Below are 57,671 nucleotides of genomic sequence, written 5' to 3'. Positions count from 1 at the left end.
CGAGGACCGGCTGCCCACGCTGCTGTCATGGCACACGAACGAGCCGGTGACCGAGTACGAGCTGCATCGCAACGCCGCCGTCGCGGAGCTCCAGGGCAACCGGAATCCGCTGATAGACCACCCGGAGTGGGCCGAGAAGATCGACTTTTCGGGTGTCTGGCCCTGATGTGTCGGGGCTTGTGACCACCCCGGTGGCGTGAGCGGTTCGGCGTCGGTTTAGCATATGAGCGCCGCCTAGCTCGAAAGATAAATCTGTGACTGTCAACGAGGACTCGTTCACCCTTTGGAAGCACCGCGAGGAGATCGCGGAGTCGATGATCCCGATCATCGGGAAGCTGCATCGCGAGCGGGACGTCACGGTCCTGCTGCACAGCCGCTCCTTGGTGAACAAGTCGGTGGTCAGCATCCTGAAGACGCACCGATTCGCCCGGCAGATCGCCGGCGTGGAGCTCTCGGTCACCGACACGCTGCCGTTCCTCCAGGCCCTCACCACCCTCGACCTCGGGCCTTCCCAGATCGACATCGGCCTGCTCGCCGAGGCCCACCAGGCCGACGACCGAGGCCTGTCGATCGCGGAGTTCACCGCCGAGGCCGTCGCCGGTGCCACCGGCGCCAACAAGATCGAGGGCGGTGAGGGGCGCGATGTCGTCCTCTACGGCTTCGGCCGCATCGGCCGCCTCGTCGCCCGCCTGCTGATCGAGAAGGCCGGGTCCGGCAACGGTCTGCGGCTGCGCGCCATCGTCGTGCGCGGCGGCGGCGGCCGGGCCCCCGAGGATCTCGTCAAGCGTGCCTCACTGCTGCGCCGTGACTCCATCCACGGCCAGTTCCAGGGCACGATCACGGTCGACGAGGCGAACAGCACGATCGTCGCCAACGGCAACACCATCAAGGTGATCTACGCGAACGATCCGTCCGAGGTGGACTACACCGAGTACGGCATCAAGAACGCCATCCTCATCGACAACACGGGCAAGTGGCGCGACCGCGAGGGCCTGTCGCAGCACCTGCGCCCCGGCATCGACAAGGTCGTCCTGACCGCGCCGGGCAAGGGCGACGTCCCGAACATCGTGCACGGCGTCAACCACGACACGGTCAAGCCGGACGAGCAGATCCTGTCCTGCGCGTCCTGCACCACCAACGCGATCGTGCCGCCGCTGAAGGCCATGGACGACGAGTTCGGTGTGCTGCGCGGTCACGTGGAGACCGTCCACTCGTTCACCAACGACCAGAACCTGCTGGACAACTACCACAAGGCCGACCGCCGGGGCCGCTCCGCGCCGCTCAACATGGTCATCACCGAGACGGGCGCCGCCTCGGCCGTCGCCAAGGCGCTGCCCGACCTGAAGGCGCCGATCACCGGCAGCTCGATCCGCGTCCCCGTCCCGGACGTCTCGATCGCGATCCTCAGCCTGCGTCTCGGCCGGGAGACCGACCGTGAGGAGGTCCTGGACTACCTCCGGGGCGTCTCGCTGACGTCGCCGCTCAAGCGCCAGATCGACTTCACCAACGCGCCGGACTCGGTCTCCAGCGACTTCATCGGCTCCCGCCATGCCTCGATCGTCGATGCGGGCGCCACCAAGGTCGACGGCGACAACGCGATCCTGTACCTCTGGTACGACAACGAGTTCGGCTACTCCTGCCAGGTCATCCGGGTCGTCCAGCACGTCTCCGGGGTGGAGTACCCGACGTACCCGTCACCGGCGGTCTGACCGGCCGGCGCAGGGCTCCCGCACGCACGGTGCCGGGCGGACGATCCGTCCGCCCGGCACCGTGATGTCGTTGCGGGCCGCGTCGGGCGGGACGTGCCCCAGGACGCCGGGCCTCCTGACCTCGGGGTCCGCGCCCGGCCGATCGCGGGGAACGAGTGTGCATCCGTCGTCCTCTGCGTGGCACTTGCAGTGCCATGGATGGGACGAGGCGAGGAACAGAAGCGGTCCGGCGGCACCTGGAAGCCGTTGCGCGGGCGGTACGGCGCGCCTGGTCGGGGCCGGGCCGCGAGCGGGACCTGACGGCGCAGGCGGGGAAGGCCGCGCTGGCCGCGTGCGTGGCGTGGGCCGTGGCGGGCTGGTGGCTGAAGGCGCCGATGGCGTTCGTCGCGCCCTGGGTCGCGATCGTGCTGGTGGAGTCGACGGTGTACCGGTCGATCGCCCACGGTCTGCAACAGCTGGCCGCCTTCGCGGTCGGCACGGTGGCGGCGACGGCCGGTGCCCTGCTGCTGGACGGCACCATGGCGGCGATGGTGCTGGTCCTGCCGGTGGTGCTGCTGCTGGCGCAGTGGCAGCGGCTGGGTGCCCAGGGCATCTACGCCGCGACCGGTGCCCTGTTCGTCCTGACCGGCGGTCAGGTCACCCTCGCCTCCGCCGGGGCGCGGATCGCGGAGGCGGTCTTCGGCGCGCTGGTCGGTATCGCGGTCAACGCCCTGATCCGTCCCCCGGTGTATCTGCGGGACACGCGCGCCGCTCTCTCCGAGGCCGCCCGGGAGGCGCAGGCCATCCTGGAAGCGGTGGCCGACGGGCTGGCCGACGACGGTTGGGATCCCCACACGGCCGGGGAGTGGCACGAACGCGCCCTGCGCCTGTCCCGTCTCGTCGACCAGGCCCGATCGGCGATCGGCTGGAGCCGGGAGAGCATGCGCGGCAACCCGCGGGGCCGCCGCACCGGCGCCCTCGCGCCGCCCGGCCAGGCCTACGACGACGCCCTCACGGTGCTCGACCATGTCGCCGTGCACACCGCGGGCGTGACGCGCACGGTGCTGGAGACAGCCGGCCACGGCACCCGGCCGGCCCGGCCCGCGCCGTCGGTCACCGGCCCGTACGCCGAGTTCCTCCGGCACACCGCCCGCGCCGTCGGTCTGTACAGCCGGGCCCGCTTCGCCGCGACCGGCGGTGACCGGGACGCCGACCTGGCGCTGCGGGAGGCCGTGGCGGAGCTGTGCCGCACCCTCGACGACCTGCACCGCCGGCTGCCCGACGCCGTGCGCGACGACCCGGATGCCCTCAGCACCCACGGCACGCTGCTGGCGCAGGCCCGCCGCCTGGCCGATCAACTCGTGCAGGGGTGAGCCGGACGGCGAACGGTCACAGGCTGATGATCACGAGGGCGGTGTCGTCGGTGGCGCCGCTCACCGGGAGCAGATCCAGCAGGAGGGAGTCGGCGAGGGCCTCGGCGTCGGCCCGGCGATGGCGGGTGAGAGCGTCGGAGAGGCGGGCGAGACCGGTGTCGATGTCCTCGTCCCGCCGCTCGACCAGCCCGTCCGTGTACAGGACGAGGGTGTCGCCCTCGGTGAAGTCCACGGTGGCCTGCGGGCGCGCGACATGTTCCGGGCGGGCTCCGAGCGGCGGGTCGGTCGCTTGGTCGAGGAAGGTGACGGTGCCGTCGGCGCACAGCAGCGCGGGCGGCGGATGGCCCGCGCTGCTGTAGTTGACGGTGTGTTCCGTCCAGTCGATGCAGGTCTGGACGACCGTGGTGTTCTCGGCGCCGTCGACGGAGTCGGCGTACAGACCGAGAGCGTCCAGCGCCTCGGCCGGGCCGTCCGCGACGACGGACGCGGCGCTGAGCGCGCTGCGCAGCTGACCCATGACGCAGGCGGCGGCGAGACCGTGCCCGACGACGTCGCCCACGGCGACACCGATCCGGTCCTCGCCCGGCATGTCCACGAGGTCGTACCAGTCTCCGCACACGTTCAGCGCGCCGGTGGCCGGCCGGTAGCGCACGGCGGCGCGGTGGTGCCGGACCGGGCTGGGCGCGGGCAGCATCGCCCTCTGCAGGGCGAGGGCGACCTCGCGTTCCCGGGCGTGCGCCCGGCGGAGGCGTTCGTTGACCTCCTGCAGCTCACGGGCGCGGGTGTACAGTTCGGCCTCCAGGACCTGGGCCCGGTCGCCCGGCGGTCGGGAGCGGGCCCGGATCAGCTCGGTGACCTCCTCCACCTTGTGGATCAGCAGCACCACGGTGCCGTCGGGGCCGAGGAGGGGTGCGTTCACCGGGCTCCAGTAGCGCTCCTCCCACTCGCCGGGCTGCTCCGCCGACTCCACGTCGTAGCGTTGCAGCGCCATCGCGTCCCGTTCGCCGCTCTCCACCACCCGGGTCAGGGAGGCCGCAAGGTTCCGCATCCCGGTGGCGCTCGGGTCGGTGGGGTTGTCGGGGAACACATCGAAGAGGTACCGGCCGACCACCTGCTCCCGGGTGCGGCCGGACTGCCGCAGGAACTCCTCGTTCGCGTCCGCGTAGATCAGGTCGGGCGTCAGCAGTGCCATCATGCCGGGCAGCGCCTGGAACACCGCCGCGTAGTCGGTCTCCGTCTCGGCCATGGTGCGCCGCCTCAGCGTTCGTCACTGTCCTGCGACCTCCACCATAGGATCCCGCGGCCCGGACGGCTCGCCTCTTGCCGAAAGAAAAACAGCAGGTCACGCCCTGTGCCCGGAGGGGAGCGCGGAGCCACGGGCGGCGCGGACGCCCGCGGGCGCTCAGCACGGCCTGCGCCATTCGTCCAGCTCCGGTCGTTTCACCATCGACGACAGCCGCAGCCGCCGGGACTCCGCACAGAAGCTGCTCCTCGGTTCGGTGTACTCGACGTGGAACACGGCCTTGCCCGCGGCGATGAACGGGCTGAGGTCGGCGCACTCGTCGTACTGGGCGCACTCCTCGTTGACCGCGAAGTCGAAGTGGGCCAGGAGCTGGGGGATCTGCGGGAGGTCGTTCTTCAGGCCCACCGACAGGCCGCGGTCGTGGGCGATGTCGGCGATCATACGGTTGTAGGCGAGCTGGTCACGGGCGGTGAGCGGGAAGCCGGTGTCGTTGCCGTAGCCCTCGACCAGGTCGGGTTCGACCGCGTCGAACCCCTTCTCCCGGCACATGTCGAAGCGCCGTTCCATGAGCGGCCGCAGGACGTCCAACCGCCGGATGTCCAGCCAGCGTTCGCCGGCCCAGCCGTTGGGCTCGCCGAGCACCGAGCGGGGGAAGTCGTCCTTGTCGGGCCGGAAGTCCTCCCAGGCGCCGACGTTGACGTAGCAGATGACCTTGCGGCCGTCGCGGTGCAGACGGGCCACGTCCGCCGCGGAGTTCTCGAAGCCGTCGATGTCGTAGACGGGCACATCCGCCGAGGGATCGACCCTCCCGTCCAGCTGCCACTGCCAGGCCAGACCGGGCCGGGGCCGCCACCGTTCCCCGGCCGGGCCGGAGGTCGCGTCGCCATGCCCGTCGGCCGGCCGGGTATCGGTGCAGCCCGCGAGCGCCGACGCCATCAGTGCGGTCAGCAGGGTGGCGCATGCCAGTGCCGCCCGCCTCATCGCTCGGTGGTCCCGGTCAGCGCGGGCGTCAGCCGGGCCCACGGATTGGGCGGTTCGCCCGTGACGGGACCGCAGACGCCCGCGCCCCGCTCGTGCGCGGTGCGCACGGCGAGCGGCACCAGCGCTTCGGGCACCCCGTAGACGAGGTGGCACAGCCGCTCGGGCGGATGGCGGGCGGTCCACGCCGGGCGGCTGAACGACGACACGTACGTCGACCAATGGCCCTCGAAGGTGACGGTCAGGTCGGCGAGGCGGGCGTAGCCGGGCGCCGGGTGGACGCCGGGGTTGAGGACGACCGTCTCCGCGCCGAGCCGGCGGAGCGCGCGGACCAGCCGGCGGCAGCCGGGCAGGTTGTCCGGTGTGGCCGTCACCTGGTCGAGGAAGCAGCCGTCGGCCGCGTACCACTCCCGGTGACGGCGCACGTCGTCGGCGATCTCGGCGCGGTCGCGCACCCCGTAGTCGGTGTCGACGTAGCCGAGGAGCCGGGCCCCGGCGGCGCGCAGCGCGGCGGCGGCCGCGCCGAACGCGGGGTCGGGGTGGTCGCCCGGCCCGTTCGCCGGGTTGAGGACGACCGCGTAGGTGCGGGTCGCGGCCTTGATCAGCCGGTGCCAGGCCCCCGGGTCCTCGGCCGGGTGGACGTAGAGGGGCACGAGCAGGCTCACCGGACGCCTTCCCACAGTGCGGTCAGGGCGTCGTCGAGGGTGTGCACCGGCCGCCAGCCGAGCGCCTCCTCGGCAGCGGTGATGTCGGAGCACTGCCACGACACGTCGGCGGACCGGACGGACCCGGCCACGGCGGCGGGGCGGACCGACCCCGCCGGGCCGGCCTGACCGGCGCGGTCGGCATGACTGGCGCGGTCGGCATGACCGGCGCGGTCGGCATGACCGGCGCGGTCGGCATGACCTGCATGACCGGCCGAGCCGGGTGAGACGGGTGAGACGGGCGAGCCCGTCGGACCGGCGAGGCCCGCCGAGCGGAACGTGTCCGGAGTGTCCGGAGTGCCCGCAGGGTCGGCCGGGCCGGCCGGGCCGGCCGAACCCACCGGACCCGCCTGATCCCCCGAGCCGGGCGAGCCCGCCCGAACGATGTGAGCCGCCGAGCCGCGCGTCCCGGCCCCGGCCTCGGCCCCGAGTGCCGCGTCCTCCGTCCCCGGCGCCCCGTCCATGTCCGCCGGGCCCAGGGCCCCGGCCGGTCCGGCCACCCACGCCGTACTCGCCGGACCGCCCCATCCCGCCGTGTTCTCCTCGACCCGGCCTCGGTATCCGGCCTTGACGGCCAAGATGCGGACCAGGTCGCGCACCAGGACGGCCCGGCCGCCGCCGATGTTGAGGATCGGCGGCAGGGGGCCGGGGGCCGTGGCCGCGAGGACGGTGGCCCGGGCGACGTCGCGGACGTCGACGAAGTCGCGGTACGCGGAGAGGTCGCCCAGCCGCAGCACCCCCTCAGGGCCGGCCGTGCGGAGCAGACGGGTGATACGTCCGGGCAGCCCGCTCGCCGGCGCCCCCGGCCCCACGGGGTTGCCCACGCGCAGGACGACGGCGTCCAGGCCGGAGCCGGTGACCGCCACCGTGCCGGCCAGCTTGGTGGCTCCGTACGGGGCGGCCGGGCAGGTCGGCGCCGACTCGGTCACCCGGATGCCGGGCACGCCGGGCCCGTACTCGGCGGCCGAGCCCAGGTGCACCAGGCGGGCGCCGGGCGCCGCCTCGCGCAGGGCGGCGCACAGGACCGCCGGGCCACGGGCGTTGACCTCCGCGAGGATCACGGCGTCGCCGCCGGTGGCGCCCGCGCAGTTGACCACGGTGTCCGGTGCGACGGACGCCAGGGCCTTCGCCAGTTGTTCGGGGCGGACGGTGGCGAGGTCAACGGGGAACTCGGCGGCCGGCGAGCGCCCGCCGCCGAGGACCCGTGCGCCGGGCAGGGTGCGCAGCCGAGCGGCGACATGGCCGCCCAGATAGCCGGTGGAACCCAGGACGAGAATGCGCATGCGGTGCTCAGGCTCCCTTGAGCAGAAGCGATTTACGGGTGGTGAACTCGGCGTTGGCCCGGTCGTAGTCGTCGGGGCGGCCGATGTCCAGCCAGTACCCGTCGAACTCGTAGGCGTGCGGCTGGTTCTGGGCCCTGATCAGGTCGAGGACCAGTTCGTCGAAGCCGAGCGGCAGTCCGGGCGTGTAGCCCTCCAGCGTCGAACGGGACACCCCGTAGACGCCCATGGAGACCCGGTAGTCCATGCTGGGCTTCTCGGTGAACGCCACCACCTTGCGGGCGTCGGTGGTGAGCACCCCGAAGTCGATGTGCACCTTGCGGGCGTAGGTGGCGATGGTGAGCGGCGCGCCGGACTCGCGGTGCCGGCGCAGGACGTCGGCGTAGTCGAGGTCGGTGAGGACGTCCCCGTTCATCACGAGGAACTCCTCGGGGAGCCGGTCGCGCAGGTTGAGCAGCGGGCCCATGGTGCCGAGGGGGCTCTCCTCGGTGGCGTAGTCGACGGTCAGGTCCCACTGGGAGCCGTCGCCGACGTAGGCGCGGATGATCTCGCCCAGGTGGCCGATGGCGAGGGTGCAGTGGGTGAATCCGGCGGCCGAGAGCTGGCGCAGCACGATCTCCAGGATCGCGTGCTGGTCGCCGATGGGGACGAGCGGCTTCGGCAGCGCCGTCGTGTAGGGCCGCAGCCGGACGCCCTTGCCTCCCGCCAGGATCACTGCGTGCATGGTGCTCCTCCTTCATGGACTTCGTGGACCGCGCCGCCTCGTCGGCCGCGCGGGGGCGTGCCGGACGGGAGTCAGATGTTGTAGATGCCGGTCTTGTAGCGGGCGAGGTTGGCCGGGTCGCGGAAGAACTCCACGGTCTGGGCGAGGCCTTCCTCCAGGGAGTGGGCGGGCTGCCAGCCGGTGGCGGCGGTGAGTCTGCTCGCGTCGGCGACGAGCCGCATGACCTCGGAGTTGGCGGGCCGGATCCGGGCCGCGTCCTCGCGGACGTCGAGGCCGGTGTCCATCACCTTGCCGATGAGGGCGACGAGGTCGCCGACGGAGATCTCCCCGCCGGTGCCGGCGTTGAAGGTGCGGCCCACGACCCGCTCCGCGGGCGCGGTACCGACGGCGAGGAAGGCCCGCGCGGTGTCCTTGACGAAGGTGAAGTCGCGGGTGGGGCGAAGGTCCCCGAGGGTGATGGTGCGCTCCCCCGCGGCGACCTGCCCGATGACGGTGGGGATCACCGCGCGCATCGACTGGCGCGGGCCGAAGGTGTTGAACGGACGCAGGGTCACCACGGGGGTGTCGAAGCTCGCGTGGTAGCTGTCGGCCAGCCGGTCCCCGCCGGCCTTGGAGGCGGCGTACGGGGACTGGGTGTGGATGGGGTGGTCCTCGGTGATCGGCACGGTCTGCGCGGTGCCGTACGTCTCGCTGGTGGAGGTGTGCACCAGGCGGGGGGTGCCGAGGGCGCGGACGGCCTCCAGGACGTTGAGGGTGCCGGTGACGTTGGTGTCCACGTAACTGTGCGGGGCCTGGTACGAGTACGGGATCGCGATGAGCGCGGCCAGGTGGTAGGCGGTGTCGGCGCCGTCGAGAAGGCCACGGACGGAGCCGGGGTCGCGGACGTCGCCGAGGACGATCTCCACCCGGTCGAGGACGTCGGGGTGGAGGGTCTCCAGCCAGCCGTAGGAGGAGAAGGAGTTGTACTGGGCCATGGCGCGCACCCGGTATCCGGAGGCGACGAGCGCCTCGGTGAGGTGGGAGCCGATGAAGCCCTCGGCTCCGGTGACGGCGGCGAGCGGTGCGGAGGTCAACGGTGTGTCCTTCCGGTAGGTCGGATGTGGGGGCTGTGGCGGGGTCTCGGGTGAGCGCGGGGCTCAGGCGTGCGGCGCGGGCCGGCCGAGCACGCGCAGCGCGCACGCCGACAGACACAGCGCGGCGACGGCGCAGCTCAGCGGGAGCGCCGGGTCGCCGGGTGGCAGGCGCAGCAGGGTGACCGTTCCGGCGGCGCCCGCCGCGGCGAGGCAGATCAGGGCGGGTGGCCAGGCCGTGCCGAACGCCTGGAGCAGCAGCGCGGTCCACAGCGCGGCGGCGAGGAGCAGCAGGGGCGCGGGGTCGGCGCCGGTGAGCAGGGCCGCGGGGAGCATCGGCAGGAGGTAGGCGAGCAGGCAGAGGCCGAGGACGCCGGCCGAGCGGAGCAGGAACCCTGCGGGGGTCGCGACGGCCCGGAGAGCGGCGACGGACAGGCCCCGGTAGCGGTACAGCAGCCACTCCGCCGGTCCCATGCTGACGGTGAGGACGATCACCGCGTACGGCTCCTCGCGTCCTTCCAGCAGGACGAGCACACCGGCGGCCAGACCGAACAGGCCGTAGGGCAGGGACGACAGGAGGCGGGGCCGGGTGGCGCCCGGTACGGCGTCGGCGGCGAGCCCGGTCCACAGCACCCGGCCGGTGACGGCGAGCGTCGCGGTCAGGGCGAGCGCCGGCAGTCCGGCCCGGAGCAGGGGGCCGGGCTCCCACCACGGCAAGACGGCGGCGCCGGCGAGCAGCGGGCTGAGCGCGGCGAGCAGCAGCCGCTCCCGGGCCAGCACCAGCAGCACGCCGGCCGCCGCGAGGTAGGCGGACTGCGCGGCGGCGACCAGGGTCGCCGGTCCGCCTCCGGCGGGCAGCGCGGCGGCCACCGTGGCGACGACCGCGCCCAGCGGCGCGCCGATCAGGAGCGTTCGGCCCGCTTCGTGCCGTCCGGTCGCCATGCGCAGATGGGCGCGGTGGCCGAGGGCCTGGCCCCAGGCCCAGGAGACGAGTCCGGCGACGATCAGGGCGGGGGCATGTCCGCCGGGGTTCCACAGGGGCGCGGTGAGCAGATAGGCGAGCCCCGGCAGGGCGAACAGCACTCCGCGCAGCAGGCAGCGCACGGTGTCGGGTCGCCACACGTCGGGCTGCGACGGGGGCTCGGGGAACGTCCTCGGTACCCGTTCGTAGAGGGCGGCGGCCAGCGAGAAGAGGTTGGGGTGGCCGTACCGTTCCTTGATGACGCCGGCGGACAGGCCCTCCGCCTCCAGGAACGCGGCCACCTCGTACGGGTGGACGGCGGGGCCTATGCGGTCGGCGAGTTCGGCGGCGAGTTCGCTGACCGCCGCCTCGTCGGGCCCCTGGCGGGGCAGCCGGATGGTGAGGGTGGTGTCGTCGGCGAGGGCCCAGCTGGGGCGGCGGCGCGGGCGGCGCCGGTCGTCGAGGCGGATGGCGAGCGTCTCGTGTTCGACGCCGCCGGGTTCGAGTGACATCGGCCCGCTCATCCGGCCACCGTGCTGATCGCGGTCAGCTCCCCCGGTGGGAGCGGTACGCCCGCCGGAGCGTGGACCAGGGCGGGGAGTTCGAGGTAGATGGACCGGAAGGTGTCGATGGTCTGGCGGAGCGTGAACTGTTCGATGACCCGCAGCCGGGCCGCCTCACCCATGGTCGCGCGGCGCGCGGGGTCGCCGAGCAGTTCCAGCGCCGCCGCGGCCATCGCCGCCGGGTCGCGGGGCGGTACCACGAGCCCGGTGTCGCCGACGGCCTCGCGGACACCGCCCACATCGGTGGAGACGGTGGCCCGGCCGCACGACATGGCCTCGATCAGGGTGAAGGGGAAGCCCTCGCTGATGCTGGAGAGCATCACGACGTTACCGGCCGCGTAGGCGTCCCTGATGTCGTCGACGCGGCCCTCGAAGGTGACGGCGTCGGCGTGTCCGAGCTGGGCGGCGAGAGCCTCGCAGCGTTCCCGGTAGGCCTCCCCGCCCTTGGGGGTTCCGCCGAACAACCGCAGCCGGGCCTCGGGGAGCCTGGCCCGGACGAGGGCGAAGGCCCGGATGAGGGTCTCCAGGTCCTTGATCGGGTCGACGCGGCCCGCCCAGCTGAGGGTGAGGGCCTGCGGCTCGGGCCCGGCGGGCGGGAACGCGGCGGGGTCGACGCCGTTGTAGACGGTGCGTATGGATTCCGGATCGGCGCCGCCCTGTTCCTCCCAGAGCCGGTTGTAGCGGTTGCCGGGGGTGATCAGGGCGGCCCTGCGGTAGCTCTCCTCGGCGAGGAGCCGGAAGAAGCCGAGGACGACCGCCTTCACCGGCCAGCGGTAGGGGGCGGTGCGGTAGCCGAGATACCGTTCACGCAGGTAGACGCCGTGTTCGGTAAGCAGCAGGGGGACGCCGTACCGGTCCAGGGCGGCGAGGCCGGGCAGGACGGCGACGCCGCCGCTGACCGCGTGGGCGACCCCCGTCTCGGGCGGGGGCGCGGCCAGCGGGCGCAGGGCGTGCTCCAGCAGGGAGGTCGCGGTGAGCGCGTCGTGCAGGGTGGGCCGGGACTCGCGCACGGGGAGGCCGGGCCGGTTCCAGACCGACGTCAGCAGGGTGATCGCCCGGTCCGAGCGCAGGAACGGGCTGAGCGCGCCGTCGGCGGCGGCCCGGGCCATGGTGTAGAGGGCGGGGGCGAAGCCGGGCTCGGCGCGGGGGTCGAGCAGGGCGGTGAGGAACTGTTCGTAGGCGGTGGTGAGCCGGTTGCGGGCGCGGCCCCGGGGCGGGTCGCCCTGCGGTGGGTCGCCCCACATCGGGACGGACAGCACGCGGTAGACCTGCGCGGGGAGGTTCCAGACGAGGGGTTCGCGCCCGGTGCCGGTGACGGCGATGACGTCGAAGTCGAGGTCGGGCATGCCCTGGACGAGCTGGTCGCACCAGACGCTGACGCCGCCGTGACTATGGGGATAGGTGCCTTCGGTAAGCAAGGTGACGCGCGTTGCGCCAGGGTTTCGCGTTCCGTGCGGAACGGGCATCGTTGTGCTCCACGGCCGAGGTGTGGGGTGGTTCGTACCGCTCCCGGCCGCCGGGTGGGCGGCCGGGACCTTCGGGCGGTCGCGCCTCAGTCGTCCTTGGCGGACGGGTCCGCGCCGTAGGGGACTCTCTCGCGCACACCCGCGGGGACCCGGGTGTCCGGTGCCGGTTTCGTGGCCTTGCCGGGTTTGGCCGGGGAGACGGTCGGCGCGTCGGCGGAGGACGGCAGGGTGAGGGTGAGGGGCGCGCCCGTGGCGGTGGTCCAGCCGGAGGCGGCGCCCGCGTACGCCTCGCCGAAGGCCGTTCCGCCGCGGGTGGTTCCGGTGGGGAGGGTGGCGGTGACGGCGGTGCCGTCGGGTGCGTCGACGGTGACGGTGGCGCCGATGCGGTAGGCGGTGACCTCGCCCGACTGGAGGGCGGCCTGCCAGGCGGCCCTGCGCTGGAGTTCGGCGCCGATGTCCTTCATCCGCAGGTTCACCACGGGGGTGTTGTCGGCGAAGAGGGCCGCGTAGCCGTCGAGGACGCCGGTGAGCACGGGGTAGGCGATGCGGTCCTCGGCGAGGTTGGACTGGTGGATGAAGTGGGGCCTCGGGTCGTTGGCGAGGACGTGGCCGAGGGCGATCCGCTTCTCCAGGGGCACGATGACCTGTTCGTAACCCGTCGCCGTGTCCAGAGGTGCCGTGAGGCAGGTGGTGGTGGCCGGGTTGTCCTCGCAGATGCCGCTGCCGCCCTGGGCGCGGCTGGTGTAGATCCAGTTGTACTCGTCGACCTGTTCGGCGGCGCGGCCCGCGTTGTAGAAGACGTTCATCGGATGGCGGGGCACGGTGGTGGCGGGGCCGACCTTGCGTTGAACGGGTTCGCGGGAGTTGTCGGAGCCGAGCCAGGCGATGTCGTTGTCGTCGACGGCGAGGGCCAGGTTGGGATTGTCCTGGGGCTGCTGCGGCAGGACCTTCATGCCGGAGTGTTCGCCGGTCACCAACTCGCCGTTCTCCAGCGGGAGTCCGTGGATCTGGCCCCAGACCCGGTTGGTGGCGATCTCGTCGGAGATCTCGTTGCGGCTGACCCAGCGGGTGGAGCCGTCGGCGTCGGTGGCGCATCTCCAGGGCACCACGGTGGTGTCCTGGACACAGCCGAGGAAGGGGTGCGAGTAGGTGTGGTTGATCCAACGGAACTTGTTCCGTTGTGTGATCAGCCGGTCGGCGAGGGCGTCGGCGCCGTTGTGGTCCTCACGGTGGTCGACGCTGCCGGCGCCGTTGTACGCGAAGTCGAGGGTGAAGTTCTTCTGGTTCTGCCAGGTGACGGCATGGTCGACGTCGCCCGGCGTCATGCGGATGGGGTCGGGCTGGGCGTTGGGGTCCGTGCAGTCGACATCGCCGGGGGTGCAGTTGAGCTGGGTGTTCCAGCGGTCGTCGGCGGCGAACACGTCGTCGACGTGCACGGCGAAGTAGTTCCGGGACGCGCCGAGGTGCACGCCGCCGGTCATCCACTCCACGATGCCGCGGGCCAGCAGCCGGAACTGCTGCTGGTACTGGTTGTAGACGAAGGTGACGACGAGTTCGCGCCGTCCGTCGTGCCGGTACTCGCCCACCAGGGTGCCCCGCGTGGACTGTCCTGGGATCGCCGCGTCCACGTACGGGGTGAAGTCGGCGCCCGTCACGGGCCTCGACAGGTACGCGTAGCTCTCGCCGATGGCGGGGTCGTTGTCCTCGAAGGGGACCGCCCCGTCGAGGTAGCCGAACGGGCCCGCCTTGCCGGCGGCGGTGACCTGGGCCTCGGCGCCGTCGACGCTGCCGGAGTAGCCGCCGTGCACCGGGTACTGGAGTCCGGCTTCCGGGCGGGCGTAGGTGTAGGCGTCGACCTGGGGTATCTCGTACGTCTGCTCGTAGGCGACGAGTGCGGCCATCTCGGCGGAGCCGGCCGGGAACGGGTTGTCGTTGGGCAGGACGACGGCCTGGAACCTGGCGCGTGGCCGTCCGTCGACGGTGTCCGCGAGGAAGCCGGCGTCGATGACGGGCCGGTCCGACCGGGTCAGGTCGACCTCGGTGTACGGCGTGCCGGCCGCGGTGAGTTCGGCGGCGATGGCGTCGGTGGACGGGCCGCCGTCGCTCACCACCAGGACCCGTAGATCGATACGGGGTGCGATGTCGTCGGCCTGTGCCGGACCGGCGGGCAGGCCGAGTGCGGCGATGAGCGCGCCCACCGCGAGCACGGTGGTGCGTAAGGTCCGCTTCATGCGGTGAAGTCCCCTCCCCGGGCAGGGGTGAGCACGCCTCTCCTGAGCGGACGCACCCCCTTGCGTGACGCCGGCGTCCCCCTCAGAAGCCAGTCGTCGACGCATCCGTCGCGTCACATAGTGGTGTCTGTGTGGAGCTTTTGTGGTCATGCGGCGAAACATGACGGAAAAGCGAAGGTGTCCAACCGGAACCGGTGGAACCGAATGAGCTGTTTTCCCGTCGCAACCGAAGCGGCGGAGGGCGTCGCCCGGACGACCATGAGGGCCCGGCACGCTGGTCCGGGCCCTGTACGGGGCGTCGGCGGGCTGTTCGGGCCCGCCGACGGGACTACCAGTGGTCCATACCGCGATATGTACGTGATCGCAGATCATTTCAGGTCACGTCCGCCGCGGATGCCCCCATCCTGGACGAACCGTCAGGCGCAGAGGACCCGCGTCTGGGGCGTGTAGACAGGACCGCCGCTGGTGTTCGTGGAGTCACTGAACTCGGCGTAGTAGTACGAGTAGAAGCCGATGTTGCCGTTGCAGCCGGAGTCGGCGGCGATCTGCAGCGTCAGGGTGACGGTACGGCTCTGACCGGGCGGGACGGTGGCTCCGTAGTTGGTGCCGAGGTTGGCGGGGCCGGTCCCCGTGCAGGGGGTTGCGCCGGCGGCCGTGGCCAGGCTGCACCCGGTGAAGGCGTACTTGAGGTCGGGGCGCTGGGTGGTGAGCCAGGTGGGTTCGATGGTCTGGTATACGAACCAGATGTCGTAGGTCTTGTTGTTCGTGATCGTCATCGACAGGTTCACCGTGCCGCCGGGAGTGGTGGTGGCGCTGTCGGTGGCGAACGTCAGCGCGGCCGGCGCGGGGTCGGCGCTCGCGCTGGGGGCCATCCCGAAGACGGCGAGGGCGAGGGCGAGGACGGCGCCGAGACCGAGACGTCTCATCAGTGGTGATCGCATGGCCCGGGAGGCTAGGCACACGACGAGCGGGCCGTCTGCCCCGCCGGGAGCACGCCGGAGCCCGGGCGGCCGAAAGTGAGCACGACGTGAAGGCGGTGTGGGGAATGTGTGCGGCACGCCGGGCGGGCTCATAGACGCAGGGTAATGAGCATGTCACGCAGGGCTCGGAAGCGGTCGGAGAGGGAGGGGCGGGCCGTGGTGGACCTGTGGCGGCATTGGCGTGTACGAACCGTATGGCCCGTCACCGGCGTGCGGGCCCCCGGCCGTCCGCCGGTTCCGTCCCGGCCGCCCCGGCCCGGCCCGGGCCCGCGGAGTCGTCGGGCCGGTGCGCGGGCGAGGGGCCGGAAGTCGTCTGTGGAAACCCCCGCCCCGTTGATGGGACGCCGCATCGCCTGTTCCATGACCCGTGGCCGGCGGTCGACCGCCGCCGGACATCCGACTCCGTGGGGGGAGACAGTGCGTCAGCGCAGAGGACGTTCCGGGAGATCAGCAGGCTTATCCAGAGCACGACGAACGGGCATGTCGGGTGCGGCGGCGCTGTTGGGCGTCGCCGCACTCGTCGTGTCGGCGGTCCCCGCCGGCGCGGCGAGCGGCGACGGCGCACAGCCGCCGGCCCCCGGCGAGGTGGTGTCGGGGCAGCGGACGGCGACGCCCGCGCTGGTGGACGGCATCCGGGAGCGGGCCCCGGCGGCCCGGAGCGCGGCGGACGCGGCACGCGCGTATCTGGCCGCCGAGCGGGACCGGTATCGCATCGGGAACCCGGTGCGCGACCTGGAACCGGCCGGTACCAGCAGGACCGACGGCGGCGGCGAGACGGTGCGGCTGCGGCAGGAGCACCGCGGGGTGCCGGTGCTCGGCGGCCAGTACGTGGTCCGCATGGAGAAGGGGGACGACGGGCGGAGGATCGTCACCGGCACCTCGGGCAAGTACTTCACAGGGCTGCGGACCGACACCACGGCCGAGGTCGACGACGCGCTCGCCGTCGAACGGGCGGTGGACACCGTACGGGCCGACCTGGACGCCCGGGACTTCACCGCGTTCGAGGACGTCGACGAGGACGGGACACCGCTGACCGGCACCTCCCACGGTCTGGTCGTGCTGCCGGCCGGCGCGGGTGTGCTCACCCGGCACATCACCGTGCGGGGCGAGAACCCGGCGGGCGGCGAGCCGGTGCTGCGCGAGGTGTACATCGACGCGCGCGCCGGATACCCGGTGCTCCAGTACAGCGGTATCAAGACGTTCGGCACGCCCCGCACGACCGTGGCGGGGAAGGCGGCCGGCCGGGCCGCGCGGGCGGCCGAGCCCGCGGGCTCCGGCGTCAAGCTGGACGGGAACTCCGTGGAGCTGCAGGTCGGACAGGACGAGATCCAGGGCACGTACGTCCTGCGCGACCACTCACGGATCCGGAACGACTACGGGGACTTCCTCGGCACCTGGGACGCCAGGGGCCTCGGGGTCACGGACGTGGCCGGAGTGTGGCCGCCGGAACTGCCGCTGTTCTCGTCGCCGACCGCGGCCTTCGGCTCCGAGGCCACCGAGGCGGGCGCGGTGGACGCGCACTGGGCCGCCGGGCAGGTGTACGACTACTTCAGGGACCGGCACGGCCGGGACAGCCTCGACGGGCGGGGCATGTCCGTCCATTCGCTGGTCGGGGTCACCGACGGCGGGCAGCCCTATGTGAACGCCTTCTGGGACGGCCGGAAGATGGTGTACGGCAACGGCGACGCGGAGTACCGGCCCCTCTCCGCCGGAATGGACGTCGTCGGCCACGAGATGACCCACGGGGTCATCGAGCACTCGGCCGGCCTCGTCTACGCGGGCCAGCCCGGTGCCATGAACGAGGCCATCGCGGACTACTTCGGCAACGCCATCGAGACGGACGTGTACGGCCTCTCCATGGACGACCCCACCGCGAGTCTGCTCGGCGAGCGGCTGTGCCGCACCAAATCGGCGGCCGAGTGCGCGATCCGCGACCTGAACGACGGGCGGACCACCGCCAGGTCGTTCCTCGGTGTCGGTTTCGGCACCGACAGCGGGGGCGTCCATCTCAACTCGACGATCTTCTCGGGTGCGTTGTGGGACGTCCGTGAGGACCTCGGCGCCGAGCGCGCCGACCGGATCGTGTACAAGGCGCTCACCGAGTACCTCACTCCGCTCGACGGGTTCACCCAGGGCCGGGACGCGGTGATCGCCGCCGCGAAGGACCTCGGCGTCACCGGGCAGGGCCTCTCGGCCGTGCAGCGGGCCTTCAACGCCCATGGCATCGTGCCGAACTGGGAGCTGGCCCTCGGTGTCGACTCCGACGTGCTGCTCGAACGCGTCAACACCGCGGACACCCCTCTGGGCGCCGGCGGCGACTGGTGGGCGGCCTCCTCCTCCAACGAGGACGGCACGGAGCCGTACTCGGTGTGGGCGGGGCGCACGGACGGCACCGGTCGGCTGAAGCTGATGAGCCCCAACGACGGCCGCTACCACGTCAATCCGGCCACCGACGGGAAGACGGTGGTGTGGCAGGCGCACGGATCGAACGGCATCGACATCCTCGCGCGGCCCCTCGCGGGCGGGCCGGTGAAGGTGCTCGCCCACCATCGCAGCGTCGGGCGCGCCCTGGACGTCGACGGTGACGTGGTCGCCTACGCCTACAACAACCACGGCGGGCGCGCCGCCATCGCCTATCTGAGCCTGAAGGACCCGGCGAACAAGGTCTCGCGCGGCGGGGGCACGTACCGCCGGGCGACCTGGCCGTCGGTGAGCGACGGCAAGCTCGTCTACCAGGACCGGCGGCGGGTGGCCCATGTGTACGAGTCCAGCACCCGGGTGATCGACATCGCGACCGGCGAGGAGAGCGTCGTCCAGATCGCCGCGCCCGGCACGGGTCTGGGCCCGACGGCCATCGCGGGCGGGCGTGCCTACTGGCTGCTCGACGAGATCGACGACAACGGGGTGACGGCGCTGCGCCGCGCCGGACTCGACGGCTCGGGCGTCACCGACCTCAGCCCGGAGACGGGTCCGCAGGCGCTGGACGTCTCCGATGTGACGGCCTCCGAGGGGGCGGTGACGATGGTCGCCCGGGCGCCGGACACCGTGCTGCGCAACGAGTCGCTGTCCAAACTGTGGCAGTTCTCGACGGACGGCGAGGCTCTGCGCCGGGGCCGGGTCTCCTGCAACCGGGGCGAGCAGCTCTCGGCCGCGGCGGCACCGGGCACGCGTGTGGTGTGGCTGGACGCGACCACCGGCACCAGTCAGCTGGTGACCCGGGCCAGGCCGAGCGGCCGGTGCGACTGACCGGTCCCCGCGTATGGACTCCGCGCGCCCGGGCACTCGGGGCGCGCGGGGTCCATGAGGACGCCGCTCATGTACCGACGCGACGACGAAGGGCCTGTGCTCATGAGCGACGACGAGCGGCGGAACCCGGTCGAACGGCATCCCCGGCCGGACTTTCCGCAGCAGGACCAGGAACATCCGGGCCGGACCGGCGCCATGGACCCGCCGCCGGACCACGGGGAGGAGTCCTACCGGGGCAACGGGCTGCTCAAGGACCGCAAGGCGGTGCTGACCGGCGGGGACTCCGGGATCGGCAGGGCGGTCGCCCTCGCGTACGCCCGGGAGGGCGCGGACGTGTTGTTCACGCATCTGCCGGAGGAGGCGGACGACGCGCGGGAGACGGCCCGGCTCGTCGAGGACGCCGGGCGGAAGGCGATCGCCGTGCCGTGCGACGTCCGTGACGAGGAGCAGTGCCGGGGGCTGATCGAGCGGGCGGTCGCGGAGTTCGGCCGGATCGATGTGCTGGTGAACAACGCCGCGTACCAGATGGCGCAGTCCGACGGCATCGAGGGCATCTCGACGGAGCAGTTCGACCGGGTCGTGCGGACGAACCTGTACGGCATGTTCTGGCTGTGCAAGCTGGCGCTGCAGCACATCCCGGCGGGCGGGTCGATCATCAACAGCACCTCGGTGCAGGCGTACAAGCCGAGTCCGCATCTCCTCGACTACGCAATGACCAAGGGCGCCATCGTCACGTTCACGCAGGGGCTGGCGCAGTTGCTCGCCCCGCGCGGAATCCGCGTGAACGCGGTGGCGCCGGGGCCGGTGTGGACGCCGCTGATCCCGGCGACGCTCCCCGACACCGAGGAATTCGGCAAGCAGGCACCGCTGGGCCGGCCGGCCCAGCCCGCCGAGATGGCACCCGCCTATGTGTTCCTCGCCTCCGACCGGGCGAGCTACATCACGGCGGAGATCCTCAACGCCACCGGCGGCACCCCCCTGCCCTGACAGTCCGCCGGAAGGGCGACGAGACGGGTCGGCGCCCGAGGACGGGTGCGCCCTCGGGCGCCGGGGACGCTTGGGGGGGGTGCCGGTCACCGACCCGGACGAGAAGGAACGGCTGGGCCGCCGGGCCGTCCCGCCCGCGCGGCGGGACGCATGGGTCCCGCCACGAGCTGCGGGCTCGTGGCCACCGCCGCGGATGGCCGCGGCCCTGTCCGACGACGCCACCGCCAGTTCGGCGCCGTGGCGCACATTCGCCGCATAACTGGATATTTGCGCTTCTCCAGACTCCGAATGCGTTCTAGGCTCATGTACAGGTGGCGGGCGGAGGGCCGGCCAGCCGACCCCCGCTGCCTGTAACCAGCGGAGGCGGAGATGAAAACGTCGATACGGCGGTCCGTGACTTTCGCAAGCGCGGCCGCTCTTGTGATTGCCGTCTGCGGTACGACAGGCGGCACGGCCCGGGCGGAGCCGGGCGATGGTGAGCTCCAGTTCGGCTACGTCCTGCCGGAGACGGGACAACTGGCCTACCTCGGCCCACCGCAGATCGAATCGTTGAAGTTCGCGATACAGAAGATCAATGACGCAGGCGGTGTTCTGGGCAAGCCCGTGCCGACGGTGGTCTCCAGCGACGAGGCGGGCCAGGAGGCCGTTGCCGCGCAGTCGGCGGACCGGGTCCTCGCGGCAGGCGTGGACGCGATCATCGGCGCCGCGGCTTCCGGCATGTCGCTGGCGTTCATCGACCGGGTGACCGGAGCGGGCGTCGTGCAGTGCTCGGGGTCGAACACCGCTCCCACATTCACCGACTACGAGGACGACGGCTTCTACTTCCGTACCGTCCCGAGCGACGCGTTGCAGGGCCCCGTCCTGGCGGATGTCGTGCGCGAGGACGGTCACGACCGGGTCGCCCTGGTCGCACGGGCGGACGACTACGGGCGCGGCCTGATGGAGGCGACCCGGAAGGCACTGGAGGACCACGGGGCGAAGGTGACGCTCGCCGAGACCTACGACCCCAAGGCGACCAACTTCGACCAGGTCGTCCAGCAGATCGAGAACTCCAGGCCGGACGCCGCCGTGGTGATCGCCTTCGAGGAGGGCGCCCAGATCCTTCAGGGCATGATCGAGTCCGGGCTCGGGCCCGACAAGATCGGCGTCTACGGCGCCGACGGACTCCGGAGCGAGGAACTGCCCTCGCTGGTCGCACCGGGCCAGCCGGAGAGGCTCTCCGGGATGAAGGGGACCGCCCCTGCCTCGGCGTCGAACGAGCAGTACGTGAAGGAGCTCAAGAAATTCGCGCCGGATCTGAAGGAGCTGCAGTTCGCACCCCAGGTGTTCGACTGCGTGACGACGATCGCGCTCGCCGCCGAGAAGGCGAAGTCCGATGACCCCGGTGATTACGTCAAGGAGATGAACGGGATCACCAAGGACGGCAAGAAGTGCAACTCGTTCGCCGCCTGCAAGGAGCTGCTCGCCGACGGCAGGGACATCGACTACGACGGCGTGAGCGGTCCGCTCGACTTCACCGACAAGGGCGAACCCGGCCAGGCGACGATCGAGGTGTACGGCTACAACGACCAGGGACGGTTGCAGACCCTGCGCACCGAGACCAGCAAGGCCCAGGACTGAGCAGGAGTACCGACAGGACGGGAGTCAACGGACGCGGGCGAGCGTGCCGAGGTAGAGCTCGATCACCTTCTCGTCGTGCAGCAGGGCTGTGCCCGTGCCGGTGTACGCGTTGCGGCCCTGGTCGAGGACGTAGCCGCGGTCGCAGAACTGCAGGCACCGGCGGGCGTTCTGCTCGACCATGAGCACGGCGACGCCCGCGCTGTTGATCATGCGGCAGCGGTCGAAGACATGGTCCTGGTGCAGCGGTGACAGGCCGGCCGACGGCTCGTCGAGCAGCAGCAGTTGCGGCTCCATCATCAGGGCACGGGCCATCGCGAGCATCTGGCGCTCGCCGCCCGACATCGCGCCCGCCTTCTGCCTGCGGCGGTCGGCCAGCACGGGGAAGAGCTCCTCGACCGCCGCGACCCGCCGCGCCTGGTCCTTGGGCCGCAGGTACACCCCCATCCGCAGGTTCTCCTCGACGGTCAGCGTGGGGAACACGTTCTGCAGCTGCGGTACGTAGCCCACGCCCCGCCGGACCAGTTCGTGCGCGGGCCGGCCGGTGACGTCCTCGCCGCGCAGCCGCACCCTCCCGCCGCGCACCCGCAGCAGCCCGAAGACAGCCTTGACCAACGTCGACTTGCCGGCGCCGTTGGGACCGATCACGCCGACCACCTCGCCCGGCCGCACCTCGACGCTGCAGCCGCGCAGCACATCGACGCCGGGGACGTAGCCGGCGACGAGGTCGTCCGCCGCCAGCACCGGTACCTGTTCCTCCGCGGACATCGCTGGTCCTCCTCGCCCTTCTCGTCAGCCGCCCCCCGGCTCGTCGTGCCGCTTGCCCAGGTAGGCGTCCACGACGGCGGCGTTCCGGCCGATCGTGTGCGGTGGGCCCTCGGCCACCAGCCGGCCGTCGGCCATGACGGCCACCCAGTCGCTGATGCCCATCACCACGTCCATGTCGTGCTCGACGAAGCACACCGTCAGCCCCTCGTCGCGCAGCCGTGTGATGTGTCCGAGCAGCGACTGGGTCAGAGCGGGGTTCACCCCGGCCATCGGCTCGTCGAGCAGCAGCATGACCGGCCGGGCCATCAGCGCACGGGCCAGTTCCAGCAGTTTGCGCTGCCCGCCGGAGAGCGTGCCGGCGTGGTCGTCGCGCAGGGGACCGAGCCGGAACCGGTCCAGCAGCTCGTCGGCCCGGCGCTCCGTCTCCCGCTCCTGCCCGCGCCACAGCGGTCGCAACAGCGCGGGCAGCACCCGCTCACCGCGTTGCCCCGGCGCGGCGAGCAGCAGGTTCTCCAGCACCGTGAGCCGGGCGAGCGCCCGGGAGAGCTGGAACGTACGGACCAGCCCCCGCCGCGCCACCCGGTGCGCCGGGGCGCCGGTGAGCGGCTGTCCGTCGAACGACCACCGTCCGCCGTCGGACCGGTCGAACCCGCTCACCACATTGAACAATGTGGTCTTGCCGGCGCCGTTGGGCCCGATGAGCGCCGTGATGGCCCCGCGCTGCACCTCCAGGTGCTCGACCCGCACGGCGACCAGGCCGCCGAAGGTGCGGGTCACCTGGTCCAGCACCAGGAGGGGGTCGGGCTTGCGCACCCCCGGCTCGGGATCGATCGCGGAGAGCGGGCCCGGCTGGGGTGCGGGGTCAGCGGCCACTGAGCAACATCTCCTTCCGGCTGCCGAGGATGCCCTGTGGCCGGAACGCCACCAGCAGGATCAGGGCGACCCCGACCAGGGCGAAGCGCACCGCGCCGACCTCCGATGTGCTGATGACGTCCGGCGAGATGTAACCGGCGTCGATGGCCTGGCGGAGCGCGCTGTCGAGGAAGCTGAGGACGAACCAGAAGAGGATGGATCCGACGACCGGCCCGAGGATCCGCCCGGCGCCTCCGAGGACGAGCAGCGTGTACAGGAAGAATGTGACGCCCGGATCGTAGTTGTCCGGATTCACTGACTGCACCTGGATCGCCTGCAGCATGCCCGCGACCGCCCCGATGACGCCGCCGAGCACAAGGCTCTGCATCTTGTACGCGTAGACGTTCTTGCCGAGGCTGCGCGCGGCGACCTCGTCCTCACGGATCGACCGGATGACACGGCCCCACGGGCTGTGGATCAGCAGGGCGAGCAGGATTCCGACGACGACGACCAGCGCCCACCCGACGATCATCACCCAGAGGTCGCGGGCGCTGAACCTCACGAGCCAGACGCCGTAGGTGCCGGGCTCGACGGGGCTGAGTCCGTAGAAGTCGTTCGCGAACCTCTGCAGTCCGAACACCCCACCGGTGACCGGCTCGGCCCAGCTGGAGCGGTAGAAGAGCCGCAGCGTCTCCCCCGCCGCGATGGTGGTGATCGCGAGGTAGTCGGCGCGCAGCCGCAGGGTGGGCAGGCCCAGGAGCAGCGCCAGGACGATCGCGCAGCCCATGCCGGCCAGGACCCCGAGCCACATCGGGCCGTCGTACGTCGACACTGTGATGGCGAGCCCGTAGCCGCCGACCAGCATGAAACCGACCTGGCCGAAGTTCAGCAGTCCCGTGTAACCGAAGTGCAGGTTCAGCCCCATCGCGGCGAGCGCGTAGACGGCGGCGATGGGGCCGATTCCCGAGCGCAGGGCGTCGGTGACGATGGCCGAGAAGTCCATGGCACACCCCTCACCCGACGCGTTCGGCCCGGCCGAGAATGCCCTGCGGCCGGATGAGGAGGACGAGGATGAGAACGAGGAGAGCCCAGGCGTACTGCAGGTCGACCGGGAACCACAGGGTGGACATCTGGGCGACTACGCCGATGACGAGGCTGCCGACCATCGCGCCGTAGGCGGAGCCGAGGCCACCCAGGATGATCCCCGCGAACATGAGCAGCAGGAGCTTGAAGCCCATGTCCCAGGTGACGATCTCCACCAGGCCGAAGAAGACCCCGCCGAGCGCGGCCAGTCCGCCGCTGAGCATCCACACGAACAGCACCACCCTCTGCACGTCGATACCCGACGCCTCCGCGAGGTCACGGTTGGCCGAGACTGCCCGCACGGCCGTCCCGATCCGCGTCTTCTGCAGCAGTACGGCGATGCCGAGCAGCACCAGTACGGAGAGCAGAGTGACGGCGAGGTCGCGTGGGGTGATGCCGGCCGGCCCGATGCTGATCACGCTCTGGATGTCGTACTGCGCGTAGGAGGCGGGGCGGGTTCCGTACAGCACGAGCACGACGTGGCGCAGCAGCAGCGAGAGCCCGATGGTGACGATGAACATGTTGATCAGCCCGGTGCCCCGAGCCCGGAGCGGGCGCCAGATGCCGCGCTCGACCACCCCGCCCAGCAGGGCGCCGAGGACCACTGCCGCGAGGCCGGCGGGAATCAGGTGCCAGCCCGGACCGGCCGCGGAGGCGTTGAGGAAGAACGCGAAGGTGGCGCCGATCGTGACGAACTCACCGTGCGCGAAGTTGATCAAGTGGATGGTGCCGAAGATCAGCGAGAGCCCGACGGATGTGATCGCGATGATCACTCCGAACTGGATGCCGTCGATCAGCGCCTGCAGAGCGCGCGCGGCGAACGAGGGGCCGCGCGGGACTTCCTCACCCTGTGCCCGCATGGAGATCGCGGGCATCACCACGACCAAGGCGAGGGCCGGTACGAGTATCCGCTGATAACGCACGGCGGTTCCGGTACATCACGAACATCCCTGATGGGCTCAGTGTAAGCACAGGCCGGGGCGGTGACACGGGGAGTGGGTCCCGTGCGGGTGCCCGTGGAAGGCGGAGGGTGCGAGATGTTCGACAGCGGTGACCTCGCGAGCGCGTACAGCGACGACAGTGTGCTTTTCCGGGTGCTTCGGCACCTCGGCTGGGACAGCCTGGCCAACATCGGCTACTTCACGGTGCCGACCCTGCCGCTCGTGGTTCTGGCCGGGCCGGCGCCCTTTCAGCGCCGACTGGCTCGCCGGTCGCTGGCGTTGCTGGACGCCCGCCCCGGGCACCGCGTGCTGGATGCGGGATGCGGTCGCGGTGACACCACGGCGCTTTTGGGCGCCGCGGGCTGCCGAGCGCTGGGGGTGGACATCCAGCCGGAGCAGATCGACCAGGCCCGTCGCCGCTTCGGTGGCTGTCCCGGCGCGTGCTTCACCGCCGCCGACGCCACGGCTCTGCCGCGGCAGGCGGTGGGGATGCAGCTGACGGACGGTTCCTTCGATCGAGTGCACTGCCTGGAGGCCGCGTTCCACTTCGGCCATGAGGGCCGTAGGTCTTTCCTGGACGAAAGCTTCCGGCTGCTGCGTCCCGGAGGCAGGCTCGTCCTCGTGGATGTCACTTCCCGCACGGATCAGCCGATCGATGCCGTGGACCCGAGCGGCCTCGTACGCGGGACCTGGCGCTTCGACGACATCGAACCGTACGAGCGGTACCCGCTGATGGCTTCCGCAGCCGGCTTCACCACACGTCTGATCCTCGACTGGACCATCCCCGTACTCCACAGGGCAGCCCAACTCTGCGCCCTGTTCGCCGGCACCGCGTCGACCCGGGCCGGCCGACAGACCCTGTGCGTGCGGTGGCCCGGCCTCAGAACCCTCGACGCACAGGACTGGGACTCCGTCATCGCCGTCATCCGCGCTCACCGGGCCATGGGGCGCGTCACTCGCTACACGGCGTACGTGCTCGACAAGCCCGCAGACGACATCCGCTCGACCGGGCAGGGTCCGCAGGCCGTTTCACGCCCGTCCGCGATGCCTGGTGGGACGTTGTCCGCGAGACCCGCGGCGAACGGGGCGGAGCCCGCGCGCTGATCGAGGTGCTCCGTCCCGCGTCCAGGCGGCCCGTTCCCTGCCCCTGCTGCGTGACCGCGTCCCGACGACCACTGAGGAGCCGTAAGGCGGGGAGCCGCGGCTCCTCGCGTACCGGGAGGGCCGCGCGTGGCACGCGGACGGCCTCAACGCCTGTCTGCGGGAGCGCTCGGGCGCAGATCTCACCGCGGAAGAGCGGGGCGCGCCGTCGCCAGGCTCTGACCCAACCCGGGCACCGGTGTCTCCTTCCGGCGGCCCCTTCCACAGCGTCCCACAGGCCCCGGACGCCCGCCCGGCGCAGTCGGCTCCGACTCCTGAAGACGACTGGTGCGATTTGTTACGACTTGCCTGCATGAGTGACGAACGACTGGGAACTCCGATGCGCATGTCACTCACATCGCCGCCTCATCCACGGGACCGGGACCCGCACGGGCTCTCCGGTCGCGAGCGGGATCAGCACATGTAACACTCGCTGTTCGAGCGTCTCCCGCCGACGGTGCGCACCCAGCCACCGTTCCCGTCCCGGGACGGGGGACCGGGCAGGGGCCCTCATCAACGCCTCCGCGCCCCACCTCGACCCTTCACACCCCTTCAGGCCGCTGCGAGCGGTGCGCCGTCATGCCCGGCGCGTGCCAGGGGGGCGATACGCCGTCGTCCAGTACGGAGGAGATCGCCATGACCACCGCCTTCTCACCGACATGGCAGCACGCCGTCGTCACCGGCGGTGCCGGATTCGTCGGTTCCCACCTGTGTACCGCCCTACTGGACGCGGGCACCGAGGTCACCTGCGTCGACGACCTCAGTACAGGACGTGTCGACAACATCGCCGAGCTCCTCGAACGCCCGAAGTTCACCTTTGTCGAGGCGAACGTGGCGGAGGGAATACCGGTCGATCTGCCCACCGACCTGGTTCTGCATTTCGCTTCCCCGGCGTCACCGGCCGACTACCTGCGGTTGCCCCTGCACACGATGGAGACGGGAAGTCTCGGTACCCGTAACGCCCTGGAGCTCGCCCATGCCCACGGCGCCCGCTTCGTGCTCGCCTCGACGTCGGAGGTGTACGGGGATCCGCGGCAGAACCCGCAGGGCGAAGACTACTGGGGCCATGTCAACCCCGTGGGACCCCGGAGCGTGTACGACGAGGCCAAGCGGTTCGGCGAGGCACTGACCACTGCCCACGCCGACACCAAGGGCACCGACACCGGCATCGTGCGCCTGTTCAACACCTACGGTCCGCGCATGCGCGGTCACGACGGCCGGGCGGTGCCCACCTTCGTGCGCCAGGCCCTCGCCGGGGAGCCCCTCACCGTCACCGGCGACGGGCGGCAGACCCGCTCGCTGTGCTACGTCGACGACACCGTGCAGGGAGTGCTCGCGGCGGCGGCCCACGGGATGCGCGGCCCCGTCAACATCGGCAATCCGGGCGAGATCAGCATGCTCGACCTGGCCCGGCTGGTCATCATCCTCACCGACGCCGACTCCGAGATCCGCTTCATCGAACGCCCCACCGACGACCCGTCGTTGCGCTGCCCGGACATCACCCTGGCGCACGACAAGCTCGGCTGGGAGCCACGGGTGGCGCCGGTGGACGGGCTGCGCCGCACGATCGACTGGTTCCGCGCCGAGGCCGAGGCGCGCCCCACGGTGTCGGCTCCACCCCGCTGACCCCGATCCGCAGCCGACAGCCGCCTCGGATCGCGCCCATCGGCCCCGCGCCCCGACACCGGCGTCATCCCCTCGCCGAAAGGGTCCCCCTTCATGCGCATTCTCGGAATCAACGCGCTGTTCCACGATCCCGCCGCGGCGCTCGTGATCGACGGCCGTACCGTCGCCGCCGCCGAGGAGGAGCGGTTCTCCCGCCGCAAACACGGCAAGCGGCCGGTGCCGTTCGCCGCGTGGGAAGTACCGGAGAAGGCCGCCGCCTGGTGCCTGACCCGGGCGGGTCTGCGCCCCCAGGACCTCGACGCGGTCACCTACTCCTACGACCCCCGTCTCGCCCGGCCCGCCCATGAGATGGGACTCGACGACCCGTGGGACCATCTGCGGCAGACCTACGCGAGGGAGGCCCCCGGCTTCCTCGAGGCCGCGCTGCCCGGCCTGGATCCCGGCATCGTCCGCTTCGTCCCGCACCACATGGCGCACGCGGCGTCGAGCGCGTTCGGCGCGCCCGACGCCGGGGACTCCTCGGTGCTGGTGCTGGACGGCCGCGGTGAACGCGCCTCGCATCTGGCCGCGCACCGCACCGGCGACCGGCTGGAGGCACTGTACGCGCAGGAACTGCCCCATTCCCTGGGGCTGGTGTACGAGGAGCTGACCGAGCACCTGGGATTCCTGCGCTCCTCCGACGAGTTCAAGGTGATGGCCCTCGCCTCGCACGGCACCCCGCGCATGCTGCCCGAGCTGCGCCGGTACGTGTACCCCACGGGTGACGGCGGGTTCCGTGCCACGGGCGTGCCCTGGCGCGCGTTGTGCCCGCCGCGCGGCCCGGACGAGCCGTGGACGCGGGAGCACGCCGATGTGGCGGCCAGCGCCCAGGCGGTGCTGGAGGAGACCCTGCTGGACCTGGTGCGCTGGCTGCACGGGCGGACCCACGACAGCACGCTCACCCTGGCCGGCGGTGTCGCCCTGAACTGTGTCGCCAACTCGCGTGTCGCCCGAGAGGGCCCCTTCTCCCGGGTGTGGGTGCAGCCCGCGGCCGGTGACGCCGGGACGGCCCTCGGCGGTGCGCTGCTGCTCGCCGCCGACGAGGGCGACAACCCCGAACCCATGCCGGGCGCCGATCTGGGCCGCGACTGGTCGGACGCCGAGCTGGGGGCGTGGCTGAAGACGGCGGGCGTGCCGTTCGAGCGGCCGGCGGACATCGCGGCCACCGTGGCGCGGACGCTGGCGGACAACGGCATCGTCGCCTGGTTCCAGGGCCGTTCCGAGTACGGGCCGAGGGCGCTCGGCCACCGCTCCCTGCTGGCCCACCCCGGCCACGCCGGGAATCTGGAGCGCCTCAACGACGTCAAGGGCCGCGAGCAGTTCAGGCCGGTGGCGCCGATGGTCCTCGCCGAGCGTGCCCAGGACATCTTCGACGGTCCGCTGCCGAGCCCGTACATGCTGTTCGTCCACGACGTCGCCCCCGGGTGGCGCGAGCGCATACCGGCGGTCGTGCACGTGGACGGCACGGCCCGCATCCAGACCGTGGACGCGGGGCGGGAGCCGCTGGTGGCCCGCATGCTGGCGGAGTTCGAGCGGCTGACCGGTCTGCCGGTCGTCGTCAACACCAGCCTCAACACGGCGGGACGGCCGATGGTGGACGATCCGCGTGACGCCCTGGAGTGCTTCGGCTCCTCCCCCGTCGACCTGCTCGCGATCGGACCGTACGCGGTACGCCGACCGGGCTTCTTCGGCGCCGGAGGCGAGGAGGTGGCCCGGTGAGCGAGTTCACCCGCCGGCGGCGTCAGCGCCTCGGAGACCGCGACCACGGCGGCGGCGCGTACGCCGTGGTGGTCCCGACGCTGGGGCGCCCGAGCCTGCGGACCTGTCTGTACGCGCTCGCCCGTTCCGAGGGGCCGATGCCGGTGCGGGTGGTGGTCGTCGACGACCGTGCCGAGCCGGGCTCGCCCCTGGACGGCGAGGTGCCCCCGTCGTTGCGGGCGACGACGACGGTGGTGACGGGCCGTGCGGCAGGCCCTGCCGCCGCCCGCAACACCGGCTGGCGGGCCGCCGGCCGGGTGCCCTGGATCGTGTTCCTCGACGACGACGTGGTGCCCGGCCCGCGCTGGGCGGACGACCTCGCCCTGGACCTCGCCGCGGCGCCCCCGGACAGCGCCGGGGTCACCGCCCGTATCGAGGTGCCCCTTGCGGCCGGGCGGCGGCCCACGGACTGGGAGCGCAACACTGCGGGACTCGCGACGGCCCGGTGGATCACCGCCGACATGGCGTACCGGCGGGAGGCGCTGGAGGCCGTCGACGGATTCGACGAGCGGTTCAGGCGGGCGTTCCGGGAGGACGCGGACCTCGCGCTGCGCGTCCTCGGCACCGGGTGGACGCTGACCGACGGGAACCGGACCACCCGGCACCCGGTGCGGCCCGCGGACCGCTGGGTCTCCCTGCGGCTCCAGGCGGGCAACGCCGACGACGTGCTGATGACCCGGAGGCACGGACGTGACTGGTGGGACAGGGCAGGGGCGCCACGGGGGCGTCTGCCGGGACACCTGGCGGTGACGGCGCTCGCCGCGACGGGCCTGGCCTGCGCCCTGTTCGGCAGGCCGCGCGCCGCCGCGCTGTGCGCCGCGGGCTGGCTGGCCGGCACCACCGAGTTCGCGCTGGCCCGGATCATGCCGGGGCCGCGCACCCGCGACGAGATCACCGCCATGGCTCTCACCAGTGTGGTCATCCCGCCCGCCGCCGTCTGGCACCGGCTGCGCGGTGAGGTCGCGCACCGGGGTACGGCGCGGTTCCGGCCGACGGCGCCCCCGGTGCGCCGGACCCTGCCGGAAGGGGTGCCGTCATGACCGGCGTCCCGGCGCGGCCCTGGCTCCTCGGCCCGCTCGCCCCGGCCAGGGGCGGGATCGGCGCGGCCTTCCCGGAGGCCGTCCTCTTCGACCGGGACGGCACGCTGGTGGCCGACGTCCCCTACAACGGCGCCCCCGAGCGGGTCGAGCCCCTGCCCACGGCCCTGGAGGCCGTCGCGGCCGTACGCGCGCGAGGTGTCCGCGTCGGCGTGGTGAGCAACCAGTCGGGCGTCGCCCGGGGCTTGCTGACCTACCGCCAGGTGGACGCGGTACGGCGGCGTGTCGACGACCTCTTCGGCCCGTTCGACGTCTGGGCGGTATGCCCGCACGGCCCGGACGACGGCTGCGGATGCCGCAAGCCCGCGCCGGGTCTGGTCCTCGCCGCGTGCGCCCGGCTCGGCGTACGGGCCTCGCGCACGGTCGTCATCGGTGACATCGGCTCCGACCTGGCCGCCGCCCGTGCCGCGGGCGCGCTCGGGGTGCTGGTGCCGACGCCCGTGACCCGGCCCGAGGAGACCGCCGCCGCCGATCTGCTCGCCACCGACCTCGGCGAAGCCGTACGGCTCGCGCTGGGCCCGGGGGCCGGTGCCGGCCGCGCGGCCGGCGTGAGCGCGGGAGGCCGAAGGTGAGCGTCTCGCCTCTCCCCCGCAGCCTCGTCGTGCGTCTGGACAGCGCCGGGGACGTGCTGCTGGCCGGTCCCGCCGTCCGCGCGGTCGCCGCGGCCTCCTCCCACACCGCGCTGCTGTGCGGGCCGCAGGGGGTCGCGGCCGGCCGGCTCCTGCCGGGCGTGGACGAGGTGCTCGTGTACGACGCGCCGTGGGTGGGGCTGGAACCGGCCGGCGTGTCGCGGACCGTCACGGACCGGCTGGTCGAGGAGGTGGCGGTCCGCCGCTTCGACCGCGCCCTGGTGCTGGTGTCGTACCACCAGAGCCCGCTGCCGGTCGCGCTGCTGCTGAAGCTGGCCGGGGTCGGCCGGATCGCCGCCGACAGCGAGGACTACCCCGGCGCGCTGCTCGACCTGCGCCACCACCGGCTGCCGAACCGTCATGAGGCCCTGGCCGCCCTGGACCTGGCACGGGACGCCGGCTGCGCGCTGCCGCCCGGCGACGACGGGGCGCTGCGCGTCGTACCGCCCCCGGACATGACCTCCGCGACCGGTACCGACCCGTACGTGGTGCTGCATCCGGGGGCCGCCGTACCGGCCCGCGCCTGGAGCCCCGACCGGGCGGCAAGGGCGGCGTCCGCCCTGTCCGCGGCGGGCCACCGTGTGGTGGTCACCGGAGGCCCGGACGAGCGGGACCTCACCTCGTACGTGGCCGGCGGGCACGCCCTGGACCTCGGCGGGGCCACCGATCTGCGACAGTTGGCGGGGGTCATGGCCGGGGCGCGCGTGGTGGTGGCCGGCAACACCGGGCCGACGCATCTCGCCGCCGCGGTGGGGACCCCCGTGGTCTGTCTGTTCGCGCCGGTGGTGCCGGCCGAGCGCTGGCGCCCGTACAGCGTGCCGCACGTCCTGCTCGGGGACCAGGGCGCGGCGTGCGCCGGGAGCCGGGCCCGGCGCTGTCCGCTGCCGGGCCACCCCTGCCTCGACGGTGTCGGCGACCGGGAGGTCCTCGCCGCCGTCTCGGCGCTCGGCGGCCCGTTCGACGACCGCACCGAGCGGAGCGTCCGCCCCGCCCCGTGGAGCCGTGACGCGGTCCCGCCGGGTCGGGCAGGCGACCGTGCGACGGAACGAGGAGCGACCGTATGAACATCCTGCTGTGGCATGTGCACGGCTCCTGGACGACGGCGTTCGTGCAGGGCCCCCACACCTATCTCGTTCCCGTGACCCCCGACCGGGGGCCCGACGGCCTCGGCCGCGCCCGTACGTTCTCCTGGCCGGCCTCGGTGCACGAGGTGCCGCCCGAGGAGCTGCGGGAGAGGCCGGTGGACCTGGTGGTCCTCCAGCGGCCCCACGAACTCGCCCTCGCCGAGGACTGGCTGGGCGGCCGACGTCCCGGGCGTGATGTGCCCGCCGTCTATCTGGAGCACAACGCACCGGACGGCGACGTACCGGAGACCCGGCACCCGTGCGCCGACCGCGACGATCTGACGCTGGTCCACGTCACCCACTTCAACCGGCTCTTCTGGGACTGCGGCTCCACCCGTACCGAGGTGATCGAGCACGGCATCGTCGACCCCGGACACCAGTACACGGGCCGGCTCGCCCGTGCGGCGGTCGTGGTCAACGAGCCCGTGCGGCGCGGCCGGTACACCGGCACCGATCTGCTGCCCGTCCTCGCGGAGGCGGCACCGCTGGACGTGTTCGGGATGGGCACCGACGGCCTCGCCGCCCACCTGGGCCTGCCGGAGGAGCGCTGCCGCTCCGCCGACCTGCCCCAGAACCATCTGCACCCCGCCATGGCCCAGCGCCGCCTCTATCTGCACCCGGTGCGCTGGACGTCCCTCGGCCTGTCCCTGCTGGAGGCCATGCATCTGGGGATGCCGGTCGTGGCGCTCGCGACCACCGAGGCCGTCGAGGCGGTCCCGGCGGGCGCGGGCACCCTGTCCACCCGGCCCGAGGTGCTCACCCGGGCCGTACGCCACTACCTGGAGGACCCCGCGGCGGCGGCCGAGGACGGCGCGCGTGCCCGTCAGGCGGCCCTCGAACGGTACGGACTCAAGCGTTTCCTCGACGACTGGGAGCGCGTGTTGACGGAGGCCCGCTCATGAACTCGATCCTCACCCCTTTCCGGCTCGGCGGCATCGCCTCCCATCCGCGCCCCAGGTCGATCGCGCTGGTCTCGGAGCACGCGAGTCCGCTCGCCGTTCTCGGCGGGGTGGACGCGGGCGGCCAGAACGTCCATGTCGCCGCCCTCGCCTCCGCGCTCGCCGACCGGGGCCACGAGGTCACCGTCTACACCCGCCGGGACTCGCCGGATCTGCCCGACGAAGTGCCGCTGCGTCACGGCGTCACGGTGCACCATGTGCCCGCCGGTCCCCAGGAGCCGCTCCCCAAGGACGAACTCCTCCCCTACATGGGGGACTTCGGCCGCTTTCTGGCCCAGGCATGGCGGTCCGGGCCCCCGGACGTCGTGCACTCCCACTTCTGGATGTCAGGCGTCGCCGCCCTGCGGGCCACCCGTGAGCTGGGGCTGCCGCTGCTGCACACGTACCACGCGCTCGGCACGGTGAAGCGACGGCACCAGCAGCTCGCCGACACCAGCCCGCCGCAGCGGATCGCGCTGGAGCGGGAGGTGGGCCTCGCCTGCGACCGGGTCGTGGCGACCTGCCGGGACGAGGTCGACGAACTGGCCCGGATGGGCGTGCCGTCGAGCAAGGTGTGCGTCGTGCCCTGCGGGGTCGACACCGAACTGTTCACCCCGCGCGGGCCGGCCATGGCACGGGGCCCCCTCCCCCATCGCATCCTGCAACTGGGGCGCCTGGTACCGCGCAAGGGCGCCGCCGTCTCGATCGCCGCCCTCGCACTGCTGCCCGACACCGAACTCGTCGTGGCCGGCGGCCCGCAGGCGGACCGGCTCGACGACGACCCGGAGGTACGCAGGCTCCGTGCCCTCGCCGAGGAGACGGGCGTGGCCGGCCGGGTGCGCTTCACCGGCGGGGTGGCCAGCCGGGAGGTGCCGCCACTGCTGCGCGGCGCCGACGTGGTGGTGTGCCCCGCGGACTACGAGCCGTTCGGCATCGTGCCGCTGGAGGCGATGGCCTGCGGCCGGCCGGTGGTCGCCAGCGCCGTGGGCGGGCAGCTCGACACGGTCGCCGACCCGGGCTCCGGGCGGCTGGTGCCGCCCCGCCACCCCGAGGCGCTGGCCCGTGCCGTCGGTGAACTGCTCGCCGATCCCGAGGCCCGCGCCGCCTGCGGGGAGACCGGCCGACGCCGCGTCCTGCGCCGCTACTGCTGGGACCGCGTCGGCGTGGCGACCCAGGCGGCGTACGAGAAGGTCGTCGACGCCCGCCCGGCCATGACCGGCGTGGTCTGACGGCCCCGCCCGGTCCGCACATGACCGGCGTGGTCCGACGGCCCCGCCCCACGGCACTCCGACCGCGAACCCCCACAGGTCCGAAGGAGGTGCGGGTCAGGCCGCCGTCCCCCGGGACGCGGCGCACCCGATCGCCATGACCGAATCCCGCGCACTCGACGCCGCACACCTGCACTGCCGATCCCTCGAACAGGCACTCGACCGACTCCGGCGGGACGGCCTCGGCCGGATCACGGAGTGGGGCGGGCTCCTCGCCGACGTCCTGCCGGCCGGTGGTCGGCTGCTCGCCGCGGGCAACGGCGGCAGCGCCGCACAGGCCCAGCACCTCACCGCCGAACTCGTGGGCCGCTACCAGCGGGAACGGCCCGCGTACTCGGCGATCTCGTTGCACGCGGAGACATCCAGTGTGACGGCCATCGGCAACGACTACGGCTTCGACCATGTCTTCGCCCGGCAGGTCTCCGCACACGGGCGTCCCGGCGATCTGCTCCTGCTGCTGTCCACGTCCGGCCGCAGCGCCAACCTGATCACCGCGGCCGTCACCGCCCGCCGGGCGGGGCTGCGGGTCTGGGCGATGACGGGGCCCTCGCCGAACCCGTTGGCGGACGCCGCCGCCGAGACGCTGGCCATCGACTCCGACAGCACGGCGACCGTCCAGGAGACCCACCTGGTCGCGGTCCATCTGCTGTGCGAGTGCTTCGACGCCGCCCTTGCCGTGCCGCCGCTCGGCGCGACGGTGCCCGCCGGGACACACCGCCCGGTACCGGTCCGCGGGAGGGCGTCATGACCGGGGCCCTTGGGGCGCTCGGCCGGAACCCCGCAGGCGGTGCGCGCGGGGCGTCAGGGCCGCTCGTGGTCGTCGGCGACATGCTGCTCGACGAGGACGTGGAGGGCACGGCCACCCGGCTGGCGCCCGACGCGCCCGCGCCCGTCGTCGACGTCACCGGCAGCCGTCGCCGCCCCGGCGGTGCCGGGCTCGCCGCTGCCCTCGCGGCCGGGGGCGCCCGCGAGGTGGTGCTGGTGACGGCGCTGGGCGAGGACGAGGCGAGCGACGCGGTACGACGGGAGCTGCGCGGCCGGGTCCGGCTCGTCGAACTCCCCCTGGAGGGCACCCTCCCCGTGAAGACGCGGGTGCTCTCGGGCGGTCGTCCCCTCGTGCGGATGGACCGGGGCGGCGGCACACCCGGTGCGCCCGGCACGGACGTCCGGGAGGCGCTGGACCGGGCGGGCGCGGTGCTCGTCGCCGACTACGGACGCCACACGGCCGACGCCGTACGGGATCACCTGGCGGCTGTGGCGTCCCGCACCCCGCTGGTCTGGGACCCCCACCCCCGGGGCGGAGCACCCGTGCCCGGCGCCCGGCTGGTGACCCCGAACGCGGCCGAGGTGCGTGCCCTGTGCCCCGACGTGGACGGCGGCCCGGGCCCGGACCCGGCACAGGGCCGTCGGCGCGGGGCGGGGGCGCCTGCCCCGGACGCGGGTGGCGACACCTCGCTGCGCGGTGACGCCGAGCGGGGCGCGGCGCTTGCCGTTCGCTGGCGGGCCGCGGGTGTCGCGGTGACGCTGGGCGAGCGGGGTGCGCTGCTGACGAGGCCCGGTGGCGGGACGCCGATGCTGGTTCCCCCGCCCTACCGGGCCCAGGGTGATCCGTGCGGTGCGGGCGACTGCTTCGCGGCGGCGACGGCCGTGGCGCTGGCGGACGGCGCGCTCCCCGAGGAGGCGGTCCAGCGGGCCGTCGCCGAGGCCGCCGCGTTCGTGTCTGCGGGCGGCGCGGGCAACCCCGGCCTGTGGCGCCGGGGCCGTACGCCTCGGCCGGTGGACGAATCCGCCGCCGACGCGTTCACGCTGGCGGAGCGGGTCAGAGCGCGCGGGGGCACGGTGGTGGCCACCGGTGGCTGCTTCGACCTGCTGCACGCCGGTCATGTGGGCCTGCTGGAGAGCGCCCGGCGCGTCGGCGACTGTCTGATCGTGTGCCTCAACTCGGACACGTCCCTCACCCGCCGCAAGGGCCCGGGTCGCCCCCTCACTCCGCAGGCCGACCGGGTCCGCGTGCTCACGGCCCTCGGCAGTGTCGACGCCGTCGTGGTCTTCGAGGAGGACACCCCCGAGGCGCTGCTGCGGCGATTGCGGCCCGACGTCTGGGTCAAGGGCGGCGACTACGCCGTGCAGGACCTCCCCGAGGCGGAGGTCCTGCGCGACTGGGGCGGCCAGGCGGTCGTCCTGCCCTACCTCGACGGCCGCTCCACGACCCTGCTGGCCCGCCGGGCGGCCCGGGCCGCCGTAGCCGTCGGACCGGCCGGGCCCGTCGAGTCACCCGGAAGCTGAGCGGTGGGCGGCATGGAAGCGAAACCGCGGCAGCGGGGCGCCGGGGCGCACCGCCCGGCCGTGCTGGTGCTGCGGGCGCTCGGGCTCGGCGACCTCCTCACCGCCGTGCCCGCGTTGAAGGCCCTGCGCCGGCAGCTGCCCGGTCATGAGATCGTGCTGGCCGCCCCGGAGCGGCTGGCCCCGGCGACCGCGGCGACGGGCCTGGTGGACCGGCTGCTGCCGACGTCGGCGGCCGGGCGGGAGGTCCCGGCGGACCTCGCGTGGACCGGCCCCCCGCCCGACCTCGCGGTGGATCTGCACGGCAACGGCCCGCCCAGCCATCTGCTGCTCCAGCGGCTGGACCCCCGCCGCCTCTTCGCGTACGCGCACTCGGGGACGCCAGGCGTCTCCGGGCCGGTGTGGCGGGAGGACGAGCACGAGCGGGAGCGCTGGTGCCGGCTGCTGGGCTGGTACGGCGTCGAGGCGGACCCGGACGACCTGGGCATCCCGGTGCCCACGGCACCCTCGCCCGCTCCCGGTGCGGTCGTCGTGCATCCCGGTGCGGACGCGGGGGCGCGCCGCTGGCCGGGAGAACGGTTCGCGGCCGTGGCCGCGGAACTGCGGCGCCGGGGGCACGAGGTGGTGGTGACGGCGGGGGCCGGGGAGGATGCGGGGGCCCGGTACGTGGCCGCGGCGGCGGGGCTGCCGCCGTCCGCCGTGCTGGGCGGCGCGGACGGCGACCTGCCGTTCCGGCGACTGGCCGCGCTCGTCGCAGGGGCCCGCTGCGTGGTCGTCGGCGACACGGGCCCGGCCCATCTGGCCACCGCCCTCGGCACACCGTCGGTGGTCCTGTTCGGACCGGTGGCCCCCCGGCTCTGGGGACCGCCCGCCGGCCCACGACACCGCGTCCTGTGGCACCCCTGCGGCGCCCCCTCTCCCCGGCCGGGCGACGCCCACGGCCGCCTCCCCGACGAACGCCTCCTCCGCATCACGGTCGACGAAGTCGTCACGGCCGCCGTCGACGTCCTGAACACCGATCCGGGCGAGACCGAGCCGGACGGCCGGGTCCTGGCCCCGGAGGCACCGAGGTGAGGCCGGGGCGGGCCGGGGGTGTCCGGCTGTACCGACCCGCGCGCGTCGCGTCCCGGTCCCGTAGGCACCCGGGCGGGGAGGCGACGAGCGGGAAGGAGCGAACGCTCGCGAAACAGACTGACGCCCGCCCGCCGCGGTGCGGTCCCGGCGGCGCTCCGGTGACCCGGCGGCGTACGGGCAGGAGTGGGTCGGCGGCCAGTGCCGGCGCGCGCCGGTGGGCAGGGGCCGCCGGCGCCTGCGCCGGGGGGCGTGGACGCGGGTCGGGCGGATCAGGCCGCCGTGCTCAGCCCCGGCTGGGGCGCTGTCGTCCGGTCGTGGACGGGGCCGGGCTCGGCGGTGAAGCCCCGGACCTCGTGTTCCTCGGCGTCGGGGACCAGCGCGGTCGTGGTCCGGCGGCGGCGCAGGGCGAAGCCCGCCGTGATGGCGGCGGCGATGAGGAGGCCGCCGGTGACGAGGGTGCCGCGGGCGCCGGCGAGTTCCATGAGGAGGCCGAGCAGCGGCGGGCCGGCGAGGCCCCAGCCGGTGCTGATGCTGCCCCACACGCCGAGGACCCGGCCCCGGAGATGAGCGGGCGGATCGGTCTGGAGGACCGTGGTGCCCGCGGTGTCGGAGACCGACTCCAGCACGGCCATGGGCAGGACGAGGACCAGGAGTACCGCGAGCGACGGGGACAACCCCGCCACCGCCTGGAGCAGGGCTCCGCCGGCCGCCAGCACGCCGACGAGACGGACGGACGGGCTGCGCAGCCGGGCGCCGAGGACCGCCCCGAGGATGCCGCCCACGGCCAGCACCGTGGAGACCGTGCCGAACGCCCCGGCGCCGCCCGCGAGGGGCCCGGTGACGAGCACGGCCAGTGTCAGCCCGTAGTTCCGCCCGAACATCGAGCTGATGCCGGTGATCCCGGCGAGCGCCACCAACCGGGGCCGGCGGAAGAAGTAGGCCAGCCCCTGACGCACGGTCATGTCGGTGCGGTGGCCATGACGCTCCGCCCCGGCCGTCGTCCGCGCCGTGGCCGTCGTCGGCGCCATGGCCGTCGTCGGCGCCTCGGCCGTCGTCCGCGCAGTCCCCGTCGGCGTCCCGCGTTGCGCCGGGACGAACGGCTTGGGGACGACAGGCTTCGCGGAGGCGGTCCCGGAGGCCTGCACCGCCTCGTGCACCGGACGGAGGAACGGGATGACCGAGGCGACGAAGAGGAAGGACAGTCCGTTGGCGGTGTACGCGGCGGCCGTCCCGAGGAACCCGACGGTCACCCCGGCCAGCGCCGTCCCGGCGAGCCGTCCGGCGCTGTGCACCAGCGAGCCGACGCCGATGGCGGAGGGCACGTCCTCCTTGCGGACCAGGTCGTTGCCGAGGAGCGCGCAGGCGGGCCCGTCGACCGTGGCGACGAGGCCGGTCACGGCGGCCAGCACCATCAGCACGGTCACATCGATCCGGTCCGTGGCGACGAGGACGGCGGTCACGAAGGCCACCGCGGCGAGCAGCGCCTGGCTGACCGCGGCGGTCGTCTTCCGGGGCCAGCGGTCCACGGCGGCGCCGCCCACGAGGCTGACGAGCAGCGCGGGCGCGGCCTGGACGGAGATGGACAGGCCGGTCGCGGCGGCGGAGCCGGTGATCTGGAGCACCAGGAGGTTCTGGACGGTGAGCTGCATCCACGTCCCGGCGTTGGACAGGAAGTTCGCGAGGGACCACCAGCGCATGCTGGGGTACTTCAGGGAACGCCAGGGCGAGCGCGAGGCAGGGGCGGGCGCGCGGCCCACAGGTGAAGAAGGCACGGTGAGCTACTCGGAGACGGGTCCGTGGACTCGGGCAGGGGGACGGGGGTACGACTGCGAGGTCTCGGAACGCCGGCTGCGCTGCACGGCCGCTCCACCGGATCACTCCGGAGGCCGCCCCGGGGAGTCGGTGTCCCACCACGTGGGTCCGTCCCGGGCACGGCATCGCCCATCGTGGCAGAGGGGAAGGGTGCGCCCCCTCGTGACGGCGGTGAGCCCGCCCGCCCACCCGCCCAACTGCTCGTGCCCTGCGCGTTCTTGTGCTGCCAGGTGGGCTTCCTCACAGCGGCCACGACACCTTCGGGCCGTCCCCGTCGGGAGTGACCCGGACAACACCCCGCCCGGCATGCCCGTCCCGCGCGTGAGGACGACCCGCCACGGGCACCAGAGCGCCTGCGCCGCCGGCCGTCGGGCCCCTGATCCGACCAGTCCCCGAAAGGTGGTGCGCATGACATCCGTGAGGTTCATCCCGTCCGGCCCCCGCGCCTGGGAACGGGCCCTGGTCACCGGAGGCGCCGGGTTCCTCGGCTCGCATCTGTGCGAACGCCTGCTGGAGCGGGGGGTCGCCGTGGACTGCGTCGACGATCTCTCCACGGGCTCGCCGGACAACATCGCCCCGCTGCGCGACCGGCCGGGCTTCCGCCTCGTCGTCCACGACATCGCCGATCCCACCGCGGCCGGCCTCATCGACCTGCTCCACGGCCCGTACGACCTGGTCCTCCACTTCGCCGGCCCCGCCGCACCCGCCGACCGCCGCCGCCTGCCCCTGAAGACGCTGGAGGCGGGCAGCACCGGCACCCGCAACGCGCTGGCGGTGGCCTGCCGGGACGGCGCGCGGTTCCTCCTCGGGTCCTCCCCGGCCGTCTACGGCCGCTCGCGCGGGCATCCGCAGCGGGAGGACGATGTCGGCGAGGTCGACCCGGTGGGGCCGCGCTCCGCCTACGAGGAGGCCCACCGGTTCTCCGAGGCGCTGGTCACCGCGTACGCGGGCGCGAAGGGTGCCGACGCGGGGATCGTACGGGTGTTCAGCACCTACGGGCCCCGGATGCGTGCGGACGACGGGCGAATGGTGTCCACGTTCATCCGGCAGGCCCTGGCCGGGGAGCCGCTGACGGTCGCGGGCGACGGCCGGCAGACACGGTCGCTGTGCTTCGTGGACGACGCGGTCGAGGGTGTGCTGCGGGTGGCGGCGGCCCGTTCGGTGCGCCCGGTCAACGTGGGCGGCGAGGAGACGAGCGTCGCAGCGCTCGCCCACCGGGTGATCGCCCTGACGGGCTCCGACTCGCCGCTGCGCTTCGTCCACCGCCCCGCCGGGCAGGCCGAGCGCCGGGTGCCCGACACCACGTGGATCCGTGAGCTGTTCGGCTGGAACCCGAGGGTGTCGTGGGAGGAGGGCCTGGAACGGACGGTCGCCCACTTCACCGCGGCGTCAGCACGTTTCCGCAGGTGTGACCGGGTACCCGCGGCATGAGCCACGCCCATGAGGAACAAAACAGGCCAAGGTGTTCGCCGGGGCCGCCGGGGTACTCGGTGGGGCCTTCGGTACCCGGGGGCCGCCGGGTCTCCCGAGGGGCCTTCGGTCGGCGGCGGCTCGCGAGGTGCCGGGAAGGCGAAGCGGGGCACCCTGCCCCGCGCCCATGTGGAGACCGCGAAGGAGCATCGTGATGAGTCATGCGACACGGCCCCGGTCCGCCTTCGTCCAGCGGACGGACACGGATCTGCTCTCCATCTACCTCAACGACCACCTGGCCGGCGCCACCGCGGGCACCGACCGCGCCCGCTACCTGGCCCGGTCCTGCCGTGGCACCGCCCTCGGCCCGACTCTGGAGACGATCGCCGGCGAGATCGCCAAGGACCGGCGCAGCCTGACGGACCTGCTGCACCGGCTGCACATCCCGGTCCGCCGCTACAAGGTCTGCATGGGCTGGGCCGCCGAGAAGCTGGGACGACTGAAGGCGAACGGCAGGCTGGTGCGCCGCTCCCCGCTCAGCACGGTGGTCGAACTGGAGGCGCTGCGGGTCGGGGTGAGCGGCAAGATCGCCTGCTGGGAGGCTCTGCGGCGGCTCTCCGAGAGCGACGAGCGCCTCGACACCGACGTGCTCGACGAGCTCCTGCGCCGTGGCCACCAGCAACTGAACACCTTGGAGGAACTCCACCGGGAACAGACCGCGTCCACCTTCCGCACCTCCGACCCGCATGGCCCGGGTGCACAGCGATGAGCGAACAGAGCCCGTCCCAGGCAGAAGGCGAACCCGACACCGGCTCCGACGTCGACACCGGCCGCGAACCGGCCCCGGACGAGCAGGTGCCCCGCACCACCCCCCCAGGCCGAAGGAGCACGCGACGACGAGACCGGTGACGGCGACAGCGATGTCGGTAACGGCGACGCGGACGACGACCGTCCCTGACACGACGGACCCGAGGACTCGATGAGCACCCGAGACGAACTCCCCGTGCTGCGGTCCCTGAAGGAACTGGCGGACCTGGTCCAGCACGCCTCCGGTCTCCATGTCCGCTGGTCACACGGCCCCGAAGCGGACCGCGACCTCGCCACGAGCAGGGACGGCCTCACGGGCGTACGGCTGCCGGGGCTGTCCGCCAACCCCCTCGACCTGGAGCCCTGGTGGGAGGACCGGCCCGTGGAACTGTGGGTGGCACGCCGTCTGTACGACTACTCGCACCTTCCGCGCGAGAAGGGACCGGGAGTGCGCCCGTGGATCCTGCGCGGCCGGGTGGAGGGGCGGGGGCCCGACAACGAACCTCTCCTCGGTGACATCGAACCCGTCGGCTGGATCGACGAGACGCTCATCAAGGAGGCCGAGGAGACCGTCGACCGCCAGGAGGGCGAGTGGGGCCCCATGCAGCGTGACGGCGACGAGCCGTCCAGAAACGCCGATGACGCTGACCGCCTCGGGGACTGAGCCCCAGCGCCTGCCGCTTAGTATGACGATCATGCAGCCGTCGGTGCCCGTTCCCGTCCATCTCGACCGGGTCCTGCGCGGTCTGGCGCTCAACCCGGCATTGCCGACTCCCCTGTTGCGCCGTCTGCTGGGTCACGGGTCGGCCGGCGTGGAGGCGTTGTCACAACGGCCGGAGCTGCCGTCGGATGTGGTCGACGAGGTCATCGAGGGCGGGGACGCCGACCTCATGCACGCGCTGGCCTGCAACTGGCAGCTGCCACCGGACGCCCGGGCCCGGCTCGCCGACGCCGAGGAGGACTTCACCCGCGCCGCGGTCGTCATCCGCGGCGCGGGACTGCCGCGGCGGGTGTGGGAGCGACTCGTGGCCGACCCTGCCACGGAGGTCCGGGAGTTCCTGGCCGAGAGCCCGAACATACCCTCAGATCTACGGGCCCGGCTCGTACGCGACCCCGTTCCCTCCGTGCGCGTCGCGCTGGCTCAGTGGTGGACGGACGCACCGGAGGACATCCGGCGGCTGCTGCTGACCGACGCGGAGGACACGGTACGGGCGGCGGCCTGCGCGACGTACTTCCGGAAGCTCCCTCACCCTGTGCCGCCCGCCGACCTGCACGCCGCGCTGCTCGCCGACCCCGTGACCCGGGCGGGCGTGGTGGCCCATCTGCGTCTCGACGGCGCCACGGCCCGCGCCCTCGCCACGGACCCCGACCCGGACGTGCGCCGGGCCGTCGCCGCCCATCCCGGGCTGCCGCCGGACCTGCGCGACCAGCTCGCCCGGGATCCCGCGCCGCTGGTGAGGACGGAGGTCTTCGCCCGGGCGGACACCCCTGAGGAGACCCGCGCCGAGATCCACGCGGACGTGCGGGCCCGTTCGGAGACCGCCCGGACCGACATCGTCGCGGCGGACGAGGAGGCGTTCGAGTACTACTTCGCGTACGTGGACCTCGTCCAACGGCATGTCCCGTGGGTCGCCGCATCGCCGCTCGACCATCTCGACTCGCCGTACGCCGCGTTCCGGCGTTCGGCGGCGGGAAGCGGCGGGCTGCCCGCCTCGGCGCTCGCGCGGCTGCTCGACGACGAGGACTCCACCGTGCGCGCCGTCGCGGCCCGGCGTATGCCCGGCCTGGACCCGGAGACGGCCGAACGTGTCGAGCGCCGGCACGAGGAGAACCGCAAGAGGCCGGGACGCCCGGCCGATCACGTCGTCTTTCCGCGCGAGACGCTGCACCGGTTCGCGACGGACCCCGACCCCCGGATACGGGATCTCGCACCGCGTGATCCGGATCTTCCCGCCGGGCTGGCCGAACGCCTGGCGACCGACGAGGCCGCCCGGGTACGGCGCGCGGTGGCCGGCCACCCGAATCTGCCGGGGCCCGCCGTACTGGCCCTGATCGCCGACCCCGACGAGTGGGTGGCCGGCACCGCGGCGCGTTCCCCCTCGGTGCCCCCGGAGGAAATGGAACGCCTCCTCGAACTCGCCGATCTGTGAACGGCACACCGAGCCGGGGTCCGACGGACGCAACAGAGGCCGACATCGAGACGCACGACACGAGGCGGGAGTGAGCAGGTGACGGGAGGACGAGAAGGTGCCGGCGGTTCCGACCCTGCCGACCAGAGGTGGAGCGCGACGCGCGGCTGGGTCGAGCAGCAGTTGTCGGAGGGGGAACGGATCGTGGACGTCACACGGTTGCGTGGCGGCTGGACGTCGCAGATGCGCCGGCTGGACGTCGAGGGACCCGGCGGTCGGCGCTCACTGGTGCTGCGGTCCTTCGTCAAGCCCTTCTTCGTACGGCACGCGCAGGGGCTGCTGACCCGCGAGGCGAACGTGCTGCGCCTGCTCGGCGGCACAGGGGTGCCGAGGGCGGCACCGGTCGCGGTGGACCCGGCCGGCGAGCACTGTGACCACCCGTCACTGCTGATGTCCCTGCTGCCGGGGTCCGTGCGTCTGGACGGCGAGGACGCCGATCGTCGTGCCGAACTGCTCGCGCGTCAGCTGCTGGGCATCCACCGTCTGGCGGTGGCGGAGGAGCAGCGGCCTCGCGTCTATCAGGCGTGGACCTCTCCCGAGCGGGTGAGACCACCCGACGGCACGCGCCGGCCCGAGCTGTGGCGGGCGGCCGTGGACGTCATCCGGCGGGAGCCGCCGGACCACCGGTCCTGCTTCCTCCACCGGGACTTCCACCCGGGGAACGTTCTCTTCACCGGCGACGGTGACGGTCTCCGCGTCAGCGGCGTCGTCGACTGGGTGGAGACGTCCTGGGGGCCGGCCGACCTGGATGTGGCGCACTGCTCGACGGCTCTGGCCCTGTTGCACGGGGTCCCCGAGGGCATGCGCTTCGCCGACCGCTATGCCGCGGCCGGCGGGCGGTTGGCCGAGGATCCTGCCTCCCACCTGTACTGGCGGCTGCTGGACGCGCTGGCCTTCGCGCCGGACGCCGAGAAAGTCGCCGTCCCGTGGCGGGAGGTGGGCCGCCGCGATCTGACGCCCGCGGTCCTCACCACGCGACTGGAGTCCTATCTCCAAGCCCTCTTCGATCGCTACGGCTGAGGGGCCCGCGGAGCCTGAGCCGCGAGTTCGCCGAGGGGGACACCACTCAGCCGGCACACCGTCCACTCCTCCAGGAGTTCGGCGCCGAGCGACTTGTAGAAGCCGATCGCCGGTTCGTTCCAGTCGAGGACCCACCACTCGAAGCGCTCGAACCCCTCCCGCAGGCAGATCGCGGCGAGCGACGCGAGCAGGGCCCTGCCGTACCCGCCGCCCCGTGCCGTCGGCCGTACGTAGAGGTCCTCCAGGTGCATGCCCCGCGTTCCGGTCCAGGTCGAGAAGCGGGGGAACCACAGGGCGTACCCCACGGTCTCGCCGGTCTCCTCGTCCTCGGCGATGAGGGCGTACGCGGCGGGGTGGTCGCCGAACAGCGCCTCGCGGAGCTGCTCCTCGGTCGCTCGGGCCTGCTCCACCGCTCTCTCGTACTCGGCGAGTTCGCGGATCATGGCGCGGATGTCCGCGACGTCGTTCACAGTGGCAGCCCGGATCATGCGGGAGATCATCGGTCACGGCAGCGAACCGTGTCCACCGTATTCGATGCCTGGTGCAGCGCGGTCGCGAAGCGACAACGGCGGCTCAGACCAGCACGCACTCCTGGATGATCTTGCGCGCGACCAGTCGCCGCGGCCCTTCCAGTTCGCTCTCGATGGCGTCCGCTTCCGTACCGCCCAGCGTGACCGCTGCGGGCCGCTCGGTTTGCGGGTTCAGCCGGGCGATCCGCGGGTCGTCTGCATCGGCGGCGGCCGGGCCGTCCGGCTCGCGGTCGGGCAGGGACGCCGCGTGGGCGGCGACCTTGGTCCAGAAGTCCCGCTCGGCGTTCCGCACCGCGTCGCCCCGGCCGAAGGTACGGGTGGCGATGGCCAGTCGATGCATCTCGTTGCCCACGCTGTCGGCCGACCGCCGGTCGCGCAGCAAGGAGACCACCGCCGGGGTGGAGGCGACCCGGGCCGCCTCGAGGTCCGCCCGGAACTCCGCGTACCGCGCCGCGGGGAGGGTGAGCCGGAGCAGCGCTCGGGTCAGGCCCTTCATCACAAGCTGCGGAACCCACAGCACGTAGTTGACGATCCGTCCGCGCTTCTTGAAATCACGCGTGGCCTCGGACACCTCGTCCGCGTGGGGGGAGCAGGGGGACGCCTTCCAGATCCCCGCCGGCGCGTCGGGACGGGTCTCTGCCAGTTCCATCCCGCCGTTCAGCGAGGTGAGCGCCGCACCGACCAGTGCACCCCGCCTCACATCACCCCCGGAACACACCAGTTCCTGCGTGAGCGCGGCGACCCGCTGCTCCGGGCCGGACGTCGCCCAGAGCGGGAGCCCTAGGTCCAGCACCCGGTTGCGCCGGATGCCGTACGCGGAAACCCGTACGTCGAACTCCGAGGTGATCCGCACGGCGTCGACGCGTCGCTCGCCGACCTCGTCGGCGATCGTGTCGAGCAGCGTGAACAGCGTGGGTGCCTCGTCGCGCCGCAGGGTGGGCCAGTCGGACGCGAGGGCGCCGAAGCGGGGGCGGAGTTGGGCGGCGATGCCGAGCAGGACCAGCCCGATCACCGGCTGCACGATCGTCGCCCAGCCGAACACGACCAGTGTGAGGCCGCCGATCAGCAGCCCCGCCACGATGAGATGCGCCGCACACGCCACGCCGTACGCGACCGCCGTGGCCACTCGCCCTCTGCCGGGCTGCGCGGTTCCCGCCGCACCCGCCACCTGTGTCTGCCGCAACACGCTCTCCCCCGTCGGTTGCGGAGATCATAGACGCGGTACCACTCCACAGAGCCCGAACTGGCGTCCGATGGCCGGTGGCAGGCCATGTCCGACCGGTTACCGTCGCCGGGGCTCGTCGTCGAACATCGCACGACAACGGGCCGGTGCGTCGTGCACGGGGCCCGTCACTCACGCAGTCCCCGTCCCCGCGGGAAGGCGCGCTCACCCCGAACCCAGAAGGCCCTCACCTGTTCAAGCACCCAGCACACGTGTCACCGACGTCCTCGGACAGCCCTTAGCTCGTGAGTCCCGCCCGGGCGCACGCGGGGCGGAGGCTGGGGGTGCAGATCTGGTCGACGGTGTAGACGCCGTCCTCGACGAGGGTTCGCCCTATGGTGCCGGCCGTCACGGGGGTGGGGGTGAGCAGCACGGTCGGGATGTCCTCGGTGGTGGGGCTGTCGGTCGTGGTGGTGGCGATGTCGTCCAGATCCTCGCCGCGGCCCAGGGCGACAGCCATGCGGGCCGCCGCGGACGCCTCCGCCCCGAAGGACTTGTACACCGTCATGGACTGCTCGCCGTCGATGATGCGCCGCAGCGCGTCGAGGTCGGCGTCCTGGCCGGTGACCGGGGGGACTTCACGGACGCCGGCCTTCTTGAGGGCGGAGATGACTCCGGCGGCGATCGCGTCGTTGGCCGCGAGAACACCGTCGATCCGGTTCGGGCCGAGGGCGGCGATGGCGGCGTCCATGTTGGTGTGGGCGTTCTCCGTGCTCCATCCCTGGGTCTCGTACTCCCTGCCGATCTTCACCTTGCCCTTGATGACGGACAGGGCACCCTCCCGGTACCAGGCCGCGTTCGGGCTGGCGGGGTCGCCGTTCATCATGACCACGGTCCCGCCCTTCGCGTCGCGACCCATCGCCTTCAGCAGGGCCGCGCCCTGGAGCCTGCCGACCTGTGCGCCGTTGAAGGAGACATAGCCCGAGACCGGGCCTTCGGCGAGCCGGTCGTAGGCGACGACCGGGACACCCGCGCGGCGGGCCTCCTGGACCGAGGAGCGGATCGCCCGGGTGTCGGCGGCATCGAGGATCAGCACCTCGGCCCCCTTGGTGATCATGGAGGTGACCTGTTCCCTCTGGCGGGCCGCGTCGTTCTCGGCGTTGGCGTACCGCAGGGTGCAGCGGGGGCAGAGTTGCTTGATCCGCTTCTGGATCAGCGGCTTGTCGAAGTGCTCCCAGCGGGGGATCGCCCCGCTCGGCAGGAGCACACCGACGGTGAAGCCGTCCGAGCCCGTTTCGTCGTCCCCTCCGCAAGCGGTCATGGACACCGCCATGAGCACGGTGACGACCGCCGCGCCGACCTGTCCCGTACGTGTTCTCATGACAGGTCCCTCGGTCCTGTTCGGGTCCCCTGATCCGCGGGGGCCGCCTCGCGTGTCGGTACGACGATCTCGCTCCACACCTGTTTCCCACCCGCCACCGGCACCGAGCCGAAGGAGTCGGACATCGCCTCGACGAGCATCAGGCCGCGCCCGCCGGTCGACTCCCAGTCCACGATGACCGGCTTGGCGGGGGCGCGGGGCGAGGAGTCGCTGACGCAGACGCGCACCCGGTTTCCGCGCAGGGTGAGATCGATGCGTACGGGGCCCTGGGTGTGCACCAGGGCGTTGGTGACCAGTTCGGAGACGACCAGCAGCACCGTGTCGGCCACCTCCTGCGCCTGCCACCGGCGCAGGGTGCGCGCGGTGAAGCGGCGGGCGTGCATGACCGCGTCGGGCAGCCGCCACACCGCCCAGCCGGCCTTGACCGGCCGGGTGCGCATCCCGTCGTAGCGCAGCAGCAGCAGCGCCACGTCGTCCTCGCGGGGGCCGAGGTCGCCGAGGAGGCCGTCGGCCATCCGCCCGGGGTCGGTCGGATCGGCGGCGGTGAGCGCGGCGCGCATCCGGCGCATGCCCTCGTCCAGGGGCAGGTCGGCGGCCTCGACCAGGCCGTCGGTGACCAGCGCGAGCACCGTGCCGGGGACGATCGGGACGGCGGTCATGGGGAACTCGGCGTCGGCGAGGATGCCGAGCGGGGGCCCACCCTCGACCAGTACCTCCTGGGTGCGGCCGTCGGCGTGGCGGACCAGCGGGGAGAGGTGTCCGGCGCGGACGAAGAGGATGTTGTCCTCCTCCATGTCCAGTTCGGCGTAGCAGCAGGTGGCGAACAGGTCGGTCTCCATGCCGACGAGGAGCCGGTTGGCGTGCGAGATCACCACGTCGGGCGGGTGCCCCTCGACCGCGTAGGCGCGGACCGCCGTACGCATCTGGCCCATGATCGTCGCGGCGCCGGCACTGTGTCCCTGGACGTCGCCGATGACCAGCGCCACCCGGTCCTCGGAGAGGGCGATGACGTCGTACCAGTCACCACCGACCTGGAGTCCCTGGCGTGCGGGCACATAGCGGGCGACGGCGATGCCGCCGGGCAGGTCGGGCAGGCGCCGGGGCAGCAGACTGCGCTGGAGCATCGTCGCGAGCTCCTGCTCGGCGTCGTGCGCCTGCGCGCGTTTGAGCGCGTCACCGACGAGCGCGGCGGTGGCGGTCAGCAGGGACCGCTCGTCGGGGACGAACTCGTGCGGACGGTCCCAGCCGATCAGGCACACGCCGACGGCGCGGCCCTTGGCGGGCAGCGGCAGGACGGCCAGACCACCGGGGCCGACACCGACCAGCCCCGGCTCGAACTCCGTGCCCGCCGGCCACAGGTCCATGCGTCCGTCCCGCAGGGCCGCCCTGAGGGTCGGCAGCATGCTCATCGGCGCCTCGGGCCACTCGGAACGCCATTCGGCCCGCCATCTCTCGGGCCAGTAGACGGTCTGGGGCGGGTCAAGGACGGTCACCACGAGCCGGTCGCCCTGGAGTTCGGCGAGCGCCACCCGGTCGGCGCCGAGCGGCTCGCGCAGCGCGCCGACCACGACCCGGCCGACGTCCCGGACCGTCGTGGCGGCGTCGAGTGCCGTGGTCAGCCACTGGATCCTGAAGACGTCGTCGGCGCTGCGACGGAACTCCGAGGTCGCCGTCACGATGCCCTGCACCCGCTCGGGCCGGCCGTCGGCGCCGGCCAGGACCCGGCAGCCGAGGCTCAGCCAGCGCATTCCGCCCGTGGGACAGCGGACGCGGAACTCCAGTTCTCGCCGCTCGACCGCCTGGGTGGTGGGCTCCACCACCGACATCAGGGCGTGCATGTCCTCCGGGAAGGCGTGGGCCAGCAGCGTGTCCGCCTTGCCGTCGAACTCGTCCGGCGTGATCCCGACCAGGTCGAGCAGGGTCTCGTCCGCCTCGATGAGCCCGGTGTCCGGCACCAGGCTGAACGAACCCACGTGCATATTGCGCAGGGCGGTGGTCAGCGGCGACGTCGGCACCGCGCCGCCGTCCCCGGCGCGCAGGACGTCGGCGACGGCGTCGGCGTACCGTCCGAGGAAGCCGCGCTGCTCGGGGTCGAAGCCGGCGGGTGACGGCCCCACGACGACGAGGCAGCCCCGGCGGCCTCCCTCCGCCCTGAGGGGCAGGGCACCGAGGGAGACCCGCGTGCCCGGCGGCGTCGGCCCTCCCTCCGGGTAGTCGGCGAGCGCCGGGGCATCGAGCCAGAGCGGCCGGCCGGTGCGGACGGCGTGCGCGGCGGCCGACGGGCCGGACAGGGCCAGCCGGTCGGGCGGCGCGTAGGCGGCGGCGCCGCGTCCCGTCGTCTCCGCCAACCGGAGCTCCGTGTCCGTCGCGCCGGCCGTGTAGACGGCGGCGAGCGCCGCTCCGGCGAACGTCAGCGCCCGTTCGCTCGCCGCGGCCTCCGGCAGCAGAGAGGGATAGCGGGCGTCGGCGCCACCGTAGCCGGACACCCGCGGCTCCGAGACTCCGGCCTGGACAGGGCCGTCATGAGGCATGTCCGCAACCTTCCTCCCGTCCATGCCGCGAGCCCTGACAAGATCAGGCACTCACCTACCAGAATCGCATATACACACCAACCGGACAGAACCATTGAAAGGTCGGCGGGTCACCATTCGCAGAACATCTCGGCCGATGACACACTGACGACGTGGTCGCCCCGCCGCTTCCACGCGGTACGTTCCGAAGCCGGGGAGTGCCGCTCCGCTCCGCGACCGGACACGCATCCCTGACTCCGCGACGCACACGGGTCTTCCCCCTGCGGTGAGGGGCGACGCGGCGAAGGGCGAGGAGGTCAGTCACATGAAGGCCCGCATCCGGGACGTGGCCGCCACCGCCGTGACCGCGGTCTCGACGGCCGTCGTCCTCACCGCCTGCGGGGGCGACGACACCGCCGACGACACGTCGGGCGGGAGCGACGCCACGACGATCGCCCTGCTGCTGCCGGACTCCACCACGGCGCGGTGGGAGACCCAGGACAGGCTGCTGCTGGAGCGGGAGGTCGAGGAGCGCTGCTCCGACTGCGAGGTCGAGCACGGCAACGCCAAGGGCGATGTGGCCGCCCAGCGGGAGCAGGTGGACTCCATGATCACCCGGGGGGTGGACGCCATCGTGCTCGTGGCCGTGGACGCCAAGGCACTCGCGAGCTCGGTGGAGAAGGCGGCGGACGCGGGCATCCCGGTCATCGCCTACGACCGGCTCGCCGAAGGCCCCATCTCGGGTTATGTCTCCTTCGACGGCGAGGAGGTGGGCCGGCTCCAGGGCACAGCCCTGCTGACGGCCATGGGCGAGGACGCGGACGGCGCCCAGATCGTCATGATGAACGGCGATCTCAGCGACCCCAACGCGGTGGCGTTCAAGAAGGGCGCGCTGTCGGTGCTCGAGGGCAAGGTGAAGATCGGCAAGGAGTACGACACCGCCCTGTGGCGGACGGAGACCGCGAACATGAACATGTCCAGCGCGATAGCCAGCCTCGGCGCCGACTCCATCGACGGGGTCTACGCCGCCAACGACGGTCTCGCCGCCGGCAGCATCTCCGCCCTGAAGGCGAACAAGGTGGACCCGCTGCCGCCGATCACCGGACAGGACGCGGAGCTGCGCGCCGTCCAGCGGATCGTCACCGGCGAGCAGTACATGACCGTCTACAAGCCCTTCGCGCCCGAGGCCTCCGCCGGTGCCGCCATGGCCGTGGCGGTGGCCCGCGGTGACAGCCTCGACAAGGTGGCCACGGACACCGTGTCCGCCGACGGCAGGACGGTGCCCGCCGTCATGCTGGCCCCCGTACCCGTGACCGCCGACACGATCGAGAAGACCTTGGTGCAGGACGGCGCCTACACGGTCGAGCAGATCTGCACCCCCGCAGTACAGGCCGCCTGCGAGAAGGTCGGCCTGACCTGACAGCCGGTCACGACCGGACCCGCGCCCCGGTGAGGAGATGGTTGCCCGTGCCGAGTACCCCCCTGCTGGCGCTGCGCGGTGTGTGCAAGCGCTTCGGCATCGTCGACGTCCTCAAGGACGTCGAGCTGGAGATCCACGCCGGACAGGTCGTCGCTCTGCTGGGCGACAACGGGGCCGGCAAGTCCACCCTGGTCAAGGTGATCTCCGGGGTGGCACCCGCGGACAGGGGTGTCATCGAGTGGGAGGGCGGCAGGGTCCACATCAGGCGCCCTCATGACGCCCGGGATCTCGGCATCGCCACCGTGTACCAGGACCTAGCGCTGTGCGGGAACCTCGACGTCGTCGGCAATCTGTTCCTCGGGCGTGAGATCCGCCGGTTCGGGTTGCTCGACGAGGTGGAGATGGAGCGCCGCACCAGGCATCTGCTGGAGCGGCTGACCAGGGGCATCCCCGATCTGCGCGCCCCCGTCGTCGCGCTGTCCAGCGGTCAGCGGCAGACGGTCGCCATCGCCCGCTCCCTGCTGGGCGAGCCCCGTGTGCTGATCCTTGACGAGCCGACCGCGGCCCTGGGGCTGGAGCAGACCAACGAGGTCCTGGACCTCGTCGACCAGCTGCGGGACCGGGGGCTCGGGGTCCTGCTCATCAGCCACAACATGGGCGACGTCAAGGCGCTCGCGGACCGGGCCGCCGTGCTGCGGCTGGGCCGCAACAACGGCTTCTTCGATGTGAACACCGCCTCCCAGGAACAGATCATCGCCTGCATCACCGGCGCCACGGAGAACGTGCCCCGTCGGGTGGCCGCCCCCGAGGCTGGGTGGTGAGGGATGCGCGAGATGCGGGAGGACCCGAGGACGGACTCGACCGGATCCGGCCCCGAGACCGGTGAGCCGCGAGGCGGACGGGGCGTCGCCGGGACGCTGGAGCGCGGGGTCGCCGTCCTCCGGCGCAAGCTGAGCTCCGGGGAGCTGAACTCGCTGCCCGTCGTCCTCGTCCTGGCCGCCGTCTGGATCACCTTCCAGATTCTCAACGAGAACTTCCTCTCGCCCCGGAACCTGTCCAACCTCAGTGTGGACATCGTGGGCACGGGGCTGATCGCCGTGGGGATCGTCTTCGTGCTGCTGATCGGCGAGCTGGACCTGTCGGTCGGCGCGATCAGCGGACTCGCCGCCGCCGTCTTCGCCGTGCTCAACGTGAACAACGGCGTGCCCGAATGGCTGGCACTGGTCATCGCGGTACTCGCCGGCACCGCCGCCGGCACCGTCCAGGGTTTCTCCTTCGCCAGGACCCGGGTGCCCGCGTTCGTCGTCACCCTGGCGGGCCTGCTCACCTGGAACGGGCTGATGCTCTACATCCTGGGCACCAGCGGCACGGTCAACCTCGGCGAGGACGGTATCGTCGCCAAGCTGACCAGCCACTACTTCAGCCACGACGCCGCCGCCTACGGTGTGGCGGCGATCAGTGCCGTCATGGTGTTCGTCGCCTCCCACCGGGACAGACGGCGCCGTATGGCGGTCGGTATGCCGCACCGCTCGCTCACGGGCATCGCGGTGCGCACGGGGGTGGTGGCGGTGCCCGCGTTCGTCATCGCGTACGTCCTCAACCGTTTCCAGGGGCTGCCGCTCGCCCTGCTCGTCTTCCTCGTGGTGGTGGCCGGCCTGGACGTCGTGCTCCGGCGCACCCATTACGGACGGCAGGTGTACGCGCTCGGCGGCGGTGTCGAGGCCGCGCGCCGCGCCAGCCTCAATGTGACCGGGGTCCAGACTGCCGTGCTCGCGGTCTCGGGCACCATGGCCGGGATCGGCGGTCTGTTCCTCGCCTCCCGCATCACGTCGGTGAGCCAGAGTTCCGGTTCGGGCGTCCTGCTGCTCAACGCGATCGCGGCGGCCGTCATCGGCGGCACCAGCCTGTTCGGGGGACGCGGCACGACCTGGTCGGCGGTGCTCGGCATGCTGGTCATCCAGTCGATCGCCTCGGGCATGGCCATCACGGACACACCCGTCGCCGTCCAGTTCATGATCACGGGCGGGGTGCTGTTCGCCGCGGTGGTCATCGACTCCCTGTCACGCCGCTCGCAGGAGGCACACGGCCGCGCTTGACCCCCCGGGCCGCCACCCGGACGCGCCCCTGTCACGACGCACCCTCGACCGGCTGCTCCCCGCCCCAACCATGGTGCGGACGACACCCGGGCCCTCGGGTCACGGGTCAAGATCTCGCCGACAAGCACCCGGGCCACTACGACTTCCGCGGCAAGCGCTGCGTGAAGGACCTGGAACTCCAGCATGTGAGGGTCACCGGAACCGATGACAACGCCGCCGAGATCCGGTTTCGGCACAACTGCTGGAAGCACGACGCGGACCTGGTCATCCGCTACGCGGGCGTTGCCTGTTGGAAGACCACCACTGCGCCAGCTGACGACCTGGGAACACTGATCCTCGACGAAGTCCTGCCTCACCCGCACGGTTGCAGCCACGAGCTCGCGTTCTGGAACGGCACGCTCACCGTTGTCTGTCGTGACCTGGAGTCGGCCTGGATCCAGGCCGACTGCTGCGAGGGGCCATGACTCCGCCCTGTCCACTCGGACGAATCGATGAGCCGCGACCGGCACGGGATGGAGGCGGGCCCTGCCACGGCTGTCGACGTACTAGGGTCACCCGGTGACGAGTAGCGACGTGACGCGTGGTCCTGTTCCGGAGGCGAGTCCCGCGGCGAGGGAGCCGGTTCCCTGGCGGGACCGGTTGCGCCGCTTCGGGTATGCCGGGCATCCGGCGCCCGACATTCGCGAACGACTCGTCCCGCGGTTCCCTGAACCGGGGACGCGTCCGTGGGTGCGCCTCGGGCTCGGGCCGGTGGCGGCGTACCGGGTCGCGCACGCGGTGGGCCTGCTGGGCCCGTTGCTGGTCGCCGCGCTGGCAGGCGCGATCCGCTTCCGGGACCTCGGCCGGCCGCACGCGGTGGTCTTCGACGAGACGTACTACGCCAAGGACGCCTGGTCCCTGCTCCGTCTCGGCTACGAGGGGACCTGGCCGGACCGCAAGGTCGCCGACCCGCAGATCCTGGCGGACCCCCAGGTGATCTCGCTGACCGAGCCGGGGACGTTCGTCGCGCATCCGCCGACGGGCAAGTGGGTCATCGCCGTCGGGGAGTGGATGTTCGGGCTCGACCCGTTCGGCTGGCGCTTCATGACGGCCTTGCTGGGCACGCTGTCGGTGCTGATGCTGTGCCGAATAGGACGCCGTCTGTTCCGTTCGACGCTGCTGGGGTGTCTGGCCGGCGCGCTCATGGCGATGGACGGCCTGCACCACGTGATGAGCCGCTCGGCGCTCCTCGACATCGTGGTGATGTTCTTCGTGCTCGCCGCCTTCGGCTGCCTCCTGGTCGACCGGGACCGTGCGCGGGCCCGGCTCGCGGCCGCCCTGCCGGTCGGCGACGACGGCCGCGCGGGCCCCGACGCGGACGTCGCCGAGCGCACCGGTACGGGAGCGCGCCCCTGGCGCCTCGCGGCCGGGGTCTGCCTGGGCCTGGCCGCCTCCACGAAGTGGAACGGCCTCTACGTCCTGGTCTTCTTCCTGGTCCTGACCGTGCTGTGGGACGTCGCCGCGCGCCGCGTCGCGGGTGCCCGCCGCCCGTACCGCGCGGTGCTGCGCAAGGACCTCGGCTGGTCGGTGCTGTCCGTCGTGCCCGTGGCCGTGGTGACGTATGTGCTCACGTGGACCGGGTGGTTCCTGTCCGACAAGGGCTACGGGCGGCACTGGGCGGATGGCCGCGGCGGAATCTGGTCGTGGATCCCGGCGCCGCTGCGCAGCCTGTGGCACTACGAGTACGGGGTCTACCAGTTCAACGTGGGACTGCACACCGCGCACAAGTACGAGTCGAGCCCGTGGAGTTGGCTGGTCCTCGGCCGTCCCGTGCTGTTCCACTACCAGTCGCCGAAGCCCGGGCAGGACGGCTGCGCCACCGCGGTCGACTGCTCGCAGACGGTGCTCGCCCTGGGCACACCGCTGCTCTGGTGGACGGGATGCTGCGCGCTCGGCTATCTGCTCTTCCGGTGGGCGCTGCGCCGCGACTGGCGCGCGGGCGCAGTGCTGTGCGGTGTCGGCGCGGGCTACCTGCCGTGGTTTCTGTACCAGGACCGGACGATCTTCTCCTTCTACGCCGTGGTGTTCGTGCCGTTCCTGTGTCTGGCGGTGGCGATGACCGTGGGCGCGCTGCTCGGACCACCGGGAGCGGAAGAGAACCGCCGCTCCGCCGGCGCGATCGTCGCCGGTGCCCTGGTGCTGCTCATCGCGTGGAACTTCATCTACTTCTTCCCGCTCTACTCGGGCCAGACGATCCCGTACGCGGGCTGGCGGAGCAGGATGTGGCTCGACACCTGGGTCTGACCACCCGCGCCGCCCCGCCTCTCGTACTCAGCCGCGATCGCTCACACGTAGATGGGCACGCCGCGCCCCTCACCCACGAAGACGGGACATCGACGGGTCGAACAACGGCTCCTCGGCCACGACAGCCTCCACGCGCTGGTCGAAGTACCCGATGTGCAGCACGGTCCCGGGGGCGGTGAGTTCCGTGGGGAGCCACGCGTAGGCGATGCCCTTGCCGATGGTGTGGCCGTAGGCGGCGCTGGTGACGTACCCGACCGGGCGGTCCCCGTCGTAGACCGGTTCCTTGCCCATCACGACCGACCGCGGGTCGTCGATGACGAGGCAGGACAGCTTGCGCCGGACGTTCTCCTTACGGCGAAGCAGTGCGGTCTTGCCGATGAAGTCGTCCTTGTCGAGCTTGACGGCGAAGCCGACGCCGGCTTCGTAGGGGTCGTGCTCGTAGGTCATGTCGGTACCGAAGGAGCGGTACCCCTTCTCCAGGCGCAGGCTGTTGAAGGCGCCGCGTCCGGCGACGATGCCGCCCAGCGGCCGGGCTGCCGCCCACAGCGTGTCCCACAGCTTTTGGCCCAGGTCGGCGGTGGTGTACAGCTCCCAGCCGAGTTCACCGACATACGACAGCCGCATCGCGGTCACCGGAACGGAGCCGACATGGGCGGGCTTGGCACGGAAGTACTTCAGCCCGTCGTTGGAGAAGTCCTCGTCCGTGAGCGGCTGGAGGACCTTGCGGGCCAGCGGCCCCCACAACCCGATACAGCAGGTGCCGGAGGTGAGGTCACGCACCTGCACCGTGCCGTCGGCCGGAAGATGCCGGCCAAGCCAGTCCAGGTCCAGGTTGCCGTTCGCACCCACCTGGAAGACGTCACGGGCAAGGCGGGCCACGGTGATGTCACTGCGGATCCCGCCGTCATGGTCCAGCAGCAGGGTGTAGGTCACCGAGCCGACGGACCTGGCGACCCTGCCCGTGCACAGCCGCTCCAGGAAACCGGCCGCACCGGGCCCGGACACTTCGAGCCGCTTGAGGGCGGTCATGTCATACATCGCAACGGTCTCACGGGTGGCCTGCGCCTCCGCACCCACGATCGGCGACCAGAACCGGGCCGCCCACTCGTTCGGGGCGGCAATGCTACGGCCCTCGACCAGCGACGCGTTGGCCTCATACCACTGCGGCCGCTCCCAGCCGTTCGCCTCCAGGAAGAACGCCCCCAACTCCTGCTGGCGGGCATAGAAGGGGCTGGTGCGGATCGGCCGCGGATCCCCCGACGGCTGGAGCGGATGGAGGATGTCGTAGACCTCGACGAAGTTCTGGCAGTCCCGGGCCAG

46 protein-coding genes and 1 pseudogene (1 of these 47 running past the window's edge) are annotated in these 57,671 nt (G+C 72.6%); 27 read left to right on the top strand and 20 right to left on the bottom strand.

What is annotated here, in order from left to right; genetic code table 11:
• The 3 genes from ACZ43N_RS39200 to ACZ43N_RS39190 all read left to right on the top strand — a co-directional run.
• Positions 1-166, top strand: the end of a protein-coding gene (locus ACZ43N_RS39200; RefSeq protein WP_468104167.1) for an endonuclease. Its footprint begins 2,015 nt before the window's first position; the window shows 166 of its 2,181 coding nt (coding positions 2,016-2,181); the start codon falls outside the window, past its left edge; the stop codon is at positions 164-166.
• Between the two features lie 88 nt (positions 167-254).
• The gene (locus ACZ43N_RS39195) at positions 255-1,709 is read left to right on the top strand and encodes a glyceraldehyde-3-phosphate dehydrogenase (RefSeq protein WP_468104166.1); all 1,455 of its coding nucleotides are present in this window, start codon (positions 255-257) and stop codon (positions 1,707-1,709) included.
• A 194-nt stretch (positions 1,710-1,903) separates the two neighbouring features.
• Complete coding sequence (locus ACZ43N_RS39190) at positions 1,904-3,061, top strand: FUSC family protein (RefSeq protein ID WP_468104164.1); 1,158 nt, start codon at positions 1,904-1,906, stop codon at positions 3,059-3,061.
• A 16-nt stretch (positions 3,062-3,077) separates the two neighbouring features.
• Here the strand turns inward: ACZ43N_RS39190 and ACZ43N_RS39185 are convergent, their stop codons facing one another.
• The 10 genes and pseudogenes from ACZ43N_RS39185 to ACZ43N_RS39140 form a co-directional block, all read right to left on the bottom strand.
• Positions 3,078-4,307 (bottom strand): PP2C family protein-serine/threonine phosphatase, encoded by a 1,230-nt coding sequence (locus tag ACZ43N_RS39185; RefSeq protein ID WP_468104162.1) that lies wholly within the window; start codon positions 4,305-4,307, stop codon positions 3,078-3,080.
• 156 nt (positions 4,308-4,463) lie between these two features.
• Positions 4,464-5,285 carry an endo alpha-1,4 polygalactosaminidase gene (locus ACZ43N_RS39180; protein WP_468104160.1) on the bottom strand — a complete coding sequence of 274 codons (822 nt, stop codon included), beginning with the start codon at positions 5,283-5,285 and terminating at the stop codon, positions 4,464-4,466.
• Complete coding sequence (locus tag ACZ43N_RS39175) at positions 5,282-5,947, bottom strand: spherulation-specific family 4 protein (RefSeq protein ID WP_468104158.1); 666 nt, start codon at positions 5,945-5,947, stop codon at positions 5,282-5,284. The genes ACZ43N_RS39180 and ACZ43N_RS39175 overlap by 4 nt, the downstream gene beginning before the upstream one ends.
• A gap of 539 nt (positions 5,948-6,486) precedes the next feature.
• Positions 6,487-7,269 (bottom strand): annotated as a pseudogene (locus ACZ43N_RS39170) (NAD-dependent epimerase/dehydratase family protein); the annotation flags it as partial.
• A 7-nt stretch (positions 7,270-7,276) separates the two neighbouring features.
• Positions 7,277-7,990 (bottom strand): nucleotidyltransferase family protein, encoded by a 714-nt coding sequence (locus ACZ43N_RS39165; protein WP_468104157.1) that lies wholly within the window; start codon positions 7,988-7,990, stop codon positions 7,277-7,279.
• 71 nt (positions 7,991-8,061) lie between these two features.
• Positions 8,062-9,063, bottom strand: coding sequence for a GDP-mannose 4,6-dehydratase (locus ACZ43N_RS39160; RefSeq protein ID WP_468104156.1), 1,002 nt, complete (start codon positions 9,061-9,063; stop codon positions 8,062-8,064).
• Positions 9,064-9,126: 63 nt separating this feature from the next.
• Positions 9,127-10,545, bottom strand: coding sequence for a hypothetical protein (locus ACZ43N_RS39155; RefSeq protein WP_468104154.1), 1,419 nt, complete (start codon positions 10,543-10,545; stop codon positions 9,127-9,129).
• Complete coding sequence (gene pelF / locus ACZ43N_RS39150) at positions 10,542-12,050, bottom strand: GT4 family glycosyltransferase PelF (RefSeq protein WP_468104152.1); 1,509 nt, start codon at positions 12,048-12,050, stop codon at positions 10,542-10,544. The genes ACZ43N_RS39155 and pelF overlap by 4 nt, the downstream gene beginning before the upstream one ends.
• Before the next feature lie 86 nt (positions 12,051-12,136).
• Positions 12,137-14,281 carry a hypothetical protein gene (locus ACZ43N_RS39145; protein WP_468104150.1) on the bottom strand — a complete coding sequence of 715 codons (2,145 nt, stop codon included), beginning with the start codon at positions 14,279-14,281 and terminating at the stop codon, positions 12,137-12,139.
• A 416-nt stretch (positions 14,282-14,697) separates the two neighbouring features.
• Complete coding sequence (locus ACZ43N_RS39140; protein WP_468104149.1) at positions 14,698-15,222, bottom strand: hypothetical protein; 525 nt, start codon at positions 15,220-15,222, stop codon at positions 14,698-14,700.
• Positions 15,223-15,741: 519 nt separating this feature from the next.
• Here ACZ43N_RS39140 and ACZ43N_RS39135 point away from each other — a divergent pair.
• The 3 genes from ACZ43N_RS39135 (at position 15,742) to ACZ43N_RS39125 (ending at position 21,114) form a co-directional block, all read left to right on the top strand.
• The gene (locus tag ACZ43N_RS39135) at positions 15,742-18,507 is read left to right on the top strand and encodes a M4 family metallopeptidase (protein WP_468104148.1); all 2,766 of its coding nucleotides are present in this window, start codon (positions 15,742-15,744) and stop codon (positions 18,505-18,507) included.
• 102 nt (positions 18,508-18,609) lie between these two features.
• Complete coding sequence (locus tag ACZ43N_RS39130; RefSeq protein WP_468104147.1) at positions 18,610-19,494, top strand: SDR family oxidoreductase; 885 nt, start codon at positions 18,610-18,612, stop codon at positions 19,492-19,494.
• Positions 19,495-19,887: 393 nt separating this feature from the next.
• Positions 19,888-21,114: an ABC transporter substrate-binding protein gene (locus ACZ43N_RS39125; RefSeq protein WP_468104145.1), complete on the top strand. Its 1,227-nt coding sequence runs from the start codon at positions 19,888-19,890 to the stop codon at positions 21,112-21,114.
• Between the two features lie 24 nt (positions 21,115-21,138).
• Here ACZ43N_RS39125 and ACZ43N_RS39120 read toward each other — a convergent pair whose 3' ends face one another.
• The 4 genes from ACZ43N_RS39120 to ACZ43N_RS39105 are packed head-to-tail and all read right to left on the bottom strand — an operon-like array spanning position 21,139 to position 24,737.
• On the bottom strand, positions 21,139-21,879 hold the full coding sequence (locus ACZ43N_RS39120; RefSeq protein ID WP_468104143.1) for an ABC transporter ATP-binding protein: 741 nt from the start codon (positions 21,877-21,879) through the stop codon (positions 21,139-21,141).
• A gap of 24 nt (positions 21,880-21,903) precedes the next feature.
• A complete protein-coding gene (locus ACZ43N_RS39115; protein WP_468104141.1) occupies positions 21,904-22,752 on the bottom strand; it encodes an ABC transporter ATP-binding protein in 849 nt (282 codons plus the stop codon).
• Positions 22,742-23,734 (bottom strand): branched-chain amino acid ABC transporter permease, encoded by a 993-nt coding sequence (locus ACZ43N_RS39110; RefSeq protein ID WP_468104139.1) that lies wholly within the window; start codon positions 23,732-23,734, stop codon positions 22,742-22,744. The genes ACZ43N_RS39115 and ACZ43N_RS39110 overlap by 11 nt, the downstream gene beginning before the upstream one ends.
• A 10-nt stretch (positions 23,735-23,744) precedes the next feature.
• A complete protein-coding gene (locus tag ACZ43N_RS39105) occupies positions 23,745-24,737 on the bottom strand; it encodes a branched-chain amino acid ABC transporter permease (protein WP_468104137.1) in 993 nt (330 codons plus the stop codon).
• A gap of 114 nt (positions 24,738-24,851) precedes the next feature.
• Here ACZ43N_RS39105 and ACZ43N_RS39100 point away from each other — a divergent pair, with 114 nt between their 5' ends.
• The 11 genes from ACZ43N_RS39100 (at position 24,852) to ACZ43N_RS39050 (ending at position 37,731) form a co-directional block, all read left to right on the top strand.
• The gene (locus ACZ43N_RS39100; protein ID WP_468104135.1) at positions 24,852-25,859 is read left to right on the top strand and encodes a class I SAM-dependent methyltransferase; all 1,008 of its coding nucleotides are present in this window, start codon (positions 24,852-24,854) and stop codon (positions 25,857-25,859) included.
• Between the two features lie 672 nt (positions 25,860-26,531).
• Positions 26,532-27,521: an NAD-dependent epimerase/dehydratase family protein gene (locus tag ACZ43N_RS39095; protein WP_468104133.1), complete on the top strand. Its 990-nt coding sequence runs from the start codon at positions 26,532-26,534 to the stop codon at positions 27,519-27,521.
• A 93-nt stretch (positions 27,522-27,614) separates the two neighbouring features.
• Complete coding sequence (locus ACZ43N_RS39090) at positions 27,615-29,279, top strand: carbamoyltransferase family protein (protein ID WP_468104131.1); 1,665 nt, start codon at positions 27,615-27,617, stop codon at positions 29,277-29,279.
• A complete protein-coding gene (locus ACZ43N_RS39085) occupies positions 29,276-30,358 on the top strand; it encodes a glycosyltransferase (RefSeq protein ID WP_468104129.1) in 1,083 nt (360 codons plus the stop codon). The genes ACZ43N_RS39090 and ACZ43N_RS39085 overlap by 4 nt, the downstream gene beginning before the upstream one ends.
• Positions 30,355-30,987 (top strand): D-glycero-alpha-D-manno-heptose-1,7-bisphosphate 7-phosphatase, encoded by a 633-nt coding sequence (locus ACZ43N_RS39080; RefSeq protein ID WP_468104127.1) that lies wholly within the window; start codon positions 30,355-30,357, stop codon positions 30,985-30,987. The genes ACZ43N_RS39085 and ACZ43N_RS39080 overlap by 4 nt, the downstream gene beginning before the upstream one ends.
• Complete coding sequence (locus ACZ43N_RS39075; RefSeq protein ID WP_468104125.1) at positions 30,984-32,108, top strand: glycosyltransferase family 9 protein; 1,125 nt, start codon at positions 30,984-30,986, stop codon at positions 32,106-32,108. Before ACZ43N_RS39080 ends, ACZ43N_RS39075 begins: the two co-directional genes overlap by 4 nt.
• Positions 32,105-33,070 carry a glycosyltransferase gene (locus ACZ43N_RS39070; protein WP_468104123.1) on the top strand — a complete coding sequence of 322 codons (966 nt, stop codon included), beginning with the start codon at positions 32,105-32,107 and terminating at the stop codon, positions 33,068-33,070. Before ACZ43N_RS39075 ends, ACZ43N_RS39070 begins: the two co-directional genes overlap by 4 nt.
• A complete protein-coding gene (locus tag ACZ43N_RS39065; protein ID WP_468104121.1) occupies positions 33,067-34,335 on the top strand; it encodes a glycosyltransferase in 1,269 nt (422 codons plus the stop codon). Before ACZ43N_RS39070 ends, ACZ43N_RS39065 begins: the two co-directional genes overlap by 4 nt.
• A 136-nt stretch (positions 34,336-34,471) precedes the next feature.
• Positions 34,472-35,122 carry a D-sedoheptulose-7-phosphate isomerase gene (locus tag ACZ43N_RS39060; protein WP_468104120.1) on the top strand — a complete coding sequence of 217 codons (651 nt, stop codon included), beginning with the start codon at positions 34,472-34,474 and terminating at the stop codon, positions 35,120-35,122.
• Positions 35,119-36,660 carry a D-glycero-beta-D-manno-heptose 1-phosphate adenylyltransferase gene (rfaE2, locus tag ACZ43N_RS39055; protein WP_468104118.1) on the top strand — a complete coding sequence of 514 codons (1,542 nt, stop codon included), beginning with the start codon at positions 35,119-35,121 and terminating at the stop codon, positions 36,658-36,660. Before ACZ43N_RS39060 ends, rfaE2 begins: the two co-directional genes overlap by 4 nt.
• A gap of 12 nt (positions 36,661-36,672) precedes the next feature.
• Complete coding sequence (locus ACZ43N_RS39050; protein ID WP_468104117.1) at positions 36,673-37,731, top strand: glycosyltransferase family 9 protein; 1,059 nt, start codon at positions 36,673-36,675, stop codon at positions 37,729-37,731.
• A 269-nt stretch (positions 37,732-38,000) separates the two neighbouring features.
• On the opposite strand, the gene ACZ43N_RS39045 is transcribed toward ACZ43N_RS39050, so the two are convergent.
• Positions 38,001-39,428, bottom strand: coding sequence for an MFS transporter (locus ACZ43N_RS39045; RefSeq protein WP_468104115.1), 1,428 nt, complete (start codon positions 39,426-39,428; stop codon positions 38,001-38,003).
• A gap of 523 nt (positions 39,429-39,951) precedes the next feature.
• Between ACZ43N_RS39045 and ACZ43N_RS39040 the strand changes: the two genes are divergently transcribed.
• The 5 genes from ACZ43N_RS39040 (at position 39,952) to ACZ43N_RS39020 (ending at position 44,969) form a co-directional block, all read left to right on the top strand.
• A complete protein-coding gene (locus tag ACZ43N_RS39040) occupies positions 39,952-40,974 on the top strand; it encodes an NAD-dependent epimerase/dehydratase family protein (protein ID WP_468104114.1) in 1,023 nt (340 codons plus the stop codon).
• A 193-nt stretch (positions 40,975-41,167) separates the two neighbouring features.
• Positions 41,168-41,722 (top strand): hypothetical protein, encoded by a 555-nt coding sequence (locus tag ACZ43N_RS39035; protein WP_468104112.1) that lies wholly within the window; start codon positions 41,168-41,170, stop codon positions 41,720-41,722.
• Positions 41,723-41,932: 210 nt separating this feature from the next.
• Positions 41,933-42,424: a DUF6098 family protein gene (locus tag ACZ43N_RS39030; protein ID WP_468104110.1), complete on the top strand. Its 492-nt coding sequence runs from the start codon at positions 41,933-41,935 to the stop codon at positions 42,422-42,424.
• Positions 42,425-42,455: 31 nt separating this feature from the next.
• On the top strand, positions 42,456-43,910 hold the full coding sequence (locus ACZ43N_RS39025) for a hypothetical protein (protein WP_468104108.1): 1,455 nt from the start codon (positions 42,456-42,458) through the stop codon (positions 43,908-43,910).
• A gap of 78 nt (positions 43,911-43,988) precedes the next feature.
• On the top strand, positions 43,989-44,969 hold the full coding sequence (locus ACZ43N_RS39020; protein WP_468104106.1) for a phosphotransferase family protein: 981 nt from the start codon (positions 43,989-43,991) through the stop codon (positions 44,967-44,969).
• On the opposite strand, the gene ACZ43N_RS39015 is transcribed toward ACZ43N_RS39020, so the two are convergent.
• From ACZ43N_RS39015 to ACZ43N_RS39000, 4 genes are all read right to left on the bottom strand, one after another.
• On the bottom strand, positions 44,960-45,457 hold the full coding sequence (locus ACZ43N_RS39015) for a GNAT family N-acetyltransferase (protein ID WP_468104104.1): 498 nt from the start codon (positions 45,455-45,457) through the stop codon (positions 44,960-44,962). The genes ACZ43N_RS39020 and ACZ43N_RS39015 overlap by 10 nt on opposite strands.
• 85 nt (positions 45,458-45,542) lie before the next feature.
• Positions 45,543-46,685, bottom strand: a complete 1,143-nt coding sequence (locus tag ACZ43N_RS39010; RefSeq protein WP_468104102.1) for a M48 family metallopeptidase — start codon at positions 46,683-46,685, stop codon at positions 45,543-45,545.
• A gap of 274 nt (positions 46,686-46,959) precedes the next feature.
• Positions 46,960-48,042 (bottom strand): sugar ABC transporter substrate-binding protein, encoded by a 1,083-nt coding sequence (locus ACZ43N_RS39005; protein WP_468104100.1) that lies wholly within the window; start codon positions 48,040-48,042, stop codon positions 46,960-46,962.
• The gene (locus ACZ43N_RS39000) at positions 48,039-50,573 is read right to left on the bottom strand and encodes a SpoIIE family protein phosphatase (protein WP_468104099.1); all 2,535 of its coding nucleotides are present in this window, start codon (positions 50,571-50,573) and stop codon (positions 48,039-48,041) included. The genes ACZ43N_RS39005 and ACZ43N_RS39000 overlap by 4 nt, the downstream gene beginning before the upstream one ends.
• A 304-nt stretch (positions 50,574-50,877) precedes the next feature.
• On the opposite strand from ACZ43N_RS39000, the gene ACZ43N_RS38995 reads away from it, so the two are divergent.
• The 5 genes from ACZ43N_RS38995 (at position 50,878) to ACZ43N_RS38975 (ending at position 56,351) form a co-directional block, all read left to right on the top strand.
• Positions 50,878-51,972: a sugar ABC transporter substrate-binding protein gene (locus ACZ43N_RS38995; RefSeq protein WP_468104097.1), complete on the top strand. Its 1,095-nt coding sequence runs from the start codon at positions 50,878-50,880 to the stop codon at positions 51,970-51,972.
• Between the two features lie 47 nt (positions 51,973-52,019).
• Positions 52,020-52,793, top strand: a complete 774-nt coding sequence (locus tag ACZ43N_RS38990; protein WP_468104096.1) for an ATP-binding cassette domain-containing protein — start codon at positions 52,020-52,022, stop codon at positions 52,791-52,793.
• Positions 52,794-52,805: 12 nt separating this feature from the next.
• On the top strand, positions 52,806-54,068 hold the full coding sequence (locus ACZ43N_RS38985) for a sugar ABC transporter permease (RefSeq protein ID WP_468104189.1): 1,263 nt from the start codon (positions 52,806-52,808) through the stop codon (positions 54,066-54,068).
• Between the two features lie 161 nt (positions 54,069-54,229).
• Complete coding sequence (locus tag ACZ43N_RS38980; protein WP_468104094.1) at positions 54,230-54,532, top strand: hypothetical protein; 303 nt, start codon at positions 54,230-54,232, stop codon at positions 54,530-54,532.
• Between the two features lie 94 nt (positions 54,533-54,626).
• Positions 54,627-56,351, top strand: coding sequence for a dolichyl-phosphate-mannose--protein mannosyltransferase (locus ACZ43N_RS38975; RefSeq protein WP_468104093.1), 1,725 nt, complete (start codon positions 54,627-54,629; stop codon positions 56,349-56,351).
• Between the two features lie 69 nt (positions 56,352-56,420).
• Here the strand turns inward: ACZ43N_RS38975 and ACZ43N_RS38970 are convergent.
• On the bottom strand, positions 56,421-57,671 hold a 1,251-nt coding region (locus ACZ43N_RS38970; protein ID WP_468104091.1), incomplete at its 5' end, for a glycine cleavage T C-terminal barrel domain-containing protein.

This window comes from Streptomyces sp. NPDC030814, from assembly GCF_055572155.1.
This window is presented reverse-complemented; position numbering and strand designations above follow the sequence as displayed.

Bases quoted from the DNA above. Each gene is read 5' to 3' on its own strand.
- ACZ43N_RS39040 (WP_468104114.1), top strand. From the start codon at position 39,952: ATGACATCCGTGAGGTTCATCCCGTCCGGCCCCCGCGCCTGGGAACGG.
- ACZ43N_RS39000 (WP_468104099.1), bottom strand. From the start codon at position 50,573: ATGCCTCATGACGGCCCTGTCCAGGCCGGAGTCTCGGAGCCGCGGGTG.
- ACZ43N_RS39185 (WP_468104162.1), bottom strand. From the start codon at position 4,307: ATGGCCGAGACGGAGACCGACTACGCGGCGGTGTTCCAGGCGCTGCCC.
- ACZ43N_RS39110 (WP_468104139.1), bottom strand. From the start codon at position 23,734: ATGGACTTCTCGGCCATCGTCACCGACGCCCTGCGCTCGGGAATCGGC.
- ACZ43N_RS38995 (WP_468104097.1), top strand. From the start codon at position 50,878: ATGAAGGCCCGCATCCGGGACGTGGCCGCCACCGCCGTGACCGCGGTC.
- ACZ43N_RS39140 (WP_468104149.1), bottom strand. From the start codon at position 15,222: ATGCGATCACCACTGATGAGACGTCTCGGTCTCGGCGCCGTCCTCGCC.
- ACZ43N_RS39065 (WP_468104121.1), top strand. From the start codon at position 33,067: ATGAACTCGATCCTCACCCCTTTCCGGCTCGGCGGCATCGCCTCCCAT.
- ACZ43N_RS39005 (WP_468104100.1), bottom strand. From the start codon at position 48,042: ATGAGAACACGTACGGGACAGGTCGGCGCGGCGGTCGTCACCGTGCTC.
- ACZ43N_RS39090 (WP_468104131.1), top strand. From the start codon at position 27,615: ATGCGCATTCTCGGAATCAACGCGCTGTTCCACGATCCCGCCGCGGCG.
- ACZ43N_RS39070 (WP_468104123.1), top strand. From the start codon at position 32,105: ATGAACATCCTGCTGTGGCATGTGCACGGCTCCTGGACGACGGCGTTC.
- ACZ43N_RS39130 (WP_468104147.1), top strand. From the start codon at position 18,610: ATGAGCGACGACGAGCGGCGGAACCCGGTCGAACGGCATCCCCGGCCG.
- ACZ43N_RS39155 (WP_468104154.1), bottom strand. From the start codon at position 10,545: ATGAGCGGGCCGATGTCACTCGAACCCGGCGGCGTCGAACACGAGACG.
- ACZ43N_RS39120 (WP_468104143.1), bottom strand. From the start codon at position 21,879: ATGTCCGCGGAGGAACAGGTACCGGTGCTGGCGGCGGACGACCTCGTC.
- ACZ43N_RS39080 (WP_468104127.1), top strand. From the start codon at position 30,355: ATGACCGGCGTCCCGGCGCGGCCCTGGCTCCTCGGCCCGCTCGCCCCG.
- ACZ43N_RS39100 (WP_468104135.1), top strand. From the start codon at position 24,852: ATGTTCGACAGCGGTGACCTCGCGAGCGCGTACAGCGACGACAGTGTG.
- ACZ43N_RS39045 (WP_468104115.1), bottom strand. From the start codon at position 39,428: ATGCGCTGGTGGTCCCTCGCGAACTTCCTGTCCAACGCCGGGACGTGG.
- ACZ43N_RS39095 (WP_468104133.1), top strand. From the start codon at position 26,532: ATGACCACCGCCTTCTCACCGACATGGCAGCACGCCGTCGTCACCGGC.
- ACZ43N_RS39050 (WP_468104117.1), top strand. From the start codon at position 36,673: ATGGAAGCGAAACCGCGGCAGCGGGGCGCCGGGGCGCACCGCCCGGCC.
- ACZ43N_RS39145 (WP_468104150.1), bottom strand. From the start codon at position 14,281: ATGAAGCGGACCTTACGCACCACCGTGCTCGCGGTGGGCGCGCTCATC.
- ACZ43N_RS38985 (WP_468104189.1), top strand. From the start codon at position 52,806: ATGCGGGAGGACCCGAGGACGGACTCGACCGGATCCGGCCCCGAGACC.
- ACZ43N_RS39035 (WP_468104112.1), top strand. From the start codon at position 41,168: ATGAGTCATGCGACACGGCCCCGGTCCGCCTTCGTCCAGCGGACGGAC.
- rfaE2 (WP_468104118.1), top strand. From the start codon at position 35,119: ATGACCGGGGCCCTTGGGGCGCTCGGCCGGAACCCCGCAGGCGGTGCG.
- pelF (WP_468104152.1), bottom strand. From the start codon at position 12,050: ATGCCCGTTCCGCACGGAACGCGAAACCCTGGCGCAACGCGCGTCACC.
- ACZ43N_RS39030 (WP_468104110.1), top strand. From the start codon at position 41,933: ATGAGCACCCGAGACGAACTCCCCGTGCTGCGGTCCCTGAAGGAACTG.
- ACZ43N_RS39190 (WP_468104164.1), top strand. From the start codon at position 1,904: ATGGATGGGACGAGGCGAGGAACAGAAGCGGTCCGGCGGCACCTGGAA.
- ACZ43N_RS39180 (WP_468104160.1), bottom strand. From the start codon at position 5,285: ATGAGGCGGGCGGCACTGGCATGCGCCACCCTGCTGACCGCACTGATG.
- ACZ43N_RS39135 (WP_468104148.1), top strand. From the start codon at position 15,742: ATGTCGGGTGCGGCGGCGCTGTTGGGCGTCGCCGCACTCGTCGTGTCG.
- ACZ43N_RS39015 (WP_468104104.1), bottom strand. From the start codon at position 45,457: ATGATCCGGGCTGCCACTGTGAACGACGTCGCGGACATCCGCGCCATG.
- ACZ43N_RS39060 (WP_468104120.1), top strand. From the start codon at position 34,472: ATGACCGAATCCCGCGCACTCGACGCCGCACACCTGCACTGCCGATCC.
- ACZ43N_RS39025 (WP_468104108.1), top strand. From the start codon at position 42,456: ATGCAGCCGTCGGTGCCCGTTCCCGTCCATCTCGACCGGGTCCTGCGC.
- ACZ43N_RS39165 (WP_468104157.1), bottom strand. From the start codon at position 7,990: ATGCACGCAGTGATCCTGGCGGGAGGCAAGGGCGTCCGGCTGCGGCCC.